At 40.3% G+C, this 52486-nt stretch carries 50 protein-coding genes and 10 pseudogenes (1 of these 60 only partly in view); 51 read left to right on the top strand and 9 right to left on the bottom strand.

All coding sequences use genetic code 11. The features are described from left to right. The first annotated feature begins 325 nt into the window (after window positions 1-325). On the top strand, window positions 326-2344 hold the full coding sequence (gene recG, locus AEX56_RS05630; RefSeq protein WP_049618293.1) for an ATP-dependent DNA helicase RecG: 2019 nt from the start codon (window positions 326-328) through the stop codon (window positions 2342-2344). Window positions 2345-2690: 346 nt separating this feature from the next. On the opposite strand, the gene AEX56_RS05625 is transcribed toward recG, so the two are convergent. Continuing rightward, window positions 2691-3650, bottom strand: coding sequence for an asparaginase (locus tag AEX56_RS05625; RefSeq protein ID WP_049618198.1), 960 nt, complete (start codon window positions 3648-3650; stop codon window positions 2691-2693). Window positions 3651-3722: 72 nt separating this feature from the next. Between AEX56_RS05625 and AEX56_RS05620 the strand changes: the two genes are divergently transcribed. Then, window positions 3723-4583: a Cof-type HAD-IIB family hydrolase gene (locus AEX56_RS05620; RefSeq protein WP_236682983.1), complete on the top strand. Its 861-nt coding sequence runs from the start codon at window positions 3723-3725 to the stop codon at window positions 4581-4583. A gap of 539 nt (window positions 4584-5122) precedes the next feature. Continuing rightward, the gene (locus AEX56_RS05615) at window positions 5123-5710 is read left to right on the top strand and encodes a hydrolase (RefSeq protein WP_049618197.1); all 588 of its coding nucleotides are present in this window, start codon (window positions 5123-5125) and stop codon (window positions 5708-5710) included. Between the two features lie 102 nt (window positions 5711-5812). Here AEX56_RS05615 and AEX56_RS05610 read toward each other — a convergent pair whose 3' ends face one another. Further along, window positions 5813-6265: a universal stress protein gene (locus AEX56_RS05610; protein WP_049618196.1), complete on the bottom strand. Its 453-nt coding sequence runs from the start codon at window positions 6263-6265 to the stop codon at window positions 5813-5815. Window positions 6266-6440: 175 nt separating this feature from the next. Here AEX56_RS05610 and AEX56_RS05605 point away from each other — a divergent pair, with 175 nt between their 5' ends. Together AEX56_RS05605 and codY are read left to right on the top strand one after the other, a co-directional pair. Next, on the top strand, window positions 6441-7655 hold the full coding sequence (locus tag AEX56_RS05605; RefSeq protein WP_049618195.1) for a pyridoxal phosphate-dependent aminotransferase: 1215 nt from the start codon (window positions 6441-6443) through the stop codon (window positions 7653-7655). A gap of 166 nt (window positions 7656-7821) precedes the next feature. Further along, window positions 7822-8610, top strand: coding sequence for a GTP-sensing pleiotropic transcriptional regulator CodY (gene codY / locus AEX56_RS05600; protein WP_049618194.1), 789 nt, complete (start codon window positions 7822-7824; stop codon window positions 8608-8610). A 340-nt stretch (window positions 8611-8950) separates the two neighbouring features. Here the strand turns inward: codY and AEX56_RS05595 are convergent, their stop codons facing one another. Continuing rightward, window positions 8951-9211: a metal-sensitive transcriptional regulator gene (locus AEX56_RS05595; RefSeq protein WP_049618193.1), complete on the bottom strand. Its 261-nt coding sequence runs from the start codon at window positions 9209-9211 to the stop codon at window positions 8951-8953. Window positions 9212-9355: 144 nt separating this feature from the next. Between AEX56_RS05595 and AEX56_RS05590 the strand changes: the two genes are divergently transcribed. The 6 genes and pseudogenes from AEX56_RS05590 (at window position 9356) to gatB (ending at window position 14842) form a co-directional block, all read left to right on the top strand. Further along, window positions 9356-9682 carry a rhodanese-like domain-containing protein gene (locus AEX56_RS05590; protein WP_049618192.1) on the top strand — a complete coding sequence of 109 codons (327 nt, stop codon included), beginning with the start codon at window positions 9356-9358 and terminating at the stop codon, window positions 9680-9682. Window positions 9683-9689: 7 nt separating this feature from the next. Next, window positions 9690-11331, top strand: a pseudogene (locus AEX56_RS05585) (FAD-dependent oxidoreductase). After that, window positions 11324-11623 carry a rhodanese-like domain-containing protein gene (locus AEX56_RS05580; protein ID WP_049618191.1) on the top strand — a complete coding sequence of 100 codons (300 nt, stop codon included), beginning with the start codon at window positions 11324-11326 and terminating at the stop codon, window positions 11621-11623. Before AEX56_RS05585 ends, AEX56_RS05580 begins: the two are co-directional and overlap by 8 nt. Before the next feature lie 128 nt (window positions 11624-11751). Next, window positions 11752-12054 carry an Asp-tRNA(Asn)/Glu-tRNA(Gln) amidotransferase subunit GatC gene (gene gatC, locus AEX56_RS05575; RefSeq protein ID WP_049618190.1) on the top strand — a complete coding sequence of 101 codons (303 nt, stop codon included), beginning with the start codon at window positions 11752-11754 and terminating at the stop codon, window positions 12052-12054. Next, window positions 12054-13520 (top strand): Asp-tRNA(Asn)/Glu-tRNA(Gln) amidotransferase subunit GatA, encoded by a 1467-nt coding sequence (gatA, locus tag AEX56_RS05570; RefSeq protein WP_049618189.1) that lies wholly within the window; start codon window positions 12054-12056, stop codon window positions 13518-13520. Before gatC ends, gatA begins: the two co-directional genes overlap by 1 nt. After that, window positions 13520-14842 (top strand): annotated as a pseudogene (gene gatB / locus AEX56_RS09265) (Asp-tRNA(Asn)/Glu-tRNA(Gln) amidotransferase subunit GatB). Before gatA ends, gatB begins: the two are co-directional and overlap by 1 nt. A 34-nt stretch (window positions 14843-14876) precedes the next feature. Here gatB and AEX56_RS05560 read toward each other — a convergent pair. Beyond that, window positions 14877-15814: pseudogene (locus AEX56_RS05560) on the bottom strand (LacI family DNA-binding transcriptional regulator). 141 nt (window positions 15815-15955) lie between these two features. On the opposite strand from AEX56_RS05560, the pseudogene AEX56_RS05555 reads away from it, so the two are divergent. The 29 genes and pseudogenes from AEX56_RS05555 to AEX56_RS09260 all read left to right on the top strand — a co-directional run. Further along, a pseudogene (locus AEX56_RS05555) lies at window positions 15956-16936 on the top strand (ABC transporter substrate-binding protein); the annotation flags it as partial. A 129-nt stretch (window positions 16937-17065) separates the two neighbouring features. Beyond that, window positions 17066-17221: pseudogene (locus AEX56_RS09380) on the top strand (galactokinase); the annotation flags it as partial. A gap of 8 nt (window positions 17222-17229) precedes the next feature. Next, window positions 17230-18193 (top strand): annotated as a pseudogene (locus AEX56_RS05550) (UDP-glucose--hexose-1-phosphate uridylyltransferase); the annotation flags it as partial. 24 nt (window positions 18194-18217) lie between these two features. After that, entirely contained in the window at window positions 18218-19018 is an 801-nt protein-coding gene (locus tag AEX56_RS05545) for a DMT family transporter (RefSeq protein WP_131541972.1), read from the top strand. Between the two features lie 24 nt (window positions 19019-19042). Then, window positions 19043-19679: pseudogene (locus tag AEX56_RS05540) on the top strand (copper homeostasis protein CutC). A gap of 347 nt (window positions 19680-20026) precedes the next feature. Beyond that, window positions 20027-20269 carry a GlsB/YeaQ/YmgE family stress response membrane protein gene (locus AEX56_RS05535; protein ID WP_049618187.1) on the top strand — a complete coding sequence of 81 codons (243 nt, stop codon included), beginning with the start codon at window positions 20027-20029 and terminating at the stop codon, window positions 20267-20269. Window positions 20270-20288: 19 nt separating this feature from the next. Continuing rightward, window positions 20289-20864, top strand: coding sequence for an alkaline shock response membrane anchor protein AmaP (amaP, locus tag AEX56_RS05530; protein WP_049618186.1), 576 nt, complete (start codon window positions 20289-20291; stop codon window positions 20862-20864). A 10-nt stretch (window positions 20865-20874) separates the two neighbouring features. Then, window positions 20875-21069 (top strand): DUF2273 domain-containing protein, encoded by a 195-nt coding sequence (locus tag AEX56_RS05525; RefSeq protein WP_049618185.1) that lies wholly within the window; start codon window positions 20875-20877, stop codon window positions 21067-21069. 36 nt (window positions 21070-21105) lie between these two features. Continuing rightward, window positions 21106-21609, top strand: coding sequence for an Asp23/Gls24 family envelope stress response protein (locus AEX56_RS05520; protein WP_049618184.1), 504 nt, complete (start codon window positions 21106-21108; stop codon window positions 21607-21609). Window positions 21610-21648: 39 nt separating this feature from the next. Next, a complete protein-coding gene (locus AEX56_RS05515) occupies window positions 21649-21840 on the top strand; it encodes a CsbD family protein (protein ID WP_049618183.1) in 192 nt (63 codons plus the stop codon). A gap of 66 nt (window positions 21841-21906) precedes the next feature. Further along, on the top strand, window positions 21907-22452 hold the full coding sequence (locus tag AEX56_RS05510) for an Asp23/Gls24 family envelope stress response protein (protein ID WP_049618182.1): 546 nt from the start codon (window positions 21907-21909) through the stop codon (window positions 22450-22452). 372 nt (window positions 22453-22824) lie between these two features. Beyond that, on the top strand, window positions 22825-23454 hold the full coding sequence (locus tag AEX56_RS05505; RefSeq protein ID WP_049618181.1) for a TrkA C-terminal domain-containing protein: 630 nt from the start codon (window positions 22825-22827) through the stop codon (window positions 23452-23454). Between the two features lie 100 nt (window positions 23455-23554). Continuing rightward, window positions 23555-24082 carry a YqeG family HAD IIIA-type phosphatase gene (locus AEX56_RS05500; protein WP_049618291.1) on the top strand — a complete coding sequence of 176 codons (528 nt, stop codon included), beginning with the start codon at window positions 23555-23557 and terminating at the stop codon, window positions 24080-24082. 11 nt (window positions 24083-24093) lie between these two features. Next, window positions 24094-25136: pseudogene (yqeH, locus tag AEX56_RS05495) on the top strand (ribosome biogenesis GTPase YqeH). A 16-nt stretch (window positions 25137-25152) separates the two neighbouring features. Continuing rightward, window positions 25153-25464: a ribosome assembly RNA-binding protein YhbY gene (yhbY, locus tag AEX56_RS05490; protein WP_049618180.1), complete on the top strand. Its 312-nt coding sequence runs from the start codon at window positions 25153-25155 to the stop codon at window positions 25462-25464. Between the two features lie 143 nt (window positions 25465-25607). Continuing rightward, window positions 25608-25882, top strand: a pseudogene (locus tag AEX56_RS05485) (endopeptidase); the annotation flags it as partial. 95 nt (window positions 25883-25977) lie between these two features. After that, window positions 25978-26478, top strand: coding sequence for a hypothetical protein (locus tag AEX56_RS05480; protein ID WP_160315177.1), 501 nt, complete (start codon window positions 25978-25980; stop codon window positions 26476-26478). Window positions 26479-26657: 179 nt separating this feature from the next. After that, window positions 26658-29159 carry a leucine--tRNA ligase gene (leuS, locus tag AEX56_RS05475; protein ID WP_049618178.1) on the top strand — a complete coding sequence of 834 codons (2502 nt, stop codon included), beginning with the start codon at window positions 26658-26660 and terminating at the stop codon, window positions 29157-29159. A 229-nt stretch (window positions 29160-29388) separates the two neighbouring features. Next, entirely contained in the window at window positions 29389-30390 is a 1002-nt protein-coding gene (locus AEX56_RS05470; protein ID WP_049618290.1) for an aldose epimerase family protein, read from the top strand. A gap of 174 nt (window positions 30391-30564) precedes the next feature. Then, window positions 30565-30819, top strand: a complete 255-nt coding sequence (locus tag AEX56_RS05465) for a DUF1912 family protein (protein ID WP_049618177.1) — start codon at window positions 30565-30567, stop codon at window positions 30817-30819. A 21-nt stretch (window positions 30820-30840) separates the two neighbouring features. Next, window positions 30841-31332 carry a hypothetical protein gene (locus AEX56_RS09530; RefSeq protein ID WP_053093939.1) on the top strand — a complete coding sequence of 164 codons (492 nt, stop codon included), beginning with the start codon at window positions 30841-30843 and terminating at the stop codon, window positions 31330-31332. Between the two features lie 430 nt (window positions 31333-31762). After that, window positions 31763-32332: pseudogene (locus AEX56_RS09015) on the top strand (GNAT family N-acetyltransferase); the annotation flags it as partial. A gap of 244 nt (window positions 32333-32576) precedes the next feature. After that, on the top strand, window positions 32577-32906 hold the full coding sequence (locus AEX56_RS09010; protein ID WP_236682981.1) for a hypothetical protein: 330 nt from the start codon (window positions 32577-32579) through the stop codon (window positions 32904-32906). A gap of 47 nt (window positions 32907-32953) precedes the next feature. Further along, window positions 32954-33478 carry a shikimate kinase gene (locus AEX56_RS05445; RefSeq protein ID WP_049618176.1) on the top strand — a complete coding sequence of 175 codons (525 nt, stop codon included), beginning with the start codon at window positions 32954-32956 and terminating at the stop codon, window positions 33476-33478. Between the two features lies 1 nt (window position 33479). Continuing rightward, window positions 33480-36128, top strand: coding sequence for a valine--tRNA ligase (locus AEX56_RS05440; protein WP_049618175.1), 2649 nt, complete (start codon window positions 33480-33482; stop codon window positions 36126-36128). Window positions 36129-36199: 71 nt separating this feature from the next. After that, window positions 36200-36784 carry a DUF262 domain-containing protein gene (locus tag AEX56_RS05435; RefSeq protein WP_049618174.1) on the top strand — a complete coding sequence of 195 codons (585 nt, stop codon included), beginning with the start codon at window positions 36200-36202 and terminating at the stop codon, window positions 36782-36784. 40 nt (window positions 36785-36824) lie between these two features. Next, window positions 36825-37412 (top strand): hypothetical protein, encoded by a 588-nt coding sequence (locus tag AEX56_RS05430; protein WP_131541981.1) that lies wholly within the window; start codon window positions 36825-36827, stop codon window positions 37410-37412. Window position 37413: 1 nt separating this feature from the next. Beyond that, a complete protein-coding gene (locus tag AEX56_RS05425; protein WP_049618172.1) occupies window positions 37414-38232 on the top strand; it encodes a hypothetical protein in 819 nt (272 codons plus the stop codon). Between the two features lie 6 nt (window positions 38233-38238). Further along, on the top strand, window positions 38239-38370 hold the full coding sequence (locus AEX56_RS09260; RefSeq protein WP_269082021.1) for a hypothetical protein: 132 nt from the start codon (window positions 38239-38241) through the stop codon (window positions 38368-38370). Between the two features lie 632 nt (window positions 38371-39002). Here the strand turns inward: AEX56_RS09260 and AEX56_RS05420 are convergent. The 4 genes from AEX56_RS05420 to AEX56_RS05405 all read right to left on the bottom strand — a co-directional run bounded on the left by AEX56_RS05420 (window position 39003) and on the right by AEX56_RS05405 (window position 41775). Then, window positions 39003-39320, bottom strand: coding sequence for a DUF960 domain-containing protein (locus AEX56_RS05420; RefSeq protein WP_049618171.1), 318 nt, complete (start codon window positions 39318-39320; stop codon window positions 39003-39005). Between the two features lie 70 nt (window positions 39321-39390). Continuing rightward, window positions 39391-39924, bottom strand: a complete 534-nt coding sequence (ntdP, locus tag AEX56_RS05415; RefSeq protein WP_049618170.1) for a nucleoside tri-diphosphate phosphatase — start codon at window positions 39922-39924, stop codon at window positions 39391-39393. A 71-nt stretch (window positions 39925-39995) separates the two neighbouring features. Then, window positions 39996-40772 carry a recombination regulator RecX gene (recX, locus tag AEX56_RS05410; RefSeq protein WP_049618169.1) on the bottom strand — a complete coding sequence of 259 codons (777 nt, stop codon included), beginning with the start codon at window positions 40770-40772 and terminating at the stop codon, window positions 39996-39998. A 226-nt stretch (window positions 40773-40998) separates the two neighbouring features. Further along, window positions 40999-41775 carry a phosphotransferase gene (locus tag AEX56_RS05405; protein WP_049618168.1) on the bottom strand — a complete coding sequence of 259 codons (777 nt, stop codon included), beginning with the start codon at window positions 41773-41775 and terminating at the stop codon, window positions 40999-41001. Between the two features lie 80 nt (window positions 41776-41855). Here AEX56_RS05405 and rlmD point away from each other — a divergent pair, with 80 nt between their 5' ends. The 4 genes from rlmD (at window position 41856) to AEX56_RS05385 (ending at window position 45019) form a co-directional block, all read left to right on the top strand. Continuing rightward, a complete protein-coding gene (gene rlmD, locus AEX56_RS05400) occupies window positions 41856-43190 on the top strand; it encodes a 23S rRNA (uracil(1939)-C(5))-methyltransferase RlmD (RefSeq protein ID WP_443031017.1) in 1335 nt (444 codons plus the stop codon). A gap of 73 nt (window positions 43191-43263) precedes the next feature. Then, window positions 43264-43707 carry a GNAT family N-acetyltransferase gene (locus tag AEX56_RS05395; protein ID WP_201776490.1) on the top strand — a complete coding sequence of 148 codons (444 nt, stop codon included), beginning with the start codon at window positions 43264-43266 and terminating at the stop codon, window positions 43705-43707. Between the two features lie 10 nt (window positions 43708-43717). Then, window positions 43718-44170 (top strand): NUDIX hydrolase, encoded by a 453-nt coding sequence (locus tag AEX56_RS05390; RefSeq protein WP_049618166.1) that lies wholly within the window; start codon window positions 43718-43720, stop codon window positions 44168-44170. A 117-nt stretch (window positions 44171-44287) separates the two neighbouring features. Next, on the top strand, window positions 44288-45019 hold the full coding sequence (locus tag AEX56_RS05385) for a GntR family transcriptional regulator (protein ID WP_049618165.1): 732 nt from the start codon (window positions 44288-44290) through the stop codon (window positions 45017-45019). A gap of 235 nt (window positions 45020-45254) precedes the next feature. Here AEX56_RS05385 and AEX56_RS05380 read toward each other — a convergent pair whose 3' ends face one another. Beyond that, a complete protein-coding gene (locus AEX56_RS05380; protein ID WP_049618164.1) occupies window positions 45255-45965 on the bottom strand; it encodes a GntR family transcriptional regulator in 711 nt (236 codons plus the stop codon). A 210-nt stretch (window positions 45966-46175) separates the two neighbouring features. On the opposite strand from AEX56_RS05380, the gene AEX56_RS05375 reads away from it, so the two are divergent. From AEX56_RS05375 to AEX56_RS05345, 7 genes are all read left to right on the top strand, one after another. Beyond that, window positions 46176-46757 (top strand): nicotinate-nucleotide adenylyltransferase, encoded by a 582-nt coding sequence (locus AEX56_RS05375; RefSeq protein WP_049618163.1) that lies wholly within the window; start codon window positions 46176-46178, stop codon window positions 46755-46757. Continuing rightward, the gene (yqeK, locus tag AEX56_RS05370; RefSeq protein WP_049618287.1) at window positions 46757-47359 is read left to right on the top strand and encodes a bis(5'-nucleosyl)-tetraphosphatase (symmetrical) YqeK; all 603 of its coding nucleotides are present in this window, start codon (window positions 46757-46759) and stop codon (window positions 47357-47359) included. The genes AEX56_RS05375 and yqeK overlap by 1 nt, the downstream gene beginning before the upstream one ends. Window positions 47360-47375: 16 nt before the next feature. Further along, window positions 47376-47729 (top strand): ribosome silencing factor, encoded by a 354-nt coding sequence (gene rsfS, locus AEX56_RS05365; protein WP_049618162.1) that lies wholly within the window; start codon window positions 47376-47378, stop codon window positions 47727-47729. Between the two features lie 168 nt (window positions 47730-47897). Beyond that, window positions 47898-48596, top strand: a complete 699-nt coding sequence (locus AEX56_RS05360) for a class I SAM-dependent methyltransferase (protein ID WP_049618161.1) — start codon at window positions 47898-47900, stop codon at window positions 48594-48596. A 46-nt stretch (window positions 48597-48642) separates the two neighbouring features. Continuing rightward, window positions 48643-49446 carry a macro domain-containing protein gene (locus AEX56_RS05355; RefSeq protein WP_053093937.1) on the top strand — a complete coding sequence of 268 codons (804 nt, stop codon included), beginning with the start codon at window positions 48643-48645 and terminating at the stop codon, window positions 49444-49446. Between the two features lie 10 nt (window positions 49447-49456). Beyond that, complete coding sequence (locus AEX56_RS05350) at window positions 49457-52201, top strand: hypothetical protein (protein ID WP_049618160.1); 2745 nt, start codon at window positions 49457-49459, stop codon at window positions 52199-52201. After that, on the top strand, window positions 52176-52486 hold the start of the coding sequence (locus AEX56_RS05345) for a nucleotidyltransferase (protein WP_049618159.1). Its footprint extends 805 nt past the window's final position; 311 of the gene's 1116 nt are visible here — the first part of the coding sequence; the start codon lies at window positions 52176-52178; the stop codon falls past the right edge of the window. The genes AEX56_RS05350 and AEX56_RS05345 overlap by 26 nt, the downstream gene beginning before the upstream one ends.

The raw sequence follows: 52486 nt of genomic DNA, 5'->3' as shown, positions 1-52486 counted from the left end.
CAGCTTGGTAGAGTACTTGGTTTGGGACCAAGGGGTCGCAGGTTCGAATCCTGTCTTCCCGATGATGACTAGCAACCGTGAGTTGCTTTTTATTTTGTCTAACTCTTTGTCAACTTCGTGGACCAAATTGATGTCCTTTTTTTATTTCTCACAATCTAAAAAGAACACTGTTTACTATTCAGAACGGTAAGAGATTCTTTAAAATAGAATAACTGGGGAGCACGAGTTGTCTTCTCTTTTTCATTTGTGAATGCTAGGTCTATTTCTTTAAATGTTTAGATTACTAGAAAAATGTTTATTGGTTTATTTTTGTTATAATGGGATTATGAAGATGCTAAATGATAAGATTTCGGTTTTACCTGGTGTGTGGGCCAAGTCTGCTGAGAAATTTTTAAGATTAGGTTTGGAGTCGGTAGAGGATGTATTGGTTTATTATCCATTTCGTTATGAAGATTTTCAGGCTAAATCTGTTTTTGAGTTAGTGGATGGCGAAAAAGCTATGATTACTGGTGAAGTAGTGACGCCAGCTAATGTTCAATATTATGGTTCTAAGAGGAATCGCTTACGTTTTTCAATAAAGCAGGGGGAGAATGTTATTTCGGTTTCATTTTTTAATCAGCCTTATTTAGCGGATAAGATTCAGATTGGACAAGAAATCGCTATATGGGGGAAATGGGATGCGACTAAGGTAGCACTGACTGGGATGAAGATCTTGGCTCAGAATGATGAAGATTTGCAGCCTATTTATCATGTGGCCCAAGGTATTTCCCAGACTAGTGTCATCAAGCTAATAAAGAGTGCTTTCAGTCAGGGCTATTTAGATTTGATAGAAGAAAATATTCCACAAGTATTATTGGATAAGTACCATTTGTTAGAGCGAAAATCAGCTATAGCTGCTATGCATTTTCCAAAAAATTTAGAAGAGTACAGACAGGCGCTTCGTCGAATTAAATTTGAAGAATTATTTTATTTTCAGATGGATTTACAAATGGTTAAATCCAGTAATCGAGTGGTTTCTAGCGGAATTGCTATTTCTTTTGATGAGGTTAAGCTCAAGGAAGAAATAGCCAAATTGCCTTTTGAATTAACCGAAGCACAGTTTAGTAGTTTGGCTGAAATTTTGGCAGATATGAAATCGGGAGCTCATATGAATCGTCTCTTGCAGGGAGATGTTGGTTCTGGTAAGACAGTTGTTGCTGGTTTGGCAATGTATGCAGCTTTCACCGCTGGCTTTCAATCTGCTTTAATGGTTCCTACAGAAATTTTGGCGGAGCAACATTTTGAATCATTGTCAACGCTGTTTCCAGATTTATCCATTGCTTTGCTGACAGGTGGGATGAAGGCTGCGGTGCGTAAGACGGCTTTAGCAGCAATTGAAAACGGTCAGGTGGATATGATTATTGGGACGCATGCTCTAATTCAAGATGCGGTGCCCTATCATAAGCTAGGTTTAGTTATCACAGATGAACAACACCGATTCGGTGTTAATCAGCGGCGTATTTTACGGGAGAAAGGGGAGAATCCTGATGTACTGATGATGACTGCGACGCCTATTCCCCGAACTTTAGCGATTACGGCTTTTGGAGAAATGGATGTGTCCATCATCAATCAATTGCCTGCGGGGCGCAAGCCTATCATTACTAGATGGGTCAAACATGAGCAAATGCCAGTGGTTCTTGAGTGGATGGATAAGGAATTAGTGGGTGGTGCTCAAGTCTATTTTATTTCTCCTTTGATTGAAGAATCGGAAGTCTTAGATTTAAAAAATGCTGTTGCACTTGAAGAAGAACTGGCAGAATATTTTGCAGGTCGGGCACAAGTCGCTCTTCTTCATGGAAAAATGAAGAACGACGAAAAAGAAGCGATTATGCAGAAATTCAAAGATGGCAGGACCGATATTTTAGTGTCTACAACGGTCATTGAGGTTGGAGTCAATGTTCCCAATGCGACGATTATGGTCATCATGAATGCGGATCGGTTTGGTTTGAGTCAGCTCCATCAGCTACGTGGACGTGTTGGACGGGGGCACAAGCAGTCCTATGCTGTTTTGGTAGCGAACCCTAAGACAGAATCTGGAAAGAATCGCATGAAAATCATGACCGAAACGACAGATGGGTTTGTTTTGGCTGAAGAAGATTTGAAGATGCGTGGTTCTGGTGAAATTTTTGGAACCAAGCAGTCCGGTTTGCCAGAGTTTCAGGTGGCCAATATTGTCGAAGATTTTGCTATTGTGGAAGAAGCTAGACGGATGGCAGCAGAAATTACGGCAGATCCTCATTGGTCAAATGATTCCCGATGGGCCATTTTAGTAAAGAATATGAATGAAAAAGGAAATTTAGATTAAAGAAAAAAGAGGCTAGGACAAGAATCCTAGCTTCTTATTTTTATTTCATTTTAATGATAAGACACAGTGGTTGAGTGACATGCAATATACTGAAAAATCAGCTTTTCCATACTACTCAACTGTGCGGAGGTGGGAGTAAAACAGATTATTGGACTGTTGTAGGTCAGTACCCGAAAATGAAAAAGTACTGAAAAATCGAATTTCTACGAAATGACCTATTTTTGTCCCACTCTCTTTTTCAGGTTAAGATTTTCAGTTTATAAGTGAGTGATACGGTGTCAAAAGCAGTGAGAGTAATTAGCAACTTCAGACTTTAGATGGATAGTGTTAACTGCCTAGTTTGAGTTTATCCTTCGATATAGCTAGCCAGTTCTTTGTCTTTTAATCCAGCATTTAAAGCGATTAGAAGTTTGATACGAGCTTTTTGGGCATTCAATTCTTTGACAAAGAGAATGCCTTTTTGATGTAACTCAACTCCTCCTCCCTCATAAGAATAAACAGGCTCTGCTATGCCATTGAAGCAACGAGAAACGAGAACAATGGGAATATTTTGTTCTAATAAGCGTGTCAAACTTGGTAAAATAGCTGGAGGAAGATTACCAGCACCCAAGGCTTCAATAACTAGTCCAGAGATATGTTGACCAGAGAGGCAATCAAGCAAGACGGTATCCATATCAACGTAAGCTTTGATAATAGGAACGGTACCTTTTATAGCTTCCAGATGGAAACGAACACGTGACTCTGCATTTTTAAAGTAAAGTATTTCACGTTTGGTCACTAACCCAAGTGGTCCGTGTGTTGGCGTCTGGAAGGTAGATACATTGGTCGTATGGATTTTGGTCACGTACTTAGCAGCATGGATTTCATCATTCATGACGAGGAGAACACCTTTATCAGCCGTTTTAGGATCAGAAGCTACCCGAAGAGCGTTTAGATAATTATAAACCCCATCACTACCTAGTTCATTTGAGGAACGCATCGCGCCAGTTAAGACGATTGATTTAGATGGAATATCCATGGTATCTAGGAAATAAGCTGTTTCTTCTAGTGTATCGGTTCCATGCGTAATCACAAATCCATCATAATCTTCTTGCTCGCTACGGATTTTTTGGTAGAGTTTGAGCATATTTTCAAAAGTCATATGAGGACTTGGGAGATTGAAAAAATCCACAGAAAGAATTTCTAAGTGTTCAAATGGGCTATTGACTTGCGTCATAGGATTAACTGTGCTAGAGGAGACACTTCCTCTATGGTCCGCTTCCATGGAGATGGTGCCACCTGTGTGTAAAACTAATATTTTTTTCATGAAGTTTCAGGATCTTTCAAATTATGCTATACTAATTGTAACATAAAACAGGGGAAGAAGGTGATATGGTTGGTGATTAAAGCGGTGTTTTTCGATATAGATGGGACCTTACTGACAGATAATCGAACTGTTCGTCAATCAACCATTTCGGCTATCAATTCCTTGAAAAAAATAGGAGTTTTAGTGGGGCTGGCAACAGGTCGAGATCCACGATTTGTCCTTAAATATATGGCATCTTTGGGCTTGGATTTGGCCATTACTTATAATGGTCAATATATTTTCTCACGTGATACAGTATTACATGAGCAAGAATTGGTCACGTCAGATGTTAAGGCTATCATTGAGTATGCAAAGGCTCATAAGAAAGATGTAGCACTTGGACGGGCGACAGGATATGTGGGCAGCAGTATCCCTAACATGGGGATGGGAAATTTCTCCTATATGGTAACTCGTTTCGTTCCTAAGTGTTGGACGGGCTCTATCAATTTTATCTTCAATCGATTGTTTAGAAAGGTCAGCCCTCAAACGAAGGAAGAGTTGCATGCCTTGTTAGGTCAGCCAATTTATCAGATGCTTATCCTGTCAACAGAACGAGAAATGAAAAAGTTACAAGGAACATTTCCAAATTTGAGTTTTACACGCTCAAGTTCCTACGCGACGGATGTTATTTCTAAGGGAATGTCTAAGTTGGAAGGCATCAAGTTAGTTGCTGCGCATTATGGCTTTGGGTTGGACCAAGTAATGGTATTTGGTGATTCCAATAATGATGTCGAGATGTTGTGTGGTATTCCTCATTCGGTGGCCATGGGCAATGCGACACGTAAGGCAAAAAAATCAGCAGCTTATGTGACGACTTCCAATAACAAAGATGGTATCTTGCAAGCTATACAATATTTTGGTGTTCTTGAGGGAGAAGGGAGTCACTTTTCTTAATCTGTCTAATATCAATGTCTTGCATGCACAGAGAGAGGACAAAATACTCGAATTTATGACATAAAACAACCGTTCATCGGGCAGACGTTAAAGGGGAAGAAATAGGCGAATCTCTGGGTGCGACTGCTTTCCATTAAGTAAAGTTTGAGGGAGTAGGTAAAGCCCACCATGCTTCAGGAGATAAGATTGCAACAAAGACCAGAAGAAATGAAGCATACGATAGGAATAGTGGATGGCCTGATTGATTTGCTGTCTTTTCCTTAGGGATCATTTGCTTTGATAGGAGTAGACTAGGAACTGATTTTTGATATGGTAAAAAACGGTTGAGCAAGATGTTTCTTAATGGAAAAACGCCTTTTAATCCTGTCACTCATAAAATGTTTAGACTGGATGGTTGAGAGAAAAAATACGTTTCGGAGCTTCTTGTTGAGGTGGAATGGGAGCAAGATGTAGCAGGTCGCTTAAAAATAGAGGCAAATAGTTGCATCAATCTTTATATAGTGATATTCTTGTTTTAATAATAAAAGGATGGCCCAGTTATGAGTTCAGAAACTATTCGTAATCAAGTAGAAGATCACTTGTTGACACCACAAAATGAAGCTTTTATAGCCATTGATTATCGACCAATACAAGTACAATCTATCAAGTCGATGGACAGTGATGAATTGGTTCACAATATTATTAAGACTGCAAAAATTGCAAAATTATATGATTTGCCAACCATTTTATCAACCGTAAATGTTTCGACTGGTGCTAATAAACCTCAAATTGATGAGTTAACTCAAGTTTTCCCTGATATTGAGCCGATTGACCGCACAACCATTAATTCTTGGGAAGATACCGACTTCAAAGAAGCCGTTGAAGCTACGGGTCGTAAAAAATTGGTCATGACTGCGCTTTGGACAGAAGCTTGTCTTAGTTTTCCTGCTCTAGATGCTGTTAAGGAAGGCTATGAAGTGTATGCTGTGGGCGGAACTAGTAAAGTTGCTCATGAAACAGCTCTACGCCGTATGGAACAAGCAGGAGTTAAATTGATTTCTTGGGTTCAATTAGCATGTGAACTCCAACGTGACTGGAATCGTACGGATACAGCCGAAGAATTCGCTACTATTTTATTTAAAGACTAGTAGTGTAGAGACAGAACTTTCATTTCATATATAGATAAGAAGTTTCCCCAATAAAAAGTGACCCCTTTCAGATGTTTGGAAGGGGTCATTTTTTATGGTGTTTTATAAACTTTTATCGGCATTTCGTACGACCAAGAGGTCAATATTCGCATGGCGGAGAATGTACTCAGATGAAGAGCCAATTAGCAGGCGCTCAAAGGCATTGAGACCTGTAGCACCGAGAAGCATGAGATCAGCTCCAGTTTGTTCGGGAATATCTACAGCTAAGAGTGTCTTAGGATTACCAAATTCAATGACGATTTGGACATCTTCTAGACCTGCATTGTGTGCTTTTTGTTGGTACTCTGCTAATAAATCTTTTGCTTCGTTTTCCAAAGATTCGTAGACAGAGGCATCAAATGCAGCAACATTATGAAGGGCACGTGTATCAATGACATGCGCGATAATCAAACGTGCTTGATTTCGTTTTGCGACATGAATGGCTTTGTGGAGTGCCAATTCGGCTCCAGTAGAGCCATCTACAGCTACCAAAATAGTGTGATAAGTTTGAGTCATAGTGTCTACCTCCTTATGACGAGAAGGGGAGCGAGTGCTCGTGTGCGAAGATAAATGAATATCAAAATATTTTCTATCTATATTGTAAACCTTCTCACTCAAAAAGTAAACTCTTTCTTGTTATTTTCTGAATTTTGAGCTAAAATAATAGCATTAGAAAGTCGAGGAAACGACCATGAGACAATTTGATAAATCGATGAAATTAGACCATGTGGCCTATGATATTCGTGGACCCGTATTGGATGAAGCCAATCGTATGCGCGCCAATGGTGAAAAAATTCTTCGTTTAAATACAGGAAATCCAGCCGAGTTTGGCTTTACAGCGCCAGATGAAGTTATCCGTGACTTGATTACCAACGCTCGAAATAGTGAAGGATATTCCGATTCAAAGGGGCTTTTTTCTGCTCGTAAAGCTGTTATGCAGTATTGCCAACTCAAGAATTTTCCTGAGGTAGATGTGGAAGATATTTACATGGGAAATGGGGTTTCTGAATTGATTTCTATATCTATGCAAGCCCTCTTGGATGATGGGGATGAGGTCTTGGTACCTATGCCAGATTATCCTCTTTGGACAGCTTGTATTAGTCTAGGTAGCGGACATGCAGTTCATTATATCTGTGACGAAGCAGCTAGCTGGTATCCAGATATTGCTGATATCAAGTCTAAAATTACTCCTCGCACCAAGGCCATTGTTATTATCAACCCAAATAATCCAACAGGCGCTCTATATCCTAAAGAAGTTTTGGAAGCAATCGTCGAGATCGCGCGTCAAAATGAGTTAATTATTTTTGCGGATGAAATCTACGATCGCTTGGTAATGGATGGTGGAGAGCATGTGGCAATTGCTAGTCTTGCACCAGATGTTTTTTGTGTGTCCATGAATGGTTTGTCAAAATCTCACCGCGTAGCAGGGTTCCGTGTTGGCTGGATGGTTTTGTCAGGTCCTAAAAAGCATGTTAAAGGTTATATTGAAGGCATCAACATGCTGGCTAATATGCGTTTGTGCTCAAATGTTTTGGCGCAGCAGATTGTTCAAACCTCGATGGGAGGTCGACAATCTATAGATAAACTCTTGCTACCTGGTGGTCGGATTTATGAACAGCGGAACTTTATTTACAATGCCATCAATAATATTCCTGGTTTGTCAGCAGTTAAACCTCAAGCAGGCCTCTATATTTTCCCGAAAATTGATCGCGAAATGTACGCTATTGAAGACGATGAGCAGTTTGTCTTGGATTTCTTGAAGCAAGAGAAGGTCATGTTGGTACATGGTCGTGGGTTTAATTGGAAGGATCCAGAACACTTCCGTATTGTGTATTTGCCAACGGTGGAAGAATTAGGCGATTTAGAGGAGAAAATGGCACGTTTCCTTCACCAGTACCGTCGTTAACATTTATATGAATAATCTTTCTCTAAAAAGTGTTTAAACATGCATTTTTTAGAGATTTTTTGTTGAAAGGATAATATTATTGAATAATATGCAATTTTCTGATAATTGTTGAAATTCAGCGTGATTTTTGGTATAATGTGAACAATTATAGTGTAAAGAGGAAAATATGGTTACTTTATTAGAAAAAACGCGAGACATTACTTCGATTTTGAAGCGTTCTGAGGAACAATTGTCAGAAGAATTGCCATACAACACCATAGCGGAGCATTTGTCAGATATTATAGACTGTAATGCTTGTATCTTCAATAGCGAGGGTGAAGTTTTGGGCTACTTTATGAAGTATAAGCTTAACAATGATCGTGTTGAGGAATTTTTCACATCTAAGCAATTTCCAGAGGACTATATCAAGGCTGCAGGTCGTGTTTATGATACCCAAGCCAATTTATCTGCTGAAAGTGAGTTGACGGCGATTCCAGTTGAATTGCGTGAAACCTATCCAGATAGTGTAACGACCATTGCTCCCATTCATGTGACGGGGATTCGTTTTGGTTCGCTCTTGATTTGGCGTAATGATGGTCAATTTAGTGATGATGATTTGATCTTGGTAGAGATTGCTTCCACCGTAGTCGGGATTCAATTGTTGAATTTCCAAAGAGAAGAAGATGAGAAAAATATCCGTCGTCGTGCCGCAGTGACTATGGCAGTTAATACTCTATCCTACTCAGAAATGAAAGCTGTTTCAGCTATCTTGGGAGAGTTGAATGGAAATGAGGGGCAATTAACCGCTTCTGTCATCGCTGATCGTATAGGAATTACACGCTCTGTTATTGTCAATGCTCTTCGTAAATTAGAGAGTGCAGGAATTATTGAGAGTCGCTCGCTTGGAATGAAGGGAACTTATCTGAAGGTCCTGATACCAGCCATTTTTGACGAAATTAAGAAACATGACTATTAATAGATAGAACAGAAAATTGAAATTCGTCTTGAAGCACAGCTTTTCACCCTATGCATCCCGACAACCATCATAGCATCTACAATCTAGAATACAATCATTGCTAGTAACCTTTTCAGCTGTGACAAATTGAACAGAGAAAAATGATCCTTTTTTCAATGATCCTAAAAATGATTTGAGAATTGAGAACATTTAAGAAAAAAGATATATTTCAATTGTATATTTTGATGGTCTTGGAACATAGAAGAGCGAATAAAGGATTTCAGTCTTTAAAATGAGATATAAGAAAACACTCCTTGCAATCTAGTAACATAGATTCGGGAGTGTTTTTTTGTATTTGAAATTATTTTTTTACAATCAAATCTAAAGCTTGTTGAAGTTTGGATTCTTGTTGGTGAATATCCAAGTTGGGATCTTGGAGGGCGAGGGTGATTTGATTGCTGATGACAAGTCCCAAGGTGCGATTGATACTTGAGCGAACAGCAGTGAGTTGAGTGACAATGTCAATACATTCTTGTTCATCTTCAATCATTTTTTGGATGCCTCGGAGTTGACCTTCAGCTCGCTTGAGGCGATTAAGGATATCTTTTTTTTCTGCTTTCATCTGGGTTCCCTTTCTGTTATTTCATTATACGGACGAGGGGGTCATTTGTCAATCTAGAATGGTTGCAATCTTTCTGGTTGACATTTGTATTGTTTATATGCTATCATTTGAATATACCCCAGTGGGTATAAAAAAGAAGTAGTCATGTTTCGTTTTTTTAAAAAAATATTTCCCAAGTCATCGGAGAGTATTTCTACCGACGAATTAGAAGCCATTTTGAAAGATGAGAAAGTTCGATTGTTGGATGTTCGAACTCCTAAAGAATACCGTAGCGGGCATATTCGTCAGGCCAGGAGTTTTCCTTTGGACCTAATTCCGACTTATCAAGAATCTAAAGATGGAAAAATATATGTGATTTGTCAGTCTGGTATGCGAAGTAAACGCGCGGCAAGTATGTTGGCAGCAAAAGGTTATGAAGTCATTAATGTGAGAGGTGGCATGTCCGCCTATCATGGGAAAATAGTTGGATGAAAATAGGATGAAAATCGTTATTGTGGGTGGTGTAACTGGCGGTATGTCGGCAGCAACTCGTTTGCGTCGTCAGATGGAAGATACGGAAATTATTGTTTTTGACAAGGGACCATATGTGTCCTTTGCGAACTGTGGTCTTCCTTTCCATGTTTCAGGGGAGATTGAGAAACGCTCTAGTCTTTTGGTGCAAACTCCAGAACGTCTTAAAGCTCGTTTTGAGCTGGATGTCCGTCCAGAAACAGAGGTTCTGGCTATTGATCCTGATTTAAAAGAAGTAACAGTCCGCACTAAGTGTGAAACTTATACGGAGAGTTATGACAAGCTTATCTTGTCACCAGGGGCTAAGCCTTTTGTCCCACCAATGGAAGGCTTAAATGAAGCAACAAATGTTTTTACTTTGCGTAATATTCCTGATTTAGATAAGATTATGGCTCAGTTAAAACATACAACTTCTGGTCAAGCAACGGTTATTGGGGCTGGATTTATCGGTCTTGAAATGGCTGAAAGTCTAGCTAAGAAGGGTATCAACGTAACTCTCATTGAAAAGGCTCCTCATGTGTTACCACCTTTAGATGAGGAAATGGCAGCTTTTATTGAAGCGGAATTGGTCCAAAATGGTATTAAAGTTATTACGGGACAATCAGCACAAGTTTTCAAAGATAATGGGAAAATCCTTGTCATGGAAGATGGTAGTGAACTAGAATCTGATTTGACAATTTTGTCTGTAGGTGTGCAGCCAGAAAATAATTTGGCTAAAGACGCGGGCGTTGAATTAGGTCTACGTGGTGGAATTTTAGTAGATGAAAATTACCAAACTAATCTAGCAGATATTTATGCGGTTGGGGATGCCATTGTAGTTGAGAACTAGATTACTGGTCAGGATGCTCTCATTTCCCTTGCTAATCCTGCTAACCGTCAGGGGCGTCAGGTGGCAGATGTCATTGCTGGACAGAAGCGTGCAAATAAGGGAAGTATTGGAACTGCAATTTGATATGGCAGCTGCTTCAGCCGGACTGAGTGAGCGTGTGGCTCGTCAATATTTCGAAGATGTCGCTGTGGTACACACGACAGGAAATGACCATGCAGGCTATTATCCAGGAGCGACATCTATTACCATGAAATTAGTTTTTAATCCAAAAACTGGGGTCATCTACGGTGCTCAGGCTGTTGGTAAAAAGGGTGTAGATAAGCGAATTGATATTCTGGCGACCGCTATCAAGGCTGGTTTGACCATCTTTGATTTACCAGAGTTAGAGTTCACCTATGCTCCACCGTTTGGCTCTGCTAAAGATCCTGTTAACATGATTGGCTATGCAGCTAGCAACTTGGCGGAGGGTTTCAGGGAGTGTGTTTAGTGGTATGAATTGCAGGATGAGTTAGCCAAGGGAAAGATTTTGCTAGATGTTCGGAATCCAGAAGAAATATTGGCTGGTCGATTCCCTGATGCGATTCATATTCCCCTAGATAATCTGCGAGCGCATCTGGATGAACTGGACAAGAACAAGGAATACATTGTCAGCTGTCATAGTGGTTTGCGCTCTTATATTGCGGAGCGGATTCTCAAGCAAAATGGCTTTACTGTCGCGAATTTGGACGGAGCCTATTCTCTTTATAGTACGGTAAGGCCGGAGGAGTTACTTCATGATTAAAAATGATGATATTGCGGATATTGTTGTTGATTTGGAGGCTAAGAATTTAAATATGGTGGATGTTCGAAAAGTCTATGAATATGAAGCTGGTCATGTGCCAGGTGCCATAAATCTTCCTTTGAGCGAATTAGTGGCTCGTTATGCTGCGTTACCTAAGGACAAACCTTACCATATCATTTGCCAAACGGGTGGTCGCTCTATGCAAGTTTGTGCTTTCTTAGCAGGTCAAGGTTGCGATGTGACAAATATTATTGGTGGAACTAGTGCCTGGATGGGCAAATTAGAAATTTAAAAAACAAAAGGCGTGGGAAGATTTTCCGGCCTTTTTTGATTGCTAGATTCCGTATTTTTAGTCTAAAAAATCAATGAGAAATATGGTATAATGATGAGAATGATATTGGAATGATAGAGGAGAAACCAATGAAGATTTCTGAAGAAGAAGTACGTCATGTGGCTAAGTTATCCAAGTTGTCTTTTTCGGATGCGCAAACAGCTGAATTTGCGACGACTTTGTCAAAAATTGTGGATATGGTTGAGCTACTAAACGAAGTAGATACGACTGGTGTATCAGTTACAACTACTATGGCGGATCGAAAAACAGTCATCCGTGAGGATGTGGCAGAAAAAGGAACGGACCGAGCTCTGCTATTTAAAAATGTACCTGAAAAAGAGAACAACTTTATCAAGGTACCAGCTATCTTAGAGGACGGAGGAGATGCGTAATGTCATTGCATAATAAAACGATTGATGAGTTGCATGATCTCCTGGTTAAGAAGGAAATTTCTGCGACGGAATTGACCAAAAACACACTTGAGAATATCAAGGCGCGTGAAGAAGCGGTGGGTTCTTTCATTACGATTGCGGAAGAAGCTGCGCTAGCACAGGCTAAGCTGCTTGATGAAAAAGGGATTGACGCGGACAATGTCATGGCAGGGATTCCCCTTGCAGTCAAAGATAATATTTCTACAAATGGAATCTTGACGACAGCAGCTTCTAAAATGCTCTACAACTATGAGCCCATTTTTGATGCGACAGCTGTAGCAAATGCTTATAGCAAGGACATGATTGTCATTGGGAAAACCAACATGGATGAGTTTGCCATGGGGGGGTCAACGGAGACGTCCTACTTCAAGAAGACAAAGAACGCATGGGACCAAAACAAGGTTCCTGGTGGATCATCAGGTGGTTCAGCGACAGCTGTTGCCTCAGGTCAAGTCCGCTTATCATTGGGGTCTGATACAGGTGGTTCTATCCGCCAACCTGCAGCCTTTAATGGCGTTGTTGGTCTCAAGCCAACTTATGGAGCAATTTCTCGTTATGGATTGATTGCTTTTGGTAGCTCACTGGATCAGATTGGTCCTTTTGCGCCAACTGTTAAGGAAAATGCGCAGCTTTTGAATGTCATTGCTAGCAGTGATGCCAAAGATTCGACCTCTGCACCGGTGCAGATTGCAGACTATACTTCAAAAATTGGTCAAGATATCAAGGGGCTCAAACTTGCTCTTCCAAAAGAGTATTTGGGTGAGGGAATTGATCCAAAAATTAAGGAAAATATCCTCGAAGCAGCTAAGCATTTTGAAAAATTAGGTGCGACCATTGAGGAAGTTAGCCTGCCACACAGCAAGTATGGGGTTGCGGTTTACTACATTATCGCATCATCAGAAGCCTCTTCAAACTTACAACGCTTTGATGGTATTCGCTATGGATTCCGTGCGGAAGATGCTAAAAATTTGGACAAGATTTATGTCAATACTCGTAGCCAAGGTTTTGGTGACGAGGTCAAACGCCGTATCATGCTTGGAACTTTCAGCTTATCATCTGGTTATTACGATGCTTACTTCAAGAAGGCTGGTCAAGTGCGGACTTTGATTATTCAAGATTTTGAAAAAGTCTTAGCGGATTACGATTTGATTTTGGGACCAACGGCTCCAACTGTTGCCTTTGATTTGGATGGTCTTAGTCATAATCCTGTTGCTATGTATTTGGCGGATCTTTTGACCATTCCTGTCAACTTGGCAGGTCTTCCTGGGATTTCAATTCCTTCTGGATTTGTTGATGGCTTGCCAGTTGGTTTGCAGCTGATTGGACCAAAATATGCTGAAGAGACCATTTATCAAGCGGCAGCAGCATTTGAAGCGACAACAGATTATCACAAAAAACAACCGGTTATTTTTGGAGGTGAAAACTAATGAACTTTGAAACCATTATCGGGCTTGAAGTCCACGTGGAACTCAACACCAATTCCAAAATTTTCTCTCCATCATCTGCTCATTTTGGACAGGATCCAAATGCCAACACAAATGTCATCGACTGGTCATTTCCTGGGGTCCTTCCTGTCATGAACAAGGGCGTGATTGATGCGGGGATCAAGGCGGCCTTGGCGCTCAATATGGACATTCATCAGCACATGCACTTTGACCGTAAGAATTATTTTGGATTAACATCTCGCTTGAAGATGGTTCAACTAAAAAAATTCGTGTAGAACGGGCCCATTTGGAAGAGGATGCGGGTAAAAATACCCATGGCACAGACGGTTACTCTTATGTGGATCTCAATCGTCAGGGTGTGCCATTGATTGAAATTGTATCAGAAGCGGATATGCGTTCGCCTGAGGAAGCTTATGCTTACTTGACAGCCCTTAAAGAAATTATCCAGTACACAGGTATTTCGGATGTGAAGATGGAAGAGGGCTCTATGCGTGTTGATGCCAATATTTCCCTTCGTCCCTACGGTCAGGAGAAATTTGGTACTAAGACAGAATTGAAAAACTTGAATTCATTCTCTAATGTCCGTAAAGGCCTGGAATTTGAAGTGGAGCGTCAAGCAAAAATCTTGCGTAGCGGAGGCGTGATTCAACAAGAAACACGTCGTTATGATGAGGCCAATAAAGGAACTATCCTCATGCGTGTGAAAGAAGGCGCAGCGGATTACCGATATTTCCCTGAACCAGACCTTCCACTTTTTGAAGCGTCGTGCAGAGTATGTGGAAAAATTGGGCTTGTCTGATTATGATGCTGGCCAATTGACTGCGACTAAGGTCCTGTCAGACTTCTTTGAAGCAGCTGTTGCTAAAGGCGGAGATGCTAAGCAAGTGTCTAACTGGCTTCAAGGGGAAGTTGCTCAGTTCTTGAATGCGGAAGGAAAAACGATTGAAGAAATTGCTTTGACGCCAGAAAACTTGGTGGAAATGATTGCCATTATCCAAGACGGTACCATTTCATCAAAAATCGCTAAGAAAGTTTTTGTTCACTTGGCGAAAAATGGTGGTTCTGCGCGTGAATACGTGGAAAAAGCAGGTTTGGTACAGGTATCGGATCCAGCAGTCTTGATTCCAATTATTCATCAAGTCTTCGCCGATAACGAAGCAGCTGTTGCTGACTTCAAGTCTGGTAAACGGAATGCGGATAAGGCCTTTACAGGATTCCTTATGAAGGCGACGAAAGGACAAGCCAATCCACAAGTAGCCCAACAATTATTAGCGCAAGAATTGCAAAAATTATTAGAAGAATAAAAGAGATAATTGCTCAGCGATTGCTGGGCATTTTTTAATAACTACTTTCACGTATGGTTAATTGAGTACCTAATTTAATCATGCGGGGATGGTAATCTTGAGGTTGGGCTAAGAGAATGCTAAGCAGGTCAAAAGCCTGCGCCCCCATTTCTTCGGTAAATACGGTAACACTAGATAGTCTCGGATAGACTTGTTTTGTAATGGCAGTATCATTGAATGAGATGAGTTGGACGCGGGAAGGAACAGGGATATTCGCTTCTTGGAGCGCACGGAGGGCACCAACAGCCAAGGTATCACTTGCGGCAAAAAATGCGTGTGGCAAATCATTCCCCAGCTCCGCTATTGCCTTGGACATGAGGTCGTAACCGGACTGAGCAGAGAAGTCACCGATATAGACATTGCGAGCCTTGTAGAGTTTTAGGTCGGTCATGTGCTGCTTAAAGGTGCGAAAACGAGGGTCAATCAACCCTAATTGGCGGTCAGCGGTTTTTTCTTCTCCTGCAATGAGTCCGATGTCTGTTATACCTTGATGGCGGAAATGTTCAATGACTTGGACGACAGAACGGTTGAAATCAGTTGTCACGCAGGAAAAGCCATCACTTAAGGTATCGCTATCGACGAAAGCAAGATTTTTTTGCAGATGAGCTAATTCTTTAATCTGTGAAGGACTAAATTTTCCGATAGCAATCATGCCATCAGCTTCTTGTAAGGCTGGATCGGTTAAGTCATTGAAGCTACGAATCAGCCTATATCCTCGCTTTCTGAAAACCATTGTATGATAGCAATCAGAGGTGAAACATCTGTCATTGGCGGTTTTTTAAGATGTTTAGTATAGCCGAGATGTTGGGCAATCTTAAGAATATTTTCTCGAGTCTCTGGACTAACCGACATCGTTTGATCCTGTTTAAGTACACGAGAAACAGTTGCCGGCGAAACCTTAGCTCTTTCGGCAATTTCTTTAATAGTAACCATAAAATCCCTCACTCTATATTTTATCTTATTATATCACAAAAACTAGTTTCAGTAAAAATTTACTAAAAATTAGTAAAAACACTTGAGTTTGAAAACGCTTTCTATTATAATGAATTCAAAATAAAAAAAGGAATCCTTTTTATGAAAAAAAGAAATCTGACTGCTATCTTGGCAGGGAGTGTTTTATCGGTTCTGTTGTTAACAGCATGTGCCAGCGATGGTGATGCTAGCAAGAAATCGGATTCTGGAGCAACAGAGGTCACTGTTTGGGCTTGGGATCCAAACTTCAATATTAAGGCCTTTGAAATTGCTGAAGAGGTCTACGATAAAGCTTATCCAGATAAGGTGGATTTGAAGATTGTGGAAAATGCGCAAGATGATATAGTCCAAAAACTCAATACCACTCTCAGTTCTGGTGTAACCGATGGTCTTCCAAATATTGTCTTGATTGAGGACTATTGCGCCAAGAGCTTTTTAGAAGCGTATCCAGATAGCTTTTTCCCTTTGACGGACTTGATTGAGGCCGATGATTTTGCTAAGTATAAGATTGAAGCAACGTCTGTGGATGGTATCAATTATGCGGTGCCATTTGATACAGGTGTAACTGGTTTGTATGTGCGTACAGATCTTTTAGAAAAAGCTGGTTATACAACTGCTGATCTCCAAAATATCTCGTGGGCAGACTTAGAGAAAATCGGTAAGGATATTCTTGCTAAAATTAATACTAAGTTATTTTCTCTGGATATCAACGGCCTTGGATGGGTCCGCGCTATGATTAACGCTAGTGGTAAGTGGTATACGGCGGAAGATGGTGTGACACCAACCATCTCAGGAAATGAAGCTATCAAGGAAGCTTTCCAAACTTTCAAGTCCTACAAGGATGCTGGTTTGGTTAATCTTCACTCTGACTGGGCACAAATGCTGCAAGCTTTCAACACAGGTAAAGTAGCCACTGTACCTCAGGGGAACTGGATTACTCCTTCTATTTCAAAAGAAGAGAGCCAGTCTGGCAAATGGGCTGTAGTACCATGGCCGCGTCAGAGTTTAGAAGGCTCTGTTAATGCTTCTAACTTGGGTGGTGCTTCTGTTTATGTCTTAAATTTAGATGGGAAAGAAGCAACTGCGGACTTTGTGGCGAAGACCTTTGGTTCAAGCACAGACTTCTATGGAAAACTAAACGAAGCTAATGGAGCTATGGGAACCTATATTCCAGCTGGTAAGTCTGGTATTTATGATAAGGAAGTCGAATATTTTGGTGGCTGTGGCATTGCCATTGTCCAAAAAGACAAGGTGGAAGCTTTCAAGGAAAATGTCGGCAGGATTTATCAAGAGATCGTTGGTTACGCACCAAGTTTCTATATTGCAGAAGTGGCTGAAGGTTCTCGTGTCTTATCTCGCAAATCATAGGAGAAACCATGTCAAATTTATTAGAAAGTTTTGTGACTCAAGTCACCGCCCAAAGTGATTACGAGGAATTAGACCGCATCTATCTGCGCAACCGCGTTCTTGCCTTGGTGGGTGAGGGGAATGCGGAGTGTGAAACAAGTGCGGAAAATCTGATTGATTTGAAAGATGAGTTAGTCACCCTAGCCGTTGAAAATGGCATGTCTGGAGAACTCTTGGAAGAGCAAGATATAGTGGGAGCCAACCTCATGAATTTGGTCACTCCAGCTCCCAGTCAAGTCAATCGTGCCTTCTGGAAAACCTATCAAGAAGATCCAGAAGCAGCTATCGCAGATTTTTACACTCTCAGCAAGCGCAACGACTATGTTAAAGTTAAGGCGATTAAGAAAAATATTTATTTTCAAGCAGAGACAGAGTATGGCGATTTAGAAATTACGATCAACCTGTCTAAGCCAGAAAAAGATCCAAAGGCTATTGCTGCAGCCAAGTTGGCTAAGTCCTCTACTTATCCGAAATGTCAACTCTGCATGGAAAATGAGGGTTACCAAGGTCGTATCAATCATCCTGCGCGTGCGAATCATCGTGTTATTCGCTATGAGATGGAAGGAGAAACTTGGGGCTTCCAATATTCGCCCTATGCTTACTTTAACGAACATTGCGTTTTTTTCTATAGCCAGCACGAGCCTATGAGAATTAGTTCGCAGACCTTCCGTCGTCTCGTGGACATCGTTGATCAATTTCCAGGGTACTTCGCAGGATCCAATGCTGATCTCCCTATTGTCGGGGGGCCATTCTCACTCACGAGCATTATCAGGGGGGCGCCATACCTTTCCTATGGAAAAAGCAGAGCTAGAGAGAAGATTCACTTTTGCAGGATTTGAGGACGTTGGGGCAGGTATTGTTAAGTGGCCTATGTCTGTCTTGCGTCTGACTAGCGACAATCGTGATCAGCTTTTGCTTTTAGCGGTCAGTATCTGATAGGGCAGGGTGTCTGTCGAGATGATTACCAGTCTGAGACTGCTCATATCAGGTGTTGTCTTATTAGGGTTTGCCAAGCGGCGCGTGCCCGAGAACTTTAGACGACTGGTAAAAGATAAGAAATCACTTGTTGGTGTCGTCGTATTTGGCTTGTTGGGCTTAGTGTTGAATCAATTGGCTTACCTCAAAGCTGTAGGCTATACGAATGCAGGGACAGCGACTGTTCTGCAATACCTCTGTCCTATTTTGGTACTGGCTTATACTTGTTTACGAGCACGTCAACGTCCGACCCTAGTGGAAGTGATATCGATTCTACTGGCAATCGGAGGCACTTTTTTGATTGCGACGCATGGTCAAGTATCCGATTTGGCGGTGACACCTATAGGACTTTTCTGGGGAATTTTTTCAGCCTTTACCTACGCCATTTACATTATTTTACCTGTTCAACTCATTCGAGAGTATGGTAGCCTATTGGTCATGGGATTTGGGATGTTGGCAGGTGGTATCTTACTAACATTGGGTTTTCAGACTTGGCAGGAACCACTTATACTAAATGCTGACAATCTTCTAGGTTTTATCGGTATCGTTGGAATTGGAACGATTTTTGCCTATACAGTATTTTTAGAAGGTGTCAGCCTAGTCGGCTCCGTCAAGGGGAGTCTATTAGCCTCTATCGAACCCATCGCGTCCGTTATTTTTTCAGTCTTGCTCGTCCATGAGATTTTTTATCCGTTGGATTTGGTTGGAATGGTCCTGATACTGGTCGCGGTCTTATTGATTTCAGTGAAAGATATGATTCTTCAAAAGAAACATCAACTATAAACAATATCATCAAAGAGGAAATAGATGATTAAGGAATTTTGTGCGGAAAACTTTACGCATATTGAGAAAGCTATAAAAGCTGGTGCTAATCGGATTGAGCTCTGTGATAATCTAGCTGTAGGAGGAACCACGCCAAGCTATGGCGTCATTGAAACAGTTTGTCAGATGGCAAGACAAGATCAGGTGCCAGTGATGACTATGATTCGCCCACGTGGTGGAGACTTTTGTTACAGTGAGGCTGAACTCAGTATCATGCGCAAAGATATTTTGATGGCAAAAGAAGCTGGAACAGATGGTTTAGTTTTTGGTTGTCTGACCAGAGAAAGGCAATTGGATACGGATGCTATGCAGCAGTTGCTTGAAGTTGCTGCTCCCCAGCAAGTCGTTTTTCATATGGCATTTGATGCTATTCCACAAAAAAGATCAGTTGATGGCGATAGATTGGCTTAGCCAGAAAGGTGTCCATCGTATTCTGACACATGGTGGTCGAGCAAGTACTTCTATAGAAGAAAATATTTCTTGGTTACAAGAATTGCGTCAACATGCGCAAGGAAAAATAGAGATCTTGATTGGTGGTGGTGTCACAGCGGACAATGCAAATCGACTAGCAAAAGAGATTGGAACGGATCAAGTTCATGGTACAAAAATAGCAGAAATCTAAAAGAGACAACATCGAGGCAAAACGCCTTGGTGTTTTTTAGTGTCGCTTTTTATTTTTTACATAGAAAACGGTGTCATAATTATTATACAAAACAAATTCATTTGTAGAGCTGTCACTTTTTTGAAAAAATGCTTCACAATAAAAATGCCTTAAAACAGGTGTTTATGCTGTATATTGTTAAAAAAATTAAAAAAACAGAGCAAAACGCTTGCATTTTAAATGATGTTGAGTTATATTGGCAACATAAAGATAAAAAATGAGTTGTCACTTCTAAAAATGAAGCAAACGAGCTATTTACTTTATGCTTGAAATCGGTTTTCAAAAAAATTTTTAAAAGGAGATTTATCATGGGATTAATCTGGTCACTTATTGTCGGAGGCGTTATCGGTCTCATCGCAGGAGCAATCACTAAAAAAGGTGGCTCAATGGGAATTGTTGCTAATGTTGTAGCTGGTCTAGTTGGTTCTTGGGTTGGTCAATCTCTCCTAGGTAGCTTTGGACCAAGTTTGGCAGGTATGGCACTCATTCCATCTATTATTGGTGCAGTTATCGTTGTAGCTCTGGTTTCCTTCTTGATGGGCCGTAAATAAGCCCTAGAAAGGCGAATCAATGTCAAAATTTTCTAAAACACTTTATAGTATTTTGGGAATTCTCTTGGTCATACTCCTTGGCTTAACCGCCTTGGAGTTTGCACCGGAGGCATCACTTCCCAATGAAGTTGCCTGCCAACTTCCGGAATTTAGTCGATATGGATTTTGGGGAGAGCCTCTCTCTAATTACATTTTCTGGGGAGCCCTTATTTTTGCTGTTATCGCCTTGTTAGTGGTTATCGCAGTTATCTTCTATCCGCGTACCTACACTGAAGTAGAGTTGGCAGATGGAAAGACAGGGACGCTCTTACTTAAAAAATCTGCTATTGAAGGTTATGTTAAAACGATTGTTCGTGAAAGTGGTTATATGAAATCACCGAGCGTTAAGGCTACTCTTTATCGGAAGAAATTCAAGGTTAAGGTGGCTGGTAAGGTGGTCCCACGTGTAGCAGTCCTTGAAAAAACAAGTCAATTGAGTTTAGACATCCAAAACGGTCTCAATGAATTCTTTGGTGTTTCTAAACAAGTTGACTTTACAGTAGATGTCAAACATATCGAAGAAAAGAAAAAAGCGACTTCTGGTCGTGTAGAATAGAGGTGTTCGTATGCAAGTCTTTGAAATGTATAAATATCCTATTCTAGGTGGAATTTTTGGTTTTATTTTAGCACTTTTATTACTCACATTAGGGATTTTCAAAACTCTCTTGTTGACAGTGTTGGTGATTATAGGAGCTGGGGCAGGTTGGTATCTGAGAGAAAGTGGTTTGCTTGAATCATTCTTAAATAATCACAGAAAATAATATATAGGAAATAATAGGAAATAGAGGAAAAATAATATGACTGATGTAAGAGAATTACAAGCCATCAAAGGTGAATTAACTTATGCTGACAAGGTAATTGAAAAAATTGTTGGTATTGCACTTGAATCAGTTGATGGACTCCTTGCAGTAAGTGGCGGTTTCTTTGCTGATTTAAAAGACAAGTTGGTCAATACGGATACAACACGTGATGGTGTACATGTCGAAGTTGGTACCAAACAAGTAGCGGTTGATTTGGATATCGTTGCAGAGTATCAAAAACATGTCCCAACTATCTATGAAGCGATTAAAGCTGTAATAGAAACTGAAGTAAAACGTATGACAGATTTGGAAGTAGTAGAAGTCAATGTGAATGTAGTAGACATCAAGACGCGTGCTCAATATGAAGCTGATAAAGTTAGTCTTCAAGTTCGTGTGACCGATGCTGCTTCAAGCGCTGCTGATTTTACCTCTACTCAAGCTGACAAGGCCGCAAAAGGTATTGGTCACTTGACTGAAAGCAAAGAACCACGTGTTATTTAATTGATCTCTATTATCTCCCTAGAAGAAAGAGGAAAAACTATGTCAGAAGAAAAATTAGATGCAAAAATGCAAGAACTTGGCGGAACTGCCAAGGAACTGGTTGGTAAAGCAACTGGTGATAAAGAAGTAGAAACTGAAGGTCAAGTTGACCAAGTTAAAGGCAAAGTAAAAGCTGCTGCTGAAGATGTAAAAGACGCTATATCTGGTGTTATTAAAGGTCTTCGTAACTAGTTCAAATTCTAAAACCCCTAACCTTTGAAGAGAACAAAGAAAAGAAATAACAAGAAGGAGTACACTATGACTGAAAACTATCCAGTAAATAACTACACAGTAAATCACGATTCACAAGATCTTAAAGGTACCATTACTTACGCTGACAAAGCGATTGAAAAAATCATTGGTACAGCTCTTAAATCAGTCGATGGTCTTCTTTCAGTCAGTAGCGGTTTCTTCGCAGACCTCAAAAATAAAGTTGTCAATAGTGACAATGTGGCTGAAGGTGTGAATGTTGAAGTTGGTACAAAACAGGTTGCCACAGACTTGAAGATTGTGGTAGAATATGGGAAGGACATCCCTGCAATTGTAGACTCAATTAAATCTGTCATCAGCGAAGAAGTGAAAGAATTGACACATCTTGAAGTCGTTGAAGTAAACGTTGAAGTTGTTGACATTCAAACAAAAGAAGAATTCGAAGCAGCGTCAGTAACGCTTCAAGACCGCGCAACAGCTGCTGGTCAAGCAACTGGTGAATTTGTTTCAACACAAGCATCAAAAGCTGGTGAAGCAATCTCAAATACAACGGAAAAAGTAAAAGAGCAAGTTGAGTCTTCACGAGTAGAATAATATTGATTCATTTTAACGGGAAATCAAGGAACAGTCTGTTCTTTGATTTCGTCTGTTTTAAATTTCATGTGAGTTAAAAATATCTAGAAAAAGAGAGGTAGGCTTTTCGTTGTGTCTAACTATGCTTTCTTCGAGTTACCGCTTAGAAAGTCCTAGTCATCGTGACAGAGGTTTGTTAACAAAATTAAAGATTTCAGATTTGCTGGCCTCCTTTTAATTTGCCCTTTTTCGGGCTCATATCTTACGAAATTGAATTTGAGCTAAAATCCTAGTAAAAAAAGAAAAACTTCTGTGTGTTCAGGGACACGTTGTCAGTTTTCTATTTTTATACAGGTTTCTTAACGCTCTGATATCTTACGAAAGGAGGAGGTTATGCTTAATCGAAAAATGGTAAAGGCTTCCAAGTATCAGCAAATCGCGGTGGGGGTTGCCCAGAGAATTGCAAGCGGTGAGTACGAAGTTGGTGAACGGATTAAATCACGTTCAACTTTGGCGAGTATGTTTGGCGTATCGCCAGAAACAACCCGTAAAGCATTAAATATTTTGGCAGATCTTCGCATTGTGTCCGTCAAGCATGGTAGTGGAGCCATAGTTTTATCAAAAGAAAAAGCCATTGATTTTCTTGAAAATTTTGAAATGACGAACTCTTTGGATACACAAAAAGATCGAATTTTGCAGAAAATTAGTGACCAAGAGAGAGATTTGCAGGAATTGAAAGGTTTGGTATCAGTTTATCTGGATCAAACCAAGTGGGTGCAAAAAAAGTATCCGTTGGAGCCTTACGGTTTAAAGTTAACGGCGGACTCTGAGTTCCTAGGAAAAACATTGGCGGAAGCTCAAGTATGGCATCAGACAGGTGCTGTTATTGTTGGGATTGAACGCAATGATCATTTGCTAATTTCTCCAAGTCCGTACCAGACCTTCGAAAAAAATGACTTGATTTACTTTGTCGGAGAAGAATTGAGTTATCCTCGAATGAAAAATCTCTTTAACTTAGATTAATGAAAAGCGCTGAACTGAAAGGTTTAGCGTTTTTGCATCTGGTTAGCTATTTAGCATCATTTATGGTAAAATGAACTGATTACATTCTATGGGAGATGAAATGGCAGTTGAGCACTATATGCCAGATTTTGCGCTTGAGAGAGCCTATGATCTGACGGTAACATCATTGGAAAAACACGGCATAAAGGCTGTATTTGTGGATTTGGATAACACTTTGATTGCTTGGAACCATCCGGAAGGAACGCCTGAGATGCGCCAATGGTTACATGAATTGCGGGATGCAGGTATTCGTGTGGTCGTGGTGTCTAATAATAATTATGACCGAGTGAAACGTGCAGTTGAGCGATTTGAAATTGATTTTGAGGCGCGAGCTCTTAAACCTTTTACCTTTGGAATTGACCGTGCTATGAAACGTTTTGGCATTCAGCCAAACGAAGTGGTTATGATTGGGGACCAACTCATGACAGATGTGCGGGCAGCCAATCGAGCTGGTATTCGTTCTATCTTGGTGAAACCACTGATTGAGACGGATTCCATTAAGACCAAGCCCAACCGCATGCGGGAACGACGCATGATGAAACGCATCATTGCCAAATATGGTCCAATCGAATACAAAACAGAAATTTAAGGAACATTTAATTGGAAGAATTATATTGTATCGGCTGTGGAACAGCCATTCAAACTGAGGACAAGGAAATTGCAGGCTACACGCCGCAATCAGCTTTAGAAAAAGGTCTGGAAACAGGACAATTGTATTGTCAGCGTTGTTTCCGTCTACGTCACTATAATGAAATTTCGGATGTCAATATTTCAGATGATGATTTCATGAAGTTATTGCACGAGGTGGGGGATAGCGATGCCTTGGTTGTCAATGTCATTGATATCTTTGACTTTAATGGATCTGTTATTCCAGGTTTACCACGTTTTGTTTCTGGAAATGACGTACTCTTGGTCGGAAATAAGCAAGATGTCTTGCCCAAATCTGTCAAGACGAGCAAGGTTACCCAATGGTTAACAGAACGAGTTCATGAAGTAGGGCTTCGGCCAGTCGATGTGGTCCTTACGTCTGCGCAAAACAAGCAAGCTATCAAAGAGCTGATTGATAAAATCGAGGAATATCGTCATGGGCGTGATGTCTATGTTGTAGGTGTGACCAATGTGGGGAAATCCACCCTAATCAACGCTATCATCCAAGAAATCACGGGGGACAAAGATGTTATCACGACATCTCGTTTCCCAGGAACGACATTGGATAAGATTGAAATTCCGCTTGATGACGGATCCTACATCTTTGACACGCCAGGAATCATCCACCGCCACCAAATGGCACATTATTTGACGGCAAAAAACCTCAAATTTATCAGTCCTAAAAAGGAAATCAAGCCAAAAACCTATCAGCTTAATCCAGAGCAAACACTCTTTTTGATACCTTGGAATTGCACCGGACCAAACTAGAGGGGGCTAGCAAATTTTACCAAAAACATGCAGGTAGTCTTTTGAAACCACCGACTAGCAAAGAACTCAAGGACTTCCCAGAATTGGTACGTCATGAGTTCATGATTACAGAAAAAACAGATGTTGTCTTTTCAGGTCTAGGCTGGATTCGGGTCAATGGCAGAGCGAAAATTGCGGCTTGGGCTCCTAAGGGAGTCGACGTAGTCTTGCGCAAAGCCATCATTTAAGAATAAAGGAAAAACTATGTCACTTACATCTAAACAACGTGCTTTTTTGAATAGCCAAGCACACAGCATGAAGCCAATTGTACAGATTGGCAAGAACGGTCTCAATGACCAAATCAAAACCAGTATCCGAAATGCGCTGGGCGCGCGTGAACTGATCAAGGTGCAACTGCTACAAAATACGGATGAAAATATCCATGAAGTAGCAGAAATCCTAGAATATGAAATTGGAGTGGACACCGTGCAAAAGATCGGTCGTGTTTTGATTTTGTTTAAAGTATCAGCTAAGAAAGAAAATCGTAAAATCTCTGTCAAAGTCAAAGGGATTTAATGAGTATAGGCAAAGTCTCTATTTTGGTTAGAGGCTTTTTTGTTTGGACCAAAAGGATTTATCCCGAAATGAGGTTGATAAGTGAAATTGTCAGATGTTTTTGATAATATAGGAATAATAATGAAAGTGAAAAAGGAGAAACAATGGTACGTTTACAAGACGATTTTTATGCTGCAATCAATGGCGAATGGGAAAAACGGCGGTTATCCCAGATGATAAAGCACAGACAGGCGGTTTTATGGACCTTCATGACGAGATTGAAGAACTCATGTTGGCTACGACTGACAAGTGGCTCAAAGGGCAAGAGCTACCAGAAGATGCTATCTTGCAGACTTTTGTCAAATTTCACAAGCAGGTAGCGAATTTTGAGACTCGTGAGATGCTTGGGACGACGCCAGTGAAGCAATTGTTGAAGGAGAAATAAAGAATGTATCTGCTTGCTACTGGCGCTTCGTAGCAGAGGGAGATTCTCCTCGATACACCGAATTGCAAATTCTTGGTCATCGTTTTGATATGTCTGAATTCACTACCGCGGTAGCAGCTGCTGAAACAGCAAAAGAAACAATTGGTAGCGAATTAGGTGATTCTGCTAAGGAACAATTGACTGCGGCAGTAGATGCAGCGCATATTTCTTTAGGTCAAAAAGTGATTGGACAAGAAACAGTGGATAGTGCGACAGCAACATTGACTACTGTTGTAAAAGAATTGACTGTAAAAGCGGCAGGATTTGCAACACTAGCGGATTACAAAAAAACAATGTTGGATTTAAAGGACAAAGATCTGTCTGGAGACCAAGCAATAACTTATCAAGCGTTGATAGAAGATTTGAAGAAATTGGATTTTGCCATTGATCAGAAATTGAGTAATGAAATCTATACTCAAGAATTGAGTGATTTGGTAACAGAAATGCAAGAAAAAGTAGCTCAATTGAAAGCCTTATTTGAAGCAAAGGAAATGGCTAAAGAAGAGTCTACGGTAGTTGATTCAACAGAGGAAGCTACACCTGTGCAATAGTTCCAAAAAAACCTCCTAAAAAATCTTGATCAATATACAATTCTCGCAAGAGAAAAGATTGAGACTGACATCTGAAGATGTTAGTCTCTTTTTCTGATGATAAGACGAGTAGATGTATTAAATGACTTTATTTTATGCTATAATAGCAAAGATAATAACTTTTTCCATGGAGAATTGACATGAGTTTTTACAATCACAAAGAAATCGAGCCTAAGTGGCAAGCGCACTGGGCAAAAAACCACACTTTTAAGACAGGAACAGATGCATCAAAACCTAAGTTTTATTCCTTAGATATGTTCCCTTACCCATCAGGAGCTGGTCTTCATGTAGGACACCCAGAAGGGTATACAGCGACAGATATCCTTAGCCGTTTCAAACGTGCGCAAGGCTATAACGTCCTTCACCCAATGGGGTGGGATGCTTTTGGTTTGCCTGCTGAGCAATATGCCATGGATACTGGTAATGACCCTGCTGAATTTACAGCTGAAAATATTGCAAACTTCAAACGCCAAATCAATGCACTTGGATTTTCATACGACTGGGACTGCGAAATCAACACGACGGATCCAAATTACTACAAGTGGACGCAATGGATTTTCACAAAATTGTACGAAAAGGGTTTAGCCTATGAAGCTGAAGTACCCGTCAACTGGGTTGAGGAGTTAGGAACTGCTATTGCCAATGAAGAGGTACTTCCTGACGGAACGTCTGAACGTGGTGGCTACCCAGTTGTTCGGAAACCCATGCGTCAATGGATGCTCAAAATTACAGCCTACGCAGAGCGTCTCTTAAATGACTTGGAAGATCTTGACTGGCCAGAGTCTATCAAGGATATGCAGCGTAACTGGATTGGTAAATCAACTGGTGCCAACGTTACTTTCAAAATAAAGGACAATGACAAAGACTTCACGGTCTTCACAACACGTCCAGATACTCTTTTTGGGGCGACTTACGCAGTATTGGCGCCTGAACACGCTCTGGTGGAGGAAATTACGACGGCTGACCAAGCTGAGGCGGTTGCCGAATACAAGCGTCAAGCCAGCCTCAAATCTGATTTAGCTCGTACTGATCTTGCTAAGGAAAAAACAGGCGTCTGGACGGGTGCCTATGCTATCAATCCTGTCAACGGTAAAGAAATGCCAATTTGGATTGCTGACTATGTGCTTGCTAGCTACGGGACTGGTGCCATCATGGCTGTACCCGCCCACGATGAGCGTGACTGGGAATTTGCTAAGCAGTTTAATTTAGAGATTATTCCCGTTCTTGAAGGTGGTAACGTGGCAGAAGCTGCTTACACAGAAGACGGTATTCATATGAACTCAGACTTCCTAGATGGACTTGACAAGGCTGATGCTATTGCCAAAATGGTGGCATGGCTGGAAGAAAATGGTATCGGTCAGGAGAAAATCACTTACCGCCTCCGCGATTGGCTCTTCAGTCGTCAGCGTTATTGGGGTGAGCCAATTCCAATTATCCATTGGGAAGACGGCACATCTACAGCGATTCCAGAAGATCAACTGCCACTGGTATTGCCAGTAACCAAAGATATTAAACCTTTTGGTACTGGGGAAAGTCCACTTGCCAATTTGACAAATTGGTTAGAAGTCACTCGTGAAGATGGTGTCAAAGGCCGTCGTGAGACTAATACCATGCCACAGTGGGCAGGTTCAAGCTGGTACTTCCTGCGCTATATTGACCCACATAACGACCAAAAATTGGCAGACGAAGATTTGCTCAAACAATGGTTGCCGGTTGATATCTACGTCGGTGGTGCAGAGCATGCCGTGCTTCACTTGCTCTATGCTCGTTTCTGGCACAAATTCCTTTATGATATCGGTGTGGTACCGACAAAAGAGCCATTCCAAAAACTCTTTAACCAAGGGATGATTTTGGGAACCAGCTACCGCGATCACCGTGGCGCCCTTGTTGCGACGGACAAGGTTGAAAAACGTGATGGCTCTTTCTTCAATACTGAAACCGGTGAAGAATTGGAGCAGGCGCCTGCTAAGATGTCTAAATCTCTCAAGAACGTTGTCAATCCAGACGATGTTGTGGAGCAGTACGGTGCTGACACTCTCCGTGTCTATGAAATGTTCATGGGACCACTGGACGCCTCTATCGCTTGGTCTGAAGAAGGTCTCGAAGGCTCTCGTAAGTTCCTCGATCGTGTTTACCGCTTGGTCACGACTAAAGAGATTGTTGCGGAAAATAGCGGAGCTTTGGACAAGGTCTACCATGAAACGGTTAAGGCTGTCACTGAGCAGATTGAAGGGATGAAGTTTAACACCGCTATCGCCCAGCTCATGATTTTTGTCAATGCTGCTAACAAGGAAGACAAACTCTTTGTGGATTACGCTAAAGGATTTGTCCAATTGATTGCACCATTCGCACCACACTTGGGTGAGGAACTCTGGCAAATGGTGGTGGCTACTGGTGAATCTATTTCTCACGTTGCTTGGCCTGTTTGGGATGAGTCAAAACTTGTCGAAAACGAAATCGAGATCGTTGTTCAAATTAAAGGTAAAGTCAAGGCTAAATTGACAGTTGCCAAAGATTTGAGCAAGGAAGAGTTAGAAGCAGTAGCTCTTGCTGACGACAAAGTTAAAGCTGAAATTGATGGCAAGGAAATTGTCAAAGTAATAGCAGTTCCTAATAAACTTGTCAATATTGTTGTGAAATAAATCAAAAGAAGTCTGCCTGGCAGATTTCTTTTTCTACGGTGAAACAAACTTCTTGATTGCAAAGACAGTTAAGAGGGCTTATTTCAAGCTCCCTTAGCTAGGTCGTAACATAAAGATGTCAACGCTTGCATTTTGAGGTCAAATAGGGTACTGTTAAGTAGAATATAAGTGCCTAAGAAGGAGGGAAACCTAGAGGCTGTTCCCTTCTTACATGCAGGAGGAAAATAAGATGGAGAAACAAGATTTTGGGCAGGGAGCGACCCTTTATCGCCTAACCAATCAGCAAGGCATGGTGCTGGAAGTGACGGATTTTGGTGCGCGCATTGTTGCTATTAAGCTACCGTTAGAAAATGGTGAATTGCGCAATGTGACACTAACTGGGACTTCAAAAGAAGAATACGAAATGAAGGATCCCTATGTGGGTGCTTCTATTGTGCCTGTAGCAGGTCGCATTTCCGGTGCTCAAACAACTATCAAAGACCAGTTAGTTCATTTTACGGAAAATGAGCCAGGTCGGACGCTGCATAGTGGGGTAGACACTGCTAATGAGCATATTTGGCAGGTCGCAACTGACGACGATACCAATCACATTATTTTTTCATTTGAGCTGGCAGATGATTTCAATGGTTTTCCAGGTCCTGTTCGTGTGGAGGCTATTTATCAATTGACCGATGAAAATGAAGTTAAGATTTCCTATAAGGCGACCTCTGAGAGAGATACCATTTTTAATTCTACAAATCATGTTTATTTCAATTTGGCGGGAAATCCACAGGCGACTATTGCTGGTCATCGTTTTAAAATAGATGCACAGCAATTTGCCAGCCTTGGTGAGGACAATATGCCGATAGGTCGCTTGGAAGATGTGGAGGGTACTCCATTCGACTTCCGTAAGCAAGCTCTGGTGGATCAAGGCTTAGCGCTCACGCATCCGCAAAATCAAGTGGTGTCTGGCTATGATCACCCTTGGCTGGTCAATCCGCTAGCAGATTATCAAGTCCAAGTGGTTAGTCCTGATGAACAAGTTCGTCTGAAGGTCAAAACCAATCAACCAGCAGTTGTCATCTATACTTACAACCACGGTCCAACAGCGCTTGCGGCGCAACATGGCGTTTTCAGTTTGGAATGCCAAGCTTTACCGAATGCCGGCAATCTTCCCGGATTTGGCTCCATTTTACTAGAAAAAGATAATCTTTTTGAGAGCCATATGATCTATCAGTTTGACTGGAAATAGCAAAAAATACCTAAAAGAGCCGAGTTTATGCGACTTGGTCTTCTTTTTTGTCGAAAATATGATATAATGTAGCAGTATTGACGAATAGAAAATTTCTAAAATTTTTTGGAATACGTCTAGAACATCATACCGTTTAGGGAGATGGATACTGATTTTTGTAGGGGGATTGATTAGGTGAACTATGAACAGGAATTCCTGAGGGATTTCGAGGAATGGATTGCGACACAAGTCACCATCAACGAGATGGCCATGAATGAAAGCCGTCGCGTATTGGAAGAAGACAAGGATGAGCGGGCAGCAGATGCGTATATTCGCTATGAAAGCAAGTTGGACGCCTATCAATTTATCCAAGGAAAACTTGAAAACTATAAGGTAGGGAAATCCTTCCATGATCTGCCTGACGGGCTATTTGGTCAAAAACATTATTAAAGAAAATATTTAGGAGAGAAAATGGCTAAAAAGAAAGTAAACCGTAAAAAATTATTAAAGAAACAACTCTTAGACTTGCGTAAGGCGGGCTTGGCATTGACCAGTGCAGTAGCTGAAAAAACGCATGAGGTTGTAGATCACGTGGTCGAAGTAACTGGAAAAACAGTGGAAAATGTAACAGATCGTGTTCATGACGCAGCCCATCATTTGATGCACAAAAATGAAAAACCAGAAGAAACTGTTAAGGAGCCCGTAGCAGACTTAGTAGAAGAAGTCAAACCATTGGTAAATGAAAAAGTCGCAAAAACAAAACAAGCGGCTGGAGATTTTGAAAGTTTCACAGCAGAAATGGAAGGTGTGGCAACAGCACGCCTAGAAACTTTCTATGGAGAAGGCATCCATGCGAAAGCAGATTCTGCAAAATCGACTGAGAAAGAACTTCTTGCCCTCAAAGGCATTGGACCAGCGACCATCAAGCAATTGAAAGAATTGGGCGTAAAAGTGAAAGCCTAATCTTATTCTTCTTGCTTAACCACGGTAAATTTGTTAGAATAAGTACATTCAGAGGTGTTTTGAACCCCATTTGTCACAGGAAGCGGCGTTACTGAGAAATCCGCACAAATGTCAAAACTAGTTGCTGAAGGTCTCAATTGAATGAAAAAGCAGCGGACTCTCGAAGTCTGAATGTGGGTGGTACCGCGGAAATCGTGAAACGAAATTCGTCCCTGTCTAGCGTAAGCTGGATGGGGATTTTTGGTGCTTTCGGAAAAAATCGATCATAATTTTTCCGAGAACTAATATACGGAGTAAGAAAAGTCCTATAGAATTTTCCGTTGTGACAGATAGATTTGAACGGTGGCAAAATAAAGTCATTTCAGTCGGAGAGTCCCTAGCGGGCATTTCGTGGCGGTGTTAAGCGGTTTTGTGAGAAAGGAGGTGCTCTATGTTTAAAGTTTTAGAAGAATACGATGGCATAGCTTTGCCTAAAGTGGAAACAGAGCGTCTGGTCTTACGACAACGAACCTTAGACGATGTCGAGGACATTTTTGCCTATGCCAAACTAGCAGAGGTTAGCTACCCTGCAGGCTTTCCACCCGTCAAAAGCTTAGAAGATGAAATCACCTATCTTCAAGACATCTATCCTGCCAATCCTGAAAAAGAAGGACCTCCTTCAGGCTATGGCATCACCCTAAAAGGTAATGAGAAAGTCATTGGTTCAGTTGATTTTAACAATCGCCATGCGGATGATGTCTTAGAAATCGGCTATCTACTTCATCCTGATTATTGGGGACGAGGGATTGTTCCAGAAGCAGCTGCCGCACTTGTCGAAATTGGTTTTACCTTGCTTGGCTTACATAAAATTGAACTAGGCTGTTATGATTACAACAAGAAAATTCAGGCTGTTGCCCGGAAATTAGGATTTACCCTAGAAGCTACTCTTCGTGACCGCAAAGATGCTCAAGGCCGACGCTGCAATGATCTACGCTTTGGTCTCTTGAGAAGTGAATGGGAAATCAATCAAAAACAAGTATCTATTTTTTTGATTGGGGCACCTGCATCAGGGAAAATGACCATAGGTCATGCCTTAGAAGCTAAATTGAAGGCTGAGTTATTTCATAATCATGACGCTATCGACTATGCACTACGTTTTTTGGGAGATTTTTCCCCAGAAATGATGGATGCTCAGCGAGACATTACCATAGCTATGATGAGGGGCTTTGCCAAACAACAACGCAAGATGCTTGGGACAGCTGTGATTGATTTTAGCCAAGTTTGATGATGTGACCTATTTGGAAAAGATTCAAGCTGCTTTTGAAGCTCATCAGCAGTCAGTCGTCTTTGTAGAATTGGAAACGAGTTTGGAAGAAAGGCTGAGACGTAATTGCAGTGAGGAACGCTTGATTCATAAGCCTCTGAAGCGTCACGTATCCATTTCTGAAGCGGAAATTGTGGAAACAGCAACTTCTTGCCAATTCAATACGATACAGTCTCCAAAAGATTTGCATCATTATCTTAAAATTGACAATACGGAACGCTCAGCAGAAGAGGTTGCGCAGTGGATCACTGATTATCTTCTTAAGCTATAAAGCACTTTCCTTATCTTATCATCATCGGAGCTCAAGCGTCAGGGAAAATGACGATTGGGCAGGAAATTGAAAAATTAACGGATATGACTTTGTTTCATAATCATGATTCTATCGATTTTGTTTTGCGATTCATGCCTTGGTCTCAAGAGAGCACAACCTTGATAGAGCGTCTTCGGTTTAACTTTTTTGAGACTTTTGCCAAGACTGGTCAAGAAATGATTTTTACCATCGTGATTGACTTCAATGATGCAGATGATGTGGCTTTTCTTGAAAAGATTCAAACTGTTTTTCAGTCTCATCACCGAGAGGTGCTGTTCGTCGAATTGGAAACAGATATAAATGAACGTCTCAAACGCAATCGAACAGAAAATCGTCTCAAGCATAAACCTTCTAAGCGCAATACTGAGTGGTCAGAGCAGGATATTCGCTCAACCATGGATTATGCTCTATTTAACCCGGAAGAAGCGCCTCGCATGCTCACTCATTACCATAAAATCAATAATACTCATCTCACCGCTGCTCAAGCAGCGCAGCTCATTATCCAAAAAATGAATCAAATCAAGGAGAACTAACATGAAAGAACTTTCACCAAAATACAATCCTGCCGAAGTTGAGGCAGGTCGCTACACTAAATGGCTTGAGGCTGATGTTTTCAAGCCGTCTGGAAATCCAGATGCTAAGCCCTATTCTATCGTGATTCCACCGCCAAATGTCACTGGTAAATTGCACTTGGGACACGCCTGGGATACGACACTTCAGGATATTATCATCCGCCAAAAACGCATGCAGGGCTTTGACACCCTTTGGCTTCCAGGTATGGACCATGCTGGGATTGCGACTCAAGCTAAGGTTGAAGAGCGTTTGCGTGAACAAGGAATCACCCGCTATGACCTCGGTCGTGAAAAATTCTTGGAAAAAGTTTGGGAATGGAAGGACGAGTACGCAACAACCATCAAAGAGCAGTGGGGCAAAATGGGTCTTTCTGTGGACTACAGCCGTGAGCGTTTCACGCTTGACGAGGGCTTGTCAAAAGCGGTGCGCAAAGTCTTCGTTGACCTCTACAAAAAGGGTTGGATTTACCGTGGTGAATTCATCATCAACTGGGACCCAGCAGCTAGAACAGCACTTTCTGATATTGAGGTTATCCACAAGGACGTGGAGGGTGCCTTCTACCACATGAATTATATGTTGGAAGATGGCTCGCGCGCTCTTCAAGTAGCAACGACTCGGCCAGAAACCATGTTTGGAGACGTCGCAGTTGCCGTTAACCCAGAAGACCCTCGATACAAGGACTTGATTGGTAAAAATGTTATCCTACCAATCGTAAACAAAGCTATTCCAATTGTCGCTGATGAACACGCTGATCCTGAATTTGGAACTGGAGTTGTGAAAATCACACCTGCCCATGACCCGAATGATTTCTTGGTTGGTCAACGCCATAACCTACCACAAATCAACGTTATGAACGATGATGGAACCATGAATGAGTTGGCTGGTGAATTTGCTGGTATGGACCGCTTTGAAGCTCGTAAAGCAACCGTTGCGAAACTAGAAGAAATTGGTGCCCTTGTTGAGATTGAAAAGCGTGTGCATTCAGTTGGTCACTCAGAACGTTCAGGTGCTGTAGTTGAACCACGTTTGTCGACGCAATGGTTTGTAAAAATGGATGAGTTGGCGAAAAACGCTATTGCTAACCAAGAAACAGACGATAAAGTAGATTTTTACCCACCTCGTTTCAATGATGCTTACTTGCAATGGATGGAAAACGTTCATGACTGGGTTATCTCTCGTCAGCTTTGGTGGGGGCATCAAATCCCTGCTTGGTACAATGCGGATGGTGACATTTACGTAGGTGAAGAAGCGCCTGAAGGTGATGAGTGGACGCAAGATTCAGATGTTCTCGATACATGGTTCAGCTCTGCTCTTTGGCCATTTTCAACCATGGGTTGGCCTGATGAAGAAAGCGCAGATTACAAACGCTACTATCCAAATTCAACTTTGGTAACAGGATACGACATTATTCCTTTCTGGGTATCTCGTATGATTTTCCAAGGAATTGAATTTACAGGTAAGAGCCCGTTCAAAAATGCCCTCATCCACGGTCTTATCCGTGACGAAGAAGGTCGCAAGATGTCTAAATCTCTTGGGAACGGGATTGATCCGATGGACGTCATCGAGAAATATGGTACAGATAGCTTGCGTTGGTTCCTCTCAAATGGCTCTGCATCAGGTCAGGATGTCCGTTTCTCTTACGAAAAAATGGATGCCTCATGGAACTTCATTAACAAAATCTGGAACATTTCCCGCTATATTCTCATGAACAATGAGGGATTGACGCTTGCTCAAGCAACAGAGAATGTTGATTTAGTAGTCAATGGCAAAGCTGGCAATGTGACGGACAGTTGGATTCTCCACAACCTCAACGAAACCATTGCTAAAGTGACTGAAAACTTTGACAAGTTCGAGTTTGGTGTAGCAGGTCACATTCTTTACAACTTTATCTGGGAAGAATTTGCTAACTGGTACGTGGAGTTGACCAAGGAAGTTCTTTATAGCGACAATGAAGACGAAAAAGTCATCACACGCTCTGTTCTTCTTTACACATTGGATAAAATCTTGCGCCTCCTTCACCCAATTATGCCATTCGCAACCGAAGAAATCTTTGCTCAGTATGCGGAAGGTTCAATTGTGACTGCAGAATATCCTACAGTTAACCCTGCTTTTGAAAATGAAGCTGCGCATAAAGGTGTAGAGAGTCTCAAAGACCTTATTCGTGCAGTGCGAAATGCGCGTGTGGAAGTGAACGTTGCGCCATCTAAACCAATTACCATTTTGGTCAAGACTGCAGATAATGACTTGGAAGACTTCTTCAATGCCAATGTCAACTACATCAAACGTTTCACCAACCCTGAAACGCTTGAAATCAGCTCAGCTATTGTTGCCCCAGAACTAGCTATGTCAGCAGTTATCACAGGTGCTGAAATCTTCTTGCCGCTAGCAGATTTGCTTAACGTGGAAGAAGAATTGGCCCGCCTCGACAAAGAACTAGCCAAATGGCAAAAAGAACTGGACATGGTTGGCAAAAAACTCGGCAACGAACGCTTCGTCGCCAACGCCAAACCAGAAGTCGTCCAAAAAGAAAAAGATAAACAAGCCGACTACCAAGCTAAGTACGATGCAACCCAAGAACGGATTGCAGAGATGAAGAAGTTGGTTGATTGAGTATTATAAGTTAAGAAAACGTTAGTAAAAACTAACGTTTTTTGCTATAATTTGAAGAAAAGGAGATTATTATGTTATATATTAATGTAATTGATAAAGAAATTTTAGAAGTCACGGATCAGAAAGTTGATGATTTTGAAGTCATTGATGTTAGTACTATTGATGGATTTAGTAGGTTAGAATATGTTGTTTCTGAGGCTATTGAAGCGAAGTTAGAAGGAATTTTTTCTGAAAAAGAAGAAGTCATTAATAGTTTCGATATAAAAGTTTCGACAGAAAATCGCTCATTTAACGAGTTGGCAGATATGTTTCAGGAGAGAGATATTGATATCCCTGACGTGCAGCGAAAATTTGTTTGGGATACCCAAAAATGTTCAAAACTAATAGAGTCTATTCTAATGGGGCTTCCTATCCCACCTTTATTTTTTATGGAAAAAGGTCAGAATAAATACGAGGTTATTGATGGCCTTCAGCGATTAACAGCTATCAGCAATTTTATCCTTGGAAATAACTGGGGAAGTATAACAAACAGCGTTCAAAGGAATGTACCAGCTAAGCTCTCTTCAAATGTAGATTCATCGATTGCCAATAAAAGATTTGATGAATTGAGCCCAGAAGACCAAAAAAATAAAGAGAGCTACTGTTACAGTTATTGATTTTAGACAAATTGTACCAGATAATGATCGAGCTAAGTATTTGATTTTTGAAAGAATAAATACGGATTCAGAATTGTTAAATGCAATGCAAATTAGGAAAGCTCTTGCTTATGGGGGATTTATTTCCAGTTTATATGAAAATGCGAATAAAAGTGAGCCACTAAGAGTTATTTTTGGGAAACAGCACATTAATAAAGATAGACATGTTGAATTTTTACTAGGAGTATATGTTACTTACAAAATTTTACAAGGGAAATTTCAATCAGATAGTCGGTACCAGAAATATATATTAAATGATTTTTGTGAAGAAAACAAAGATGACATAATTGAAAGTGATTTTATTGAATTATTTAATAAAAATCTAGAGTTGCTAGAACAGAATTTTGACACTAGAAGCATTTTTAAAAAGGTTGATGACCAAGGAAATTTTCATGGGAATAGAAATAACAATATTGCAGAAGTCCTTTTAGCTACTTCTATTTTGGAAAAATCGCAAATAAATTCCTCGGTAGTTGAAAAATATAAGAAATATATTTCAGAAAATATTGAGAAATTTGCTGTTAATAAGGTCACAGGAGATCTTTTACGTGAAAGGCACACTATTTGTAGGAGTATTTTAGAGGTTTAAAATGACTTTAAAAATAATTCATGGAATTGATTTCGTAGAGCAAATAAATGCATTGGAAAAGAAGTATAATAACGTTGTTACAGCAAAAAATTTCTTAGATGATAACCGTAGTGAATTTAGGAGAGCAATTTTATCAATTAGTGATGAAAGAAACAGTGAAAATTATTTTGCGATTTCCGAGTCTATAAAAGAAACAGAACGCTCATTATTGATAAGATGTTATACTATTGCTGAGCAACTGCTAAAAGAGACGAAATATCAGCTTTTAGGCTATGATAATCTTGATAGAACAGATTATCAGACTGTTTTAGAGTATAAATTAGAACCCAATAAGTTTTCACCTAATCCTAAATTCGATGAAATTAACAAATTCTTTAAGCGTTATCATTCAAATAAGTTATTTTTAAAAAAATTAGAATTATATGATAACATGATTAGTGATCGTCATAGATATGCTCACAAAGGCGAATTTACTTTTGATATCTCGAACGTACCCAAAATTAAAGAAGTATTGCTCTACTTAGAATTCGAATATAGAATGTTTCTTCAAAAAAGTTCTTATTGTAGACTTCTCAAGATACTTAATTCTGTAAGTTCCATGAAGGGGAATATGCAAGTAAAACAAGCTAGTTTTACAAATAATAGGATAGAGATTTGTGGTTTAATTCTAGAAGTTATTGAGTTACTTCGTAATGAAAACTGCGTAATCAAAGATTTTAGTGATGTATTAAGTGAAATCAGTGCAGAAGAGAATTTTGCAATTATTCAACAGAAATTGGAAAATTACCGAAACTCTAAACAAGTATTATTCATGGGGTGACTCCCCATGCAATCAACCTACCAAATCGACACCCCCAATATTCCTTATCAAACCAAGCGGGACCTTTGGCAGACGGGTTTTGGTTTGCAAAATATGGATGATATAACGCCGTCTGCTTTACATGGTAAATCTGGGTGAGAAGCAGGCGTGTGTTGAAGAAACCTACTGTGAGATTTATGAAGAGATTTCTCATCACCATGTGTCTGAGGTCTCTTAGATACAGGAGCTAGATTTAATTTCCTTTAGAATTGCAGAGCTACTTTCATGCAACGATTTTACTTGCAATTCTACCCTGTATTTGCCTATTAACAAGGAACTATTTGACAGAATTTTTGATGAGACTATTCGTGTAAGAATATTTCGCGAGACCAATATCAGTAAAACTGAAGTCGGTCCTAAACGATGACAGTATAGTTTATGTGGCTTATATCATAATTCAAACAATGCTGAAGTATGATTTTCAGTAGGAGAAGCTGTTTTCTTACATTGGTATGAAAAAGATAGATAAGGGGCGCCATCTGAAAAAACTCATCTGTAGTATTTGATAGATTCAGCCTTTCTGTGAGGGCAATACTTGGACAGTACGATTTGTCTACTGAAGGGATATATTAAGAACTAGGATAGCAGAAAAGCAAGATTGAGGACTGTCTCAGAATTCTTTTAACTTGTTTTAAGCGGACAAGAGTAGTGTATATTACAGTTTATTTTCTATGGTGTCTCATCTGCTTCATTCCACACAAAAACTCGACACCAACTGGTGTCGAGTTTCTTTATATAATACCGATCTCATCTGGCAGGGTAATGGTTTCTTTGCCATTTTTATCGATGACAAGAATGGTGCGTGGGTAGAAGGGGTCAAATTTCATGGGCAAGTCGATGGTAATGGAATTGGGATACTGTTCCTGTGAAAAGGTGAGAGTAATCTTGTCTTTTTGGTTTTTTAGGGTAAATTTGATAATGTGTTTGAGGGGGATGACGCCCTTGAGATAGTTGTCGATGACGAACCAAAAGCTATCAATGATTTCGTCTGGCAGGGATGTGACAACGCCAAAGCTGGCATAGCGTCCTTTCGTATTTGTGAAAGCCATAGGGAATGTCCTTTCTTTCATTTGCGGTATGAAAAAAGCCTGTTAACCAGGATTTTTCGTGTATGCAACTTTAACGATTTCTTAGTTCTAAATATCGTTTGTACCAAATGTTGACATAGGCGTCTGAGAAGGGGCCTTTTTCTTGGTTAATCCAGTCTACTAAAATTTTGACATGTTCTTTCAGAATAAAGTCAATATCGGTTGGATAATGCATGAGTTTTCGGTGGCGTTCGTACTCATCAACGTCTAGCAGTCGCTTTTCTCCATCCGCAAATACTTTGACATCGAGGTCGTAATCGATGTACTTCAAGGCTTCGCTATCAAGGATATACGGACTTGCCAGGTTGCAGTAGTAGGACACGCCTGTATCGCGAATCATGGCAATAATGTTGAACCAATATTTTTTATGGAAGTAGACAATGGCCGGTTCCCGTGTGACCCAACGTCTGCCATCATGCTCGGTGACCAAGGTGTGGTTGTTGACACCGATGATAGCATTTTCCGTTGTTTTTAGTACCATGGTGTCGCGCCAAGTGCGGTGCAGATCACCATTATGTTTATAACTTTGAATTGTAATAAAGTCGCCTTCTTTTGGTAATTTCACTTGGATACCAACTTTCTACAATTACAATTTAATCCTTAACAGTATACCATACTTCTATGAAAATGGCTAGCTTAGAAATACTCTCTGAGGGCACTGCGAATGTCATCATAGCTGTATCCTTTACGGGCCAATGCTTGTGTTAATCGTTGTTTGAGCTCGTAACCTTCATACTTTCTGGCATATTTTCGTTCTTGTTTTTCCAGCTCCTTGAAAATGAGTTCCTCTTCCTGCTCTTGGTCCTTCTCCAAGTCTAAGTTTTGGATGGCTTCCTTAGCTTGGGAGGAGGTAAAGCCTTTGGTGGTCAATTGTTGGAGGAGTTTGGTGCGCAGGGCTTCTAGTGGGAGTTTTCCGTCATATTTGCGGTAAAGTTTCTGACTGACCCGCTCTGCTATTTCCGAAAAATCTTCATGATCCAAGACTTGGGCGACGATAAATTTGGCAATGCCCTTCTGAGCCATTTTCTGTGCTAAAACGAAGGGGCCCTTGTCGCCTGATGAGGCATTTTGCTCGACCATGAGCTGGGCAATTTTAAGGTCGTTGATCCAGTTTTCTTTTTCCAGCTGATCTAAGATAGTCGGGATCAAGCTATCCTCAATTTCGTGCTTGACCAGATAATCATGGACTTCTCTGCGCGTGCGTTGCTTGAAGGAAATATGGTAAAGCGCCAGATTTTTTCCAGAAGAAAACTGAGCAAACTCTCGGATTTCCTTAAATTCTTGCTCGGAAATGTCCATGCCTTTAGACAACATAAATCGCACGATGGTGTCTTCCGTGATATAACATTTTTCCTGACTATCCAGCTCTAGCAGATAGAGACGTTTCTTTTTTTCGATTTTTGTAATACGCATATTAAGATGCTAAGAGCGTTAAGAAAGCGAGAAGAAAATAGGAAACCGACAAAGTGTGCTTGCGCACAAGGAGGTTTATCTTTTTCTCGACGCTTTTAGCTCGGGCTCAATTCCTTTCAAAGTAAGTTTCATGTTTCAGACGCTAGCGTCAAGGAGTCGTTTATCTTTTTCACACAGTCCCTAGTCCGAATTCAGTTCCTTTCTCTATAGTTTATTCGTCATTCCTTCATCCAAATGCTTCAAAGGCGGCAACGAGTTGCAATTTTTCAAGGTCAACTGTGTCACGACCATAGCAATCTAGGAAATAGTCGATATAGGCATCGGTTTCGAGATTATAATGGAGTGACCAAATTGTCCAATAAAGGTCAATATGTTTGTCACTAAAGCCTGCGAGACCGACATCAATAAAACAAGAGAAAGTCTGAGCGTCTTTCAAAATGAGATTTGGTAGGCAGGCGTCACCGTGAATAAAGGTATCCGCCGTTAAGAGGTGTCCTTTTTCCTTGATGAGGGCGTGGGCAGCTTTGCGGTCAGATATGCCAAAATAGGGAAGTAAGGCTTTTTCATAAAAAGTGCCAGATTGATAGTTTTGCTCTGCTATAGCGCGATAGCGATTCAATCTATCTGTCACCGGGAAATGTTCTGGCTTGAGTTGGTGGAGCTCTTTAAGAGCCTTGGCGAATGTCTGGCATAGTTGCTTCGGTTGGTTGAGAAAGGCTAAGGCGTTTTGACTGTCAGCGGCTTTGGTTAGTAAATAATCCCTGTCTGTGCTAATATATTCAAGTAGATTAACGCCAAGATGAACTTGCTCAAACCACTTGATTAAGATAGCTTCTTCTTTCAACTTTCCTTTTTGGTCGATTTTGAGATAGGCTTTATTGCCAAGCTGAAAAACTTTTGCGCCTGAGTGACCAGAGGTATCTTTGATATCTTGCTCTTGAAGGTATGGTTGAAGCTTGTGTGGTAGAGACTGCCGCAAGTCTTGAAATGGAGCACTTATCATGGTTTTATTGTACCATATTGGCTAAAAAATCCAGCAAATCGTGGTATAATATGGCTATGAATATTTAAGTAAAACAACGGATTCCGCTGAAAATTAAGCGGATGGGCATCAATGGTGAGGGAATTGGTTTCTACAAGAAAACTTTGGTGTTTGTGCCAGGTGCCCTCAAAGGTGAAGAGGTTTTTTGTCAGGTGACGGCTGTCAAGCGCAATTTTGCTGAGGCAAAACTCCTTAAAATCAATAAACAATCCAAGCACCGAGTGGAACCAGCTTGCCCTATTTATAAGGAATGTGGTGGTTGTCAAATTATGCATCTGCGCTATGACCAGCAGCTCAAGTTCAAGGATGATGTGGTCGCGCAGGGGTTGAAAAAATTCAAACCACAGGGTTATGGAAATTTTGAAATCCGTCCGACAATTGGCATGGAAAAACCGCAGCATTACAGAGCTAAATTGCAATTCCAAACACGGTCCTTTGGGGGCTCTGTAAAAGCTGGTTTGTTTGCGGAAGGCAGTCATCATCTGGTGGACATTCAGGATTGTTTGGTGCAGGACCAGCTGACCCAGAAGATCATTAACCGTGTCGTTGCACTCTTGGACAAATACAAAGTTCCCATTTACAACGAACGTAAGATCGCAGGAGTGCGGACAGTTATGATTCGAAAAGCTCAAGCGACTGACCAAGTTCAGTTGATTTTTGTGACCAGCCGTGACCTTCGTTTGACACCTCTTATCAAGGATCTGGTAGCGGATTTTCCACAGATTAAGACCATTGCGCTCAATCTCAATCCTTCAAAATCTAGTGACATTTATGGAGATAAGACGGAGATTCTCTGGGGACAGGAAACCATTCAAGAAGAGGTACTGGACTACGGATTTAGCCTTTCTCCACGCGCCTTTTATCAGCTCAATCCCCAACAGACCGAGATTCTTTATGGACAAGCTGTCGCTGCACTTGATGTGACGGAAAGTGACCATATTATCGATGCTTACTGCGGCGTTGGCACTATTGGCTTCGCCTTTGCGGGTAAAGCGAAAAGCGTGCGCGGTATGGATATTATCCCTGAAGCCATCGAAGATGCTAGGAAAAATGCCCAAGCAATGGGTTTTGATAATTGCTACTATGAAGCTGGCAAGGCAGAGGACATTATTCCGCGCTGGTACAAGGAAGGCTACCGAGCAGATGCCATGATTGTGGACCCACCACGAACAGGTCTTGATGATAAGCTCCTTTCAACCATCCTCCAATACCAACCAGCCAAGATGGTCTATGTGTCTTGTAACACCTCTACATTGGCGCGTGATTTGGTAGAACTCGCAAAAATCTACGATGTTCATTACATTCAAAGTGTGGATATGTTCCCGCATACGGCTAGGACCGAGGCTGTAGTGAAATTAGTCAAGAAGGAAAAGTAAATATGCCGATTCAGATTAGACAGGAGACCGAAGAAGATTTCATCAGCGTAAACGATATAGTTTACCAAGTTTTTTGACTGCCGAGCACAGTGATGGAAACGAGCATCAATTGGTTGCTATCCTGCGTCAGTCACCGTCCTATGTACCGAGTCTATCTTTAGTAGCTCATAATGGGGAACAGTTAGTAGGTCATGTATTGTTGACAGAAGCGAAAGTAGGTGATCAAATTGTTTTAGCCTTGGCTCCATTAGCAATTCTACCTTCATGGCAGGGAAAAGGAGTTGGGACACTTTTGGTAGAAGAAGCACACCACCGCGCTAGTAAACTAGGCTATCAAACGCTTGTTGTTTTGGGAGATCCAGCTTACTATGGTCGTTTTGGATACTATCCAGCTAGCCAAATTGGGATTTTAGCGCCATTTGAAGCGCCTGATGATTATTTCATGGCGAAATCTCTTGACAGTGAAAATTGTCACTACGAGGGAGTCATTCAGTACGATTCGGCTTTTGGAATCTAGGGGGGCTTTTATGTATCAAATCGGAGATATAGGATGCACCCTTTCTAACCCTACCATCCGTCACGCGACTCGTGGAGTTGTCATCAATGAAAAGAATGAAATGATTATTCTGATATACAAAAAGTATCATTTTTCTGTGCTTCCTGATGGAGGCCTATATAAAGGGGAAAGTCCAGAAGTTGGTTTTCGGCGCGAGGTGTTTGAAGAAACGGGCTTTGATTGTCAGATTATCGCGACCTTACCGACCATTGAGGGTTACCGAGCAAGTAAAAATCTCATTCAATATCATCATGCCTTCTTTGCACGCATCACGAGTTTTTCTGGACCACAGCAGTTGGATGATGGGGAAATAGCAGATGGGATTGACATACATTTCTTCCATTTTTTCAAGGAATGTCACACCTCTTTGAACAAGAGGCTCAAACCTTTCAGCAAACCTGTCTTTCAAAACGAGATTGCCTGATCTTAAAAGAAGCTCTGCTATTTTTCTATAAGGAAAAACTCAGTTGAAAATCGGTTGCCAAAGCTTTCAAACAAACTTATAATGTGATTACAACCATGAAAGAGAGGGAGATTTCTGATGTTTGATTCGGAAAGTGAGCGTCCACTGTACTTACAGCTGGTGGATGTTTTGGAAAAACAAATGAAAGACACCATGTCTCCTAATGAGAAATTATCATCTGAGAGAGAATTAACTCAAATTTTTGGAGTCAGTCGGATAACGGTTCGCTTGGCCTTGCAGGAGCTGGAAAAGCGGGGCTTGGTGTATAAAAAGCATGGCAAGGGTACTTGCGTCTCAGAAATTCCAAGTTCAGCTTGGGATTTGTCGTCGGCGTATAGCTTTACAGAGCAGATGCGCAAGATTGGCAAGAAACCACAAACTCAGATTTTATCCTTTATTCAAACGGAGGCTTCTGAGCAAGTGGCTAAAGAGTTGCAAATCAATATGGGAGATTTAGTTTTTGAGCTGGAACGCCTGCGTTTGGCGGATGGTATGCCTATCATGTTGGAGCGTTCCTATGTGCCAGCTGCTTATTTCGTGGATTTGACGCAGCAAGATCTGGAAGAAAAGCCTCTCTATGAGATTTTTGAGAAGGATTACCATCAGCATATCCGTTTGGCAGAGGAAGAGTTTTATGCTAGTGTGGCTTTGGACAATGAAGCACATTGGCTTCAAATTAAGGGTGGAACTCCTGTCTTGCATTTTTGGCGTAAGGCCTATAATGATAAAAACATCATCATCGAGTATACGCTTAGTATCGCGCGTGCGGACCAGTTTCGCTACAAGGTTTATCATCGCCGCGGGGAATAGCATGAAAAAGAGTTTGGGACAAAAAACAGTTCCCAACTCTTTTAAAATGATTTTTCGAAAGTGCACAGTGATCAGGAGCCCAAACTTTTCTCAAAAGTGCCATTGAACTGTTGAGCTGTGCGGAGGTGGAGTGGAAAGTCCTGAGAATAGACTTTTTTAGGGCGAACATCTAAAAAAATAAAATAGAGACAAAGTCGCATTTCTTCAAAATGACGGATTTTGTCTCTAGTCTTTTTTATCGTTTATTCGCTTTAATTTCAAATTTGAAGAATTTCCAGTGTTTGTAGCTTTCAACGTATTCTAAGATGTCATCGCTGGTGCTCGATTGGGTCATTTTTGTCTGGAAAATAGCGGGTTCTTGTGATTCCATTTTTAATTGCTCAGCCGCAAAATCTGGTGTTGGAAAAACAACTTCGTTGCTTTCAGTGTAAGGTTCTTCAGACATGTGAATGTTAAAATCCAATTTAAAGCGTTGGTGGAGGGATTTGAAATGTTCCAGCGGTGCTTGAGGGTTTTGGATATAGCGCGTAGGGATATAAGATTGATGATACAGATAAGGGTTAGAATTTGCAGTACGAAGGCGGACAATCTTGTAGTAAATTTCTTGCTTGTCCAGACCTAATTTTTCTAAAATGGCAGGGTCATTTCCTTTTTCACATGAAAGAACATGGACGTGATCGGTGTTAGGGGAGAAGAGTTCAATATCGGAAAACTCAACCAATTTACCCTTTCGTGGCCGCGAAATGAAGGTGCCTTTTCCTTGTTTTCGGATTAAGTAGCCATCTTTAACCAACTCATTAACCGCCCGTATAACTGTAATAGAGCTGACGTTGTAGAGTTTGGTCAATTCTGCTTCTGTGTAGAATTTATCTCCGTTTTCAAATTTACCGGACACAATTTGTTGTTTTAAGTCATTTTGAATCAGTTGGTATTTTGGTGCTTTCATCATTTTCTTGAATTTATTATACTAACTTGTCAATGAAATTTCAAAATTTTTCATAGAAAAAGCAAGAATTTGATTTCATTTTTAGACATATCCATGCAGAGTGGGATGCTGAAAGAACATTCTGCCTAAAGCAAATATACAGTTTTCCATGTATGAGAATCATTTTTTTCTTTTTACTGATCTTTTACAAAAGTTGAATTAGAACCAGAAATGAAGAATCCCAACCGCAAACAGGTTGGCGTTTTGGGTGGAAATTTTAATCCGGTCCACAATGCCCATTTGGTGGTGGCAGATCAGGTGCGCCAGCAGCTCAATTTGGATGAGGTCTTGCTCATGCCAGAATTTACCCCACCTCATGTGGACAAGAAGAAGACCATTGATGAATTGCATCGTCTAAACATGCTCAAAATGGCTATAGCGAGAGTGGACGGACTTGGTATTGAAACTATTGAGTTGGAGCGTCGCGGTATTAGCTATACCTACGATACCATGAAAATCTTGACCGAGAAGAATCCTGACACCGATTATTACTTCATCATTGGAGCGGATATGGTGGATTACCTGCCAAAATGGTACAAAATTGATGAATTGGTGGACATGATCCAGTTTGTCGGCGTGCAACGTCCGCGTTACAAGGCTGGGACTTCTTATCCCATCATCTGGGTGGATGTGCCCCTCATGGATATTTCCTCTAGCATGGTGCGTGACTTCATCAAAAAAGGACGGATGCCTAATTATCTTCTCCCTCATGATGTGCTGGATTACATCGAAGAAAAAGGACTCTACCTATGATGGATTACAGTGCTTATATTGATTTGAGCCGACAGGAGCTTTTGGAAAAGGTGCAGAGCGCTATGGGCCCAAAACGTTTTGAACATGTCTTAGGTGTGGAAAAGGCAGCTTTGGAATTAGCTGCGCGCTACAATGCAGATGCGACCAAGGCAAGCTTAGCGGCCCTTTTGCACGACTATGCAAAAGAACGACCAGACCAAGATTTTCTGGACATCATTGACCAGTATGGATTGGATCAGGGCCTTAAAAACTGGGGAAATAATATTTGGCATGGCATGGTAGGCTCCCATATCATCCGTCAAGAATTTGGATTAGAAGATGATGAGATTCTACAAGCTGTTGAGCGTCATACGGTGGGTGCTAGCCAGATGACACTGCTTGATAAGGTGCTTTATGTCGCAGATTACATTGAACCAGGGCGAGATTTTCCAGATGTGGATGAGGCACGCGCTATCGCAAAGCAAGATTTGGATCAAGCTGTCGCTTACGAAACAGCCCATACCATTGCTCACCTAGCCAGTAAAGGCATACCTATTTACCCACAGATCTTGGAAACTTATAATGCTTATGTGAAGTATTTAAAAGATACAAAAAAGAAATAAAAAAGGAAGTAAACTCTTGAACAAAACAGAACTTTTAGAAATCGTGGTTAAGGCTGCGGATGAAAAACGTGCAGAAGATATTGTAGCTCTTGACTTGGAAGGCTTGACGAGTTTGGCAGACTATTTTGTCATTGCGAGTTCAACCAACAGCCGTCAATTGGAAGCTATCGCAGAAAATATCCGTGTAAAAGTTAAAGAAGCTGGTGGTGATGCTAGTCACATCGAAGGCGACAGCAAAACAGGCTGGGTGCTCCTAGACCTCAATGACGTTGTGGTACATGTCTTCTCAGAAGACGAACGCTATCACTACAACCTTGAAAAACTCTGGCATGACACTCCAGTTGTAGATGTAGAAAACTATTTAGTGTAACAAAAACAGTCGTAAGGCTGTTTTTCTGTATGAAATTTGGATGAAAGGAATATAACGGCTGCTTGTTCAGGATATATTTGAACACGTGCTAAAGACTGGGTTGAGAAGATAGATTTCCTTGTGTGTCTGAACACATCGTCAAAATTCGCATCTGTCTACGATGCTATCATGGACGACAGTCTCTACGATTTGCGGACTGACTTTTCGCTCCGCCATTTACAAAAAACAAAAGATCAGAAAAAGTTGCTGGAATTGGCTTGCGGGACGGGCATCCAGTCTGTGCGCTTTGCGCAAGCTGGCTTTGATGTGACGGGCTTAGACCTTAGTCAAGAAATGCTGGATGTGGCGGAAAAGCGCGCCGCTTCTGCCAAAGTCAAGGTGGATTTCCTGCAAGGAAACATGCTGGATCTGTCGCGAGCTGGGAAGTATGATTTTGTGACTTGTTACTCGGACTCCATCTGCTACATGCAGGATGAAGTGGAAGCGGGAGATGTCTTTAAAGAAGTCTACAATGCCTTAAATGATGGCGGTGTTTTCATCTTTGATGTGCATTCGACCTACCAGATAGATGAGGTTTTTCCAGGTTATTCCTACCATGAAAATGCGGATGATTTTGCCATGATTTGGGATTCCTACGAAGATGAGGCGCCACACTCGGTTGTCCATGAATTAACCTTCTTTATCCAAGATGAAGATGGACGGTTTACCCGTTTTGATGAAGTCCACGAAGAACGGACCTATGACGTTTTGACCTATGACATCCTGCTGGAGCAAGCAGGATTTAGCTCCTTCAAACTCTATGCCGACTCTGAAGACAAAGAACCAACTGAGACAAGTAAAAGATGGTTTTTTGTGTGTGAGAAGTAAAAATTTTCTAAAATTTTATAGATATGAGGGGTTAGAGTAATCAACTATGTTATCAATAATAGGTTTGATTTCTCCATTTTTCTCTTTCGAAGAAATTTTTAATGAAGATAAAAGTAAGCTTTTGCAAAATATAGTAAACTTTTCTTTTGTCTTACTATTTATATTAGTGCTTGTTTTAATATTAGTTTATTTGTTTGCTGTATTCAAAAATAAAAAAGTTGTTTCAAAATTCCACAATAATCATGAATTATCTGTAATGTTTGGAAATACTTTACAATTACAAGATATTAGTCGATATAATGTTATAATCCCTGTTAATCGTTGCTTTGATACGGTAGTAGATAATGATTTAATTTCAGAGAATACACTTCATGGAAAGTTACTTAAACTTTTGTACGAACAAGGTAGGTTTACGGAACAGTGTTTGGATGAATATATTCAAGATGAGCTCTATAAAAGAGGATGTGAATTTGAATTACTTGACACTAAAAAGAAGAGCAAAGGAAATCTAAGGCGTTATAAAGAGGGTTCCATAGTTGAACTTACAGTGGAAAATGTCAATTACTTTTTAGTTGGTTTTAGCAAATTTGATTCTGATTTACATGCGAGCGTTTCACAGAAGGAATACTCAGATAGCATGAGTGCAATTTTAGAATACATTGATAAGAGGTCTCAGGTGTTTTTAACTTATCTCCCGTTGATTGGTGGTGGGCATTTGTCTGCTTATGCGGACGAACAAGTTTTGTTGGACTTTATGTTGAAACTATTCCAACTAAATGAAGAGAAAATTAACTGTAATATTAATATTGTTTTGCCCGAGCAAGCTCGAAGCAGGGTTTCTATCCTATAGGAAGGTAATTATGGTTGGAAATGGAAAAGTGCGTAAACCGTTAAGCGTTTTTGTTAGTTCAAAATGCGATGGAAAATATCGAGATATTCGTAATAAAATTTTTGAAGAATTAAATAAATTACCGCTAATTGAGCCCTTTGTATATGAGGAAGCTCCTGCAAGTTCAATTCCTTCTAGAGAAGCATATACATTAGAATTAGAACATACTGACTTATTTGTTTGTATTATTGATAATGCTGATGGAGTTTCAGAGACAGTAATGGATGAAATAACAAAAGCTCAAAAAATAGATTTATATCAGTTGTATTTCTTTTGTTCTGAATCAAATAATAATGTGACAGACTTGCAAAAAAGCTTAGATGGGGGACAACATCCAAAATATATTGTTGTAGAATGTTTTAGAGATATCCCAGAAAAAGTCATTGGAGCGATTAATACAGACATTGTTCAGAGGTATAGCTATAAAAATTTTCAGCAGAAGGAAAATGAGACCGAGTCAGAAGTTATATTTAACGGCGATGCTCAAAGCTATTCTCTTAAGAATTCTATAAAAACAAGTGTCATTTCGAATCATATAATGCGTACTATTGGAATAAGTTTTAATCCTGAGTTGGAAATTTCTGAATTCGATAAGCGCTTGTTACAATTTTTTAAAGCTATAATAAAACTAAGAAAATTTGATTTTCTTAGTTTTGATAAACTTGTGAAAGATATTTTAGAATTACATAGTGAGCCGATTAAAGGGATATTGGAACTACGATTTGAGGTGATGAAGTCTTATTTAAAAGAAGATTTTGAACGGACGATTACACTTCTATCTGATATTCTAAGAAAGTCTGCGGACGATTTTCATATTCCACTATGGATTGCAAATAATATTGCTATTGATTTGAGAACTGTTATTAATGAAAATGATAATTTGAATAATCAATGGCATTCTGAAAATGAAGGTCAACTTTTTATTGACAACAGAAAAGAAGAGTTACACTTTCCGTTATTAGATCGTAAAGAGAAATTATTACAAGAACAACTAAATAAAGTGTATTTTGGGAGCTTAAATAGTAATACCCAGTTTAATCTTCAGAACATGGGCATGTTTGATTATCTACAAGAAATTTTTCTATTGGCATTACTGTATGGCTCAATTACTCATTTGTCTATTTTTATTAAAGATTTGATTGATACATTTAGTATGTTAAATAGAGTGTATTCTGACTATGATATTCAAAAGGAATTAGTGAGATTAATGGTTGTTGAAGGTGATAGAAAGGAATTGAAGCGACACATGGCTTACCGTTCAGAGCAACAGTTATTCATTTCCGATGGAGATATCACTAAGGTATTTGATAGCATTAGAAATATTCCACATATATATAGACGGTATAAAGCTTTGCTGGTAATGATGACTGAATTCTCGGATTATTTAAATAAAGAGACTTTTGATGTGGAAGCACTAAATCTCATTGGTTATATTATTCAGTGGCTAAGAGAAGAAATTCCAACGTTAAATTTAGAGAGTTATGTTTTCTCTTTTTTGAAAAAAGTGCTTATTCGCTTGGAAAATAAGTCTTTTATACCAATAATTGATATTATTTTCAAAAGTAAACTCAGAAGGTTTTATCGTAGTATTTTTGATGTGATGGGAAGATTAGACTATAGCAATTTTTCGAAAACTGAACAAAATAGAATTTTTGGCTACTTAATGTCTGTTTTCGATGATGACAAAGCAGATGCTAATCCATATGATAAGTTTGGTGATGCGATCATTTGCTTCAGTAAACAAGCTGCGATTGATATGAAAGAATTGGAACGAATACTGGAGGAAAGATATACAAAGCATTATCAAGAGTTTTATCTATTAGAATTGAATCACCAAGAATCAGCAGAAGATTTTATAGATTTACTTTTGGATAGAATTGATAAAGATAATCTAAATCAAGGTTTAAACGGAGTTTACTCATATGGTGGTGATGACTATGGAACGATTAGGAATATCATAAAGCAGAATGATTTAGTATTATCACCAAATATGTTGAACAAAGCTATAAAGACGTGTTTAGTGACAATTTCTGTAGACAGACAGAAAATAGGTGAAAAAATTCATGCTGTGGAGCTACTGATGCTTCTCTATTCTAAACATGTATATTCAATAAACTGGACTGAAGAAGTGATTGATAAAATCAAGTCAATTAATATAGATGAATTCAAAGATTACGGAGATGTTCTGTTTGGTTTAGGAAATACAAAGGCTGTTTTAAAATTATCTCTTTTTTTATTTTTAAGTATTTTCGATAAGGAATACAATCAATTATTTATTAACCAACTTTTAATGATGAAAAGTGATGAAGAAAGAGAGGGTAATCGTAGTCTAGAAGTGGTTATTCGATTCTTGAAAAACAGTCATCCTAATGATGTGGACAGAGAAGTTTTAACGGCTATTTCTTATTTTTCTAGATATTCGTTAAATTCTAAATCAATTCATCTTCAACAATTAGCGATATATTGTTTAATGAACTTAACTCGATTCACATGCATAAATGAGTTGGCTTTAAATCAAATATCAATCTATTGGGATATGGCAACAAGCGAGGTTAAACTTGTTATATTATCAAATTTTGAAATATTGAATGCAGAGATTGAATTTAAAAAATTTCTGCTAGCAAAAGCGATGCGAGATAATCATTACCTTGTAAGAGAAAGAGCAGAAGTTCTGGATGAAAGGAGCCTTCATGACCATCACAGGAATTATTGCTGAATTTAATCCCTTCCATAATGGGCATAAGTACTTGCTTTCGCAGGTGTCTGGTCTCAAGATTGTTGCCATGTCGGGCAATTTCATGCAGCGGGGAGAGCCTGCCATCATTGATAAATGGACACGAGCACAGATGGCGCTTGAAAATGGTGCTGATATTGTGGTGGAGCTTCCTTTTCTGGTCTCCGTGCAGTCGGCTGACTATTTCGCTCAGGGGACGGTGGATATTCTTTCGCAGCTTGGTGTTCAGCGTCTGGCTTTTGGCACAGAAGAAGTTCTGGACTATGC

The organism is Streptococcus sp. X13SY08, from assembly GCF_001182825.2.
GTDB lineage: Bacteria > Bacillota > Bacilli > Lactobacillales > Streptococcaceae > Streptococcus.
Note: the sequence above shows the minus strand (reverse complement) of the source record. Positions and strands in the feature narration are given on the sequence as shown.

Coding starts and splice junctions, on each gene's coding strand:
- recG (WP_049618293.1), top strand. CDS start 326: ATGAAGATGCTAAATGATAAGATTTCGGTTTTACCTGGTGTGTGGGCC.
- AEX56_RS05625 (WP_049618198.1), bottom strand. CDS start 3,650: ATGAAAAAAATATTAGTTTTACACACAGGTGGCACCATCTCCATGGAA.
- AEX56_RS05615 (WP_049618197.1), top strand. CDS start 5,123: ATGAGTTCAGAAACTATTCGTAATCAAGTAGAAGATCACTTGTTGACA.
- AEX56_RS05610 (WP_049618196.1), bottom strand. CDS start 6,265: ATGACTCAAACTTATCACACTATTTTGGTAGCTGTAGATGGCTCTACT.
- AEX56_RS05605 (WP_049618195.1), top strand. CDS start 6,441: ATGAGACAATTTGATAAATCGATGAAATTAGACCATGTGGCCTATGAT.
- codY (WP_049618194.1), top strand. CDS start 7,822: ATGGTTACTTTATTAGAAAAAACGCGAGACATTACTTCGATTTTGAAG.
- AEX56_RS05595 (WP_049618193.1), bottom strand. CDS start 9,211: ATGAAAGCAGAAAAAAAAGATATCCTTAATCGCCTCAAGCGAGCTGAA.
- AEX56_RS05590 (WP_049618192.1), top strand. CDS start 9,356: ATGTTTCGTTTTTTTAAAAAAATATTTCCCAAGTCATCGGAGAGTATT.
- AEX56_RS05580 (WP_049618191.1), top strand. CDS start 11,324: ATGATTAAAAATGATGATATTGCGGATATTGTTGTTGATTTGGAGGCT.
- gatC (WP_049618190.1), top strand. CDS start 11,752: ATGAAGATTTCTGAAGAAGAAGTACGTCATGTGGCTAAGTTATCCAAG.
- gatA (WP_049618189.1), top strand. CDS start 12,054: ATGTCATTGCATAATAAAACGATTGATGAGTTGCATGATCTCCTGGTT.
- AEX56_RS05545 (WP_131541972.1), top strand. CDS start 18,218: ATGATTACCAGTCTGAGACTGCTCATATCAGGTGTTGTCTTATTAGGG.
- AEX56_RS05535 (WP_049618187.1), top strand. CDS start 20,027: ATGGGATTAATCTGGTCACTTATTGTCGGAGGCGTTATCGGTCTCATC.
- amaP (WP_049618186.1), top strand. CDS start 20,289: ATGTCAAAATTTTCTAAAACACTTTATAGTATTTTGGGAATTCTCTTG.
- AEX56_RS05525 (WP_049618185.1), top strand. CDS start 20,875: ATGCAAGTCTTTGAAATGTATAAATATCCTATTCTAGGTGGAATTTTT.
- AEX56_RS05520 (WP_049618184.1), top strand. CDS start 21,106: ATGACTGATGTAAGAGAATTACAAGCCATCAAAGGTGAATTAACTTAT.
- AEX56_RS05515 (WP_049618183.1), top strand. CDS start 21,649: ATGTCAGAAGAAAAATTAGATGCAAAAATGCAAGAACTTGGCGGAACT.
- AEX56_RS05510 (WP_049618182.1), top strand. CDS start 21,907: ATGACTGAAAACTATCCAGTAAATAACTACACAGTAAATCACGATTCA.
- AEX56_RS05505 (WP_049618181.1), top strand. CDS start 22,825: ATGCTTAATCGAAAAATGGTAAAGGCTTCCAAGTATCAGCAAATCGCG.
- AEX56_RS05500 (WP_049618291.1), top strand. CDS start 23,555: ATGGCAGTTGAGCACTATATGCCAGATTTTGCGCTTGAGAGAGCCTAT.
- yhbY (WP_049618180.1), top strand. CDS start 25,153: ATGTCACTTACATCTAAACAACGTGCTTTTTTGAATAGCCAAGCACAC.
- AEX56_RS05480 (WP_160315177.1), top strand. CDS start 25,978: ATGTCTGAATTCACTACCGCGGTAGCAGCTGCTGAAACAGCAAAAGAA.
- leuS (WP_049618178.1), top strand. CDS start 26,658: ATGAGTTTTTACAATCACAAAGAAATCGAGCCTAAGTGGCAAGCGCAC.
- AEX56_RS05470 (WP_049618290.1), top strand. CDS start 29,389: ATGGAGAAACAAGATTTTGGGCAGGGAGCGACCCTTTATCGCCTAACC.
- AEX56_RS09530 (WP_053093939.1), top strand. CDS start 30,841: ATGGCTAAAAAGAAAGTAAACCGTAAAAAATTATTAAAGAAACAACTC.
- AEX56_RS05445 (WP_049618176.1), top strand. CDS start 32,954: ATGACGATTGGGCAGGAAATTGAAAAATTAACGGATATGACTTTGTTT.
- AEX56_RS05440 (WP_049618175.1), top strand. CDS start 33,480: ATGAAAGAACTTTCACCAAAATACAATCCTGCCGAAGTTGAGGCAGGT.
- AEX56_RS05435 (WP_049618174.1), top strand. CDS start 36,200: ATGTTATATATTAATGTAATTGATAAAGAAATTTTAGAAGTCACGGAT.
- AEX56_RS05425 (WP_049618172.1), top strand. CDS start 37,414: ATGACTTTAAAAATAATTCATGGAATTGATTTCGTAGAGCAAATAAAT.
- AEX56_RS09260 (WP_269082021.1), top strand. CDS start 38,239: ATGCAATCAACCTACCAAATCGACACCCCCAATATTCCTTATCAAACC.
- AEX56_RS05420 (WP_049618171.1), bottom strand. CDS start 39,320: ATGGCTTTCACAAATACGAAAGGACGCTATGCCAGCTTTGGCGTTGTC.
- recX (WP_049618169.1), bottom strand. CDS start 40,772: ATGCGTATTACAAAAATCGAAAAAAAGAAACGTCTCTATCTGCTAGAG.
- AEX56_RS05405 (WP_049618168.1), bottom strand. CDS start 41,775: ATGATAAGTGCTCCATTTCAAGACTTGCGGCAGTCTCTACCACACAAG.
- AEX56_RS05390 (WP_049618166.1), top strand. CDS start 43,718: ATGTATCAAATCGGAGATATAGGATGCACCCTTTCTAACCCTACCATC.
- AEX56_RS05385 (WP_049618165.1), top strand. CDS start 44,288: ATGTTTGATTCGGAAAGTGAGCGTCCACTGTACTTACAGCTGGTGGAT.
- AEX56_RS05380 (WP_049618164.1), bottom strand. CDS start 45,965: ATGAAAGCACCAAAATACCAACTGATTCAAAATGACTTAAAACAACAA.
- AEX56_RS05375 (WP_049618163.1), top strand. CDS start 46,176: ATGAAGAATCCCAACCGCAAACAGGTTGGCGTTTTGGGTGGAAATTTT.
- yqeK (WP_049618287.1), top strand. CDS start 46,757: ATGGATTACAGTGCTTATATTGATTTGAGCCGACAGGAGCTTTTGGAA.
- AEX56_RS05360 (WP_049618161.1), top strand. CDS start 47,898: ATGGACGACAGTCTCTACGATTTGCGGACTGACTTTTCGCTCCGCCAT.
- AEX56_RS05355 (WP_053093937.1), top strand. CDS start 48,643: ATGTTATCAATAATAGGTTTGATTTCTCCATTTTTCTCTTTCGAAGAA.
- AEX56_RS05350 (WP_049618160.1), top strand. CDS start 49,457: ATGGTTGGAAATGGAAAAGTGCGTAAACCGTTAAGCGTTTTTGTTAGT.